Here is a 55,982-nt window from a genome sequence, read left to right as displayed (position 1 = left end):
GAGGCGCGCAAGAGCTGCTTGGGCTGTTTCGGTTTGCGGGGTGCGGGGAGGTTCGCGAAGAAGAGTTGCTGGCCGGCGGTGAGCACGTCGTCGAGGTTCGGGGCGGTGCCCGCGGGGGCGATGCGGCGGGCGGATTCGAGGCAGAGGCGGCAGGCTCCCGTCTCTCCGATCGGGACGTGGCGGCCGCACCAGGCGCAGTCTCCGACCGGGTAGTGGCCTTGCCACCAGCGGCATTGCCAGCATCGCCAGTTGTGGCGACGGTAGACACCCCAGGCCAGGCAGTCCTTGCAAGCACCGAGGTATTCCGGGCTGCCGGGATGGCATCTCTCGCAGAGCCCCTGACTGAAATACGCCGCCGACCCGCATCGTGAGCACGGTGGCGGAGCGAAGGGGCCGCCGGGAAGGCAGGCGTAGCAGTAGTCGACGCGGGGCCGCACCCAGGCCACTCGGGCGACGCCGCAGCCGGTGCATTTCTCCGGTGGGCGCAACCTCGCAGTGGGGCCGGGCGCGGGGCTCATAGCGGTGGCTCTGGCCGGCTCCCGGTGAAGCGGGGACGCACGATCGACGGCGACCCGTTACTGGTCTGCTCCTCGATCTCGGCCTGGGGTTTGCGTGCGGCAGCCGCAGCAAGGTCCGCGGTCAGCAAATCACCGGGGGTGCAGTCCAGTACCGCGCAGATCACGTCGAGGTCATCCAGCCGTAGCGTGGTCGGGGTCGTCGTCCACAGCTTCGACATCTTCCCGACGCTGATCTCCAGACCGGCGTCGGCGAGCATCCGCCGCAGCTCCGAGGACTTCCAGATGCCGCGCTCGGCGGCAGCCATCCGTAGGTTCCATTTCATGGGTTCACACCCTCCCTCCGAATCGGGTCTCCAGACGCCGGTTCGCGTTGACCCATGCCTGTTCGACATGGTCGCTGGAGACGTGAATGTACCGGGTCGTGGTGGAGAGCCACTCGTGTCCGAGGACCTCCTGGATCGCTTTGAGGTCCATGCCCGCCCCGTAGAGCGACGACGCACAGTAGTGCCGCAAAACGTGCGGGGTCATCCGGCCCACCCATGCCGGGAGGAACACTGCGGTCTGTGCTTTCAGGCCCTGCCGCAGCACGTCGTCGCTGGCCCGCTGGCAGCGGCCCAACTCAGCGTCAAACCGCTCCGAGGGAATCATCGGCGCGTCCGGGTCCTCCCAGTCCGGGCCGAACAAGTGACGCACCTCAGCAAGCCACCAATCAATCAGACGGTCCGTGCCGTTGATCGCCGGTACCAATCGCGGTTTCGCACCGCGCCCACGAGAGCCCTTCCCGAACCGGACATGGAGCTTCCCGAGCTCGCCCAGGTCCGGCCGCCAGTCACGGATGTCGAGCTTCGCTGACTCGCTGATCCGCAACCCCAGCCTGCGCCAGAGCGATGCGGCGAAGTAGTCGCGGGCTGCGGGCAGGAACTTCCTCGCGCTCGACAGTGAACTCCGCCAGCCCGCGAACAGCACCTCCACCTCAGCATCCGACGGTGGCACGCGAATCCGACCCAGCGAGTTGCCCGACTGCCGGTTGAACTCGTCGATCGGCTGCTCCAACACGAACCCCGTCAACGCATGCACGTCCGCCTGGTAGCGGGTGATCGCGAAGTCATAGAACTGGGCCAGCACGCCAGCCTTCCCCGCCCTCGTGCTCACCGCCCGACCCGCGCGACGCAGCCCCGACAAGAACCTGTCAGCGTCATCCGGTCCCGCCGTCCACAACGGTGCCGCCAAGCCCTGCCGAAACTCGAACACCGTCGCCCGAGCAACGAGGATGTGCGCGTCGGTCAACCCGGCGGCCGCCATCGCCAGCGCGTACTGATCGACGATCTCCTGCTCGAAATCCGCCGCGTCCTGCTCGTCACGGAACCCGCGGGCACTCCCGATGCTCCGCACCGCAGCGAGCCTCATGACCCCGCCAGTTCACGAACATCACCCATGCATCAACAATACGCCGATTCTTTCACGAATCGTGAACTACTTTCGTGAATCTATGCGAGCGGTGGGAGCCCAGCGCACCTCTCAACTATGAGAGATCAACGCGTGATGCCCGTGCGCAAACTCACGGCAGTTGGGACAACGTCGCCATAAAGATGAACTTCAGGTGACAGAACAAATCTCAACTTGATTTCTGAATCGAAGTATCTCAATATAGAAACATGTCGAAACAAGAGGTCGAGTTAGTCATCGTCGGATCAGGTCCCGCGGGCTATACGGCGGCGATCTACGCTGCCCGTGCGGGTCTTGCCCCGGTGGTGATCGTGGGTTCGGTGACCGCTGGCGGCGCGCTGATGACGACGACCGAGGTTGAGAACTTCCCCGGTTTCATCAACGGCGTTCAGGGTCCGGAACTGATGGATGCGATGCGTGCACAGGCAGAGCGGTTCGGGGCGCGGATCGTCACCGACGATGCGACTCGGCTCGACATCTCTGGGCAGGTGAAGATCATCGAGACTGGTAATGGGGAAACGTATCTCGCGCAGGCGGTGATTCTCGCGATGGGCTCTGCCTACCGCAAGCTCGGCCTCCCCGCTGAGGAGCGACTGTCCGGCCATGGTGTGTCCTGGTGCGCGACGTGCGACGGGTTCTTCTTCCGTGAACGGGAGATCGTGGTGATAGGCGGCGGGGACTCCGCAATGGAGGAGGCACTTTTCCTCACACGTTTCGCGTCGAAGGTGACCCTCGTGCACCGCCGCAATGAGTTTCGAGCCTCAAAGATCATGGCGGAGCGGGCGCTGGCCGATCCGAAGATCCAGGTCGCCTGGAATAGCGAGGTGACGGAGATCATTGGAGACAGCCAAGTCACCGGGATTCGCTTGCGCGATATCGTCACCGGCGAGGAGCATGTGGTAGATGCCACCGGGGTGTTTGTCGCCATCGGTCACGATCCTCGCTCAGAACTCGTCAACGGGCAGGTCGACACAGATGCGGACGGGTATGTGCGAGTCGAGCATCCATCGACCCGGACAAGCCTGTCCGGGGTGTTCGCCGCGGGTGACCTCGTGGACCACACCTACCGGCAAGCAATCACCGCGGCAGGCACCGGGTGTGCCGCCGCACAAGACGCTCAGCACTACCTCTCCAGTCTCACGCCCGTCCAACCGCTCGAAGCCGTCGCCGAAGGAGTTCCCGCATGAGCCTGGTCACTCACGTCACCGACACCACATTCCAAAGCGAAGTACTCAGTTCCGAGCTACCCGTGGTCGTGGACATCTGGGCGTCCTGGTGCGGCCCTTGCAAAGCTATCGCGCCGATCCTTGATGCACTCGCCGCGGAGTACGGCAGCCGGGTCAAGATCGTAAAGGTAGATGCTGACGCGAACCCTCAGACGGTGACCGCTGCTGGTGTGACCTCGATTCCGACGCTCGGCTTCTATCGTGGCGGAGAACGAGTCAGCATGCTGATCGGCGCGCACCCGAAGCCGGTCATTGCTGCGAAGATCCAGGAGCTGCTCGCATGAGTGCGCCAACTACAACTGCCGCCCGTACGACACCGAAACGACTCTCTACCCTCGACAAGTGGTTACCGCTGTGGATCGGACTCGCCATGGTCGCGGGCCTCCTGCTCGGACGCTTCGTTCCCGGGGTCTCCGGCTTGCTGGCCAGGATGGAAGTCGGCGGTATCTCGGTGCCGATCGGGCTCGGGTTGCTAGTGATGATGTACCCGGTGCTCGCCAAGGTTCGCTACGACCGCATCGCGGCAGTCACGGGCGATAAACGCCTGCTCGTCTCGTCGCTGCTGCTGAACTGGGTCGTCGGCCCCGCGGTGATGTTCGCCCTGGCCTGGCTGTTTCTACCTGACCTGCCCGAGTACCGCACCGGCCTCATCATCGTCGGGCTCGCGCGCTGCATCGCGATGGTCGTGATCTGGAACGATCTCGCCTGCGGCGACCGTGAGGCCACCGCAGTGCTCGTCGCGATCAACTCAGTTTTCCAAGTCGTGATGTTCTCGGTGCTCGGCTGGTTCTACCTCACGGTGCTGCCCAGCTGGCTCGGCCTTGACACCCAGGGCCTCGAAGTGTCGGTCTGGCAAATCGCCCTGAACGTGCTCGTGTTCCTCGGCATACCACTCATCGCGGGGTTCGCATCTCGCTGGATCGGCGAGAGGCACCGCGGTCGCGAATGGTACGAGGCGAAGTTTCTTCCCGTGATCGGGCCGTGGGCGCTGTACGGACTGCTGTTCACGATCGTGCTGTTGTTCGCTCTTCAAGGCGACGCCGTGATCCAGAACCCGCTCGACGTGGCCCGGATCGCGCTGCCACTGCTGATCTACTTTGGGCTCATGTGGTTCACAGGCCTGCTACTCGGCAAGGGCCTCGGGCTCGGCTATGCCCGTTCAACTGCCCTCGCGTTCACCGCGGCTGGCAACAACTTCGAGCTTGCCATCGCTGTTGCGATCGGTACCTTCGGCGCAACCAGCGGGCAGGCGCTCGCCGGGGTGGTCGGCCCACTCATCGAGGTGCCCGTGCTCGTCGGCCTCGTCTACGTCTCGCTGTGGGCCGCTCGCGCCTGGTTCCACACTGACCCCTACGCCACCGAAATGAGGGCATCATGACCAGTAGCGTGAACAATCTTGACGAAAGATCATGCACACCAAGCGCATCGCATCCGATCAGTCTCGGTGCCGCGACTACAGTAGCGGGTGCCCTGAAGGCGCTGGCGGATCCACTGCGGTTGCGAATGCTCTCCGCGATCGCGACAGACCCTCGCGGAGAAGCCTGCGTGTGCGACTTGGCGGAACTTGCGGAAGTCTCTCAACCCACTGTCTCTCACCACCTCAAAGTCCTCAAGGACACCGGCTTGCTGAGTTCGGAACGTCGCAGCACCTGGGTGTACTATCGCGTTCAGCCTCATCAGCGAGACGCGGTGACGACACTTCTCGAAGCATTCGCGCCCGCAGCAGTCATTGCAGCAGATCCCAGGGTTGAGTCGCATAGTCCCGACTCCAAAATCGCACCAATGCCAGACATGGATGGTCGCGTCACCAGACTTGCCAGTGAACTTGCAGACGAACTTCCTGAGCTGAATCGCGATCTCGTAGTAGCGATCGTTCGTGAGTCCTACGCCGGGCTAGCTCGCACTGCGAAAGTTGCCCAGCATTTGATCCCACTCACCGAACGATTCGCGCGTCAGCGCCTGACGGATCTGACCCGCGACCGCGCGACCGGGGTGCCGCAAGTGTTGTTCGTTTGCGTCGCCAACGCGGGCCGCTCCCAGCTCGCAGCCGCCCTAGTCAACCGCATCGCGGAAGGACGCGTGATCGCACGTTCTGCCGGCTCCGCACCCGCTTCGGAAGTCCATCCTCACGTCCGCTCGCTACTTACCGAGATCGACGGCGAGGACCAGGCTCAGGAACGCTTCCCGAAGCCGCTGACCGATGACGCGGTGCGCGCAGCAGATGTGGTCGTCACGATGGGATGCGGAGATGTATGCCCGATAATCCCCGGCGTCCGCTATGAGGATTGGGCGGTCGGCGATCCGGCGCTCGCTTCTTCCGAAGGCGTCCAGGCCATTCGGGAGGATATTGAGAGCCGTGTCCGTGTACTTGTTGGCGCGCTCCTGACAGACCAAGAGCTAAAGAACGAAGAAGAGGAATACCCACATGGCTGACCAGAAGCCCTCAGTCCTGTTCGTCTGCGTCCACAACGCTGGTCGTTCGCAGATGGCAGCGGGCTATTTGCGACACTTCGCCGGCGACCGAATCGAGGTCCGATCTGCCGGGTCCATGCCTGCAGAGCAGATAAACCCTGTAGCAGTCGCGGCGATGCAGGAGGATCGAATCGATATCACGGCAGAGGCGCCTAAAGTACTGACGACCGAAGCCGTGGAAGCATCGGATGTTGTGATCACGATGGGCTGCGGCGATGCATGCCCGTTCTTCCCGGGAAAACGCTACGAAGACTGGAAACTCGACGACCCGGCAGGTCAGGGAATCGAAGCCGTACGCCCGATTCGCGATGACATCAAGACCCGAATCGAGGCATTGGTCGCTGAATTGCTCTGAAGACGACGGCCGTCATGACAGCAGACACCATAGGTCTCAGTTCCAGCTTGGATGCCATCGTCATCGGCGGGGGGCAGACCGGCCTCGCCGCAGGCTACTACTTGCGTCGGGCGGGGCTCCGCTTTGCGATTCTCGATGCTTCAAAACTCGCAGGGGGTGCTTGGCGGCAGGCATGGGATTCCCTACACCTGTTCTCACCCGCTGAGCACAGTTCGCTGCCTGGTTGGGGGATGCCTCCCCAGGAAGGCGAAACTTTTCAAGGTGGCGAGCCAAAGACAAGCCACCGAACGCACAGGTGTTTCCGTTTCCGAGCTTACTGACCTCGGTGACATAGTGATGGTACCGTCGCTGCGCGCAGCCCGTGACCGTGGCATGGTACGCACTCACCCAATGTTACGGCGTTCAGCACGAACGGAATCACCTGGAACGATGGTAGCGAATGGCACTGCGACGTCATCATCTGGTGCACAGGATTTCGGCCCGAGCTAACCCACCTCGCGCCGATCAATCTCACCCCCGAAGAGGGAGTGCCTCGCACCCGTGGAACCCGCTCAATCGATGAGTCGCGGCTGCAGTTGCTTGGCTACGGTGACTGGAGTGGTGTAGCTTCGGCCACCATCATCGGCGCTGGCCGCACCCCGCGGGCGGCCGTGGCGGAACTCTCCGGGCTCTGATTGTGGGGACAGCCGATCGATATTTCGGTGGACGCCCCGAGCTGCGGACCGAAGCGGGAGCCCAGGCCTAAAGTGCGACCAAAAGTCCCCGGATGTTCCGCTGAGATTAACCACTCGTTCATATAGATGAGCTTCTATGGTTCTGTTGATAGATGGTTATCTATCAATCAGATGGCGTTCTCGCCGTCATAGATCGATCAACACATCGAGAACCGAAGGAAGACATGACCGTGAAAATGAACACCCTCAAGCGTACGACGCTGGTAGCAGCAGCGCTTATTAGCGCCTTCGCGTTGAGCGCCTGCGGTGGTCAGTCCACCGGAAACAGTTCGGAAGGGAACGGACTCGCTGGCTCCGTGACAACCGACGGCTCGTCAACCGTGGCGCCGCTCACCGAGGCCGCGGCGGATCTCTTCCGCGATGAGACCCCGGATGTGAACGTCTCTGTGGCGACCTCGGGGACAGGTGGCGGCTTCAAGACGTTCTGCGCGGGCGAAACCGACATCTCCAACGCCTCACGTGAGATCAAAGACGAAGAAGCTACCACTTGCGCCGATAACGGGATCGAGTATACGGAGATCGTCGCTGCAAACGACGGGCTCTCAGTGATCGTCAACACAGAGAATGACTGGGCCGAAGATCTCACGGTTGAGCAGCTCAACAAGATCTGGGGCCCGGAGGCAGAAGGCGTCATCACGAACTGGAACCAGGTAGACCCAAGCTTCCCCAATGTCCCGATTACACTCTTCGGCGCGGGCACCGATTCGGGCACCTTCGACTACTTCACCGACGCAATAAACGGAGAAGAAGGGGCAATCCGTACTGACTACAGCCCCTCAGAAGACGACAACATCACCATTCAGGGTGTGAGTGGCGACAAGGGCGCGATCGGCTTTCTCGGCTTGAGCTATGTCGAAGAGAACGCAGGTGTGATCAAGGCAGTCAAGGTCGATGGAGTGATGCCGAGCACCGAGACCGTTCAGGACGGGACATACACGCCGCTAGGTCGACCCTTGTTCATCTATGTAAACAACGCCTCTTACGTGGAGAAGTCGCAGGTTGCTGCCTTTGTGGATTTCTATGTCGCAAATGCCGCAGCGATCTCCGAGCGCGCCCTGTTTGTGCCGCTGACTGAGGACCAGATCACTACGGCCGCTGACGAGCTTGCCTCTCTCGGCTAGTTCTGAACCTACTAAAAAGGTTTCGTCGATGACGACCACGATTGAGAGGCCGGGGAGCCATTTCACTAGCACGGCTCCCCGGCCGGGCGGCCAGTTCACTGGCCGCCCCCGCCCTGGCGAGTTCGTAATCCGCCTACTTCTGCGTGGTGCCGCCGCGATCACCGTGATCACCACGCTGGGGATTCTCCTCGCGCTACTCATTCCCTCACTCGGGTTTTTCTCGGAGGTACCGGTATTCGAGTTCCTCTTCGGTACTCGCTGGGCGCCAAGGTTCGCCGATGCATCATTCGGGGTACTGCCTCTGGTTACAGCGACGCTCTGGACCACAGTGATCGCGCTACTCGTGGCAGTACCGTTCGGGCTAGGAGCGGCGATCCTACTTGCTGAATACGCGAAGCCTCGATTGCGCAAGGTACTCAAGCCAATACTCGAGATTCTTGCGGGAGTTCCCACCGTCGTCTACGGGTTCTTCGCGTTACAGTTCGTCCAAACGATTGTGCTGAGGGACTGGCTGCAGTTACCTACTGGGGCATTCAGCGTACTTGCCGCAGGTCTGGTCATGGGCGTCATGATCATTCCCACAATCGCCTCGATTGCGGAAGACGCAATGTCGGCAGTGCCAAACAGCCTTCGTCAAGGCAGCGCGGCACTTGGCGCCAATCGGATGCAAACCACGCTCCGCGTCGTGTTTCCAGCAGCGCTCTCGGGCATCGTTGCGGCCATCGTTCTGGGAATATCCAGAGCTGTTGGGGAGACCATGATTGTCGCGATTGCAGCCGGAAGCCAAGCAAAAATCGTTACAAACCCGCTTGACCAGGGGCAGACCATGACAGGGTTCATCGCGAACGCTGCGCTCGGCGACTCAAGGGTCGGCAGCATTGAGTACAACACACTCTTCGCTGTCGGACTTCTTCTATTCCTGATCACGCTACTGATCAACTTCATCAGCATCCGCGTCGTCCGCCGGTTCCGAGAGGCCTATTGATGAACACAAACCTCCAGCGTGGCCCCGCCCCGGCTGCGAGCTCGCGCGGCCTCGCAACTGGGCGCAATGGCGAGCTTCGGCCATCCGCACTCGCATTTCTCATACTCATCTGGTTGGCGCTCTTTGTCGCTCTCACTGTACTTGCAACCCTGCTCGTGACTATCGTGATGTCCGGGCAGAATAAGTTCTCTTGGCAACTCCTCACCGCATTTCCTTCCGCCGACCCCGAGGAAGCCGGAGCCCGGCCCGCAATCTTGGGCTCGATCTGGGTCATATGCACCACAGCGGTGCTCACCCTCCCGCTCGGCATCGCTGCGGCGGTACATCTTGAAGAGTTTGCGGACCGGAAAAAATGGTTCAATCGCGTCATCGAACTCAACGTACAGAATCTCGCCGCGGTGCCTTCCATTGTCTACGGGTTGCTCGCGCTCTCCTTCTTGACCCTGCTGAATGTGACAAACAAGAACATCGTTATTGGCGGAGCTCTCGCGCTCACTTTGCTCATTCTGCCGGTGATCATCATCTCTACTCGAGAAGCACTTCGGGCGGTGCCGCGCGAGATCCGAGATGGTTCGCTCGCGCTCGGCGCTACGCCGTGGCAAACCACATGGCGACAGGTGCTTCCGTCGTCGGTTCCGGGTATCGCGACGGGTTCGATTCTCGCCCTTTCGCGGGCCCTAGGAGAAGCTGCACCTCTACTCGTTCTCGGCGCGCTGGTGTACATCACCTTTGACCCCAACGGCCTGCTCAGCGGCTATACGACCCTTCCCATACAGATTTTCAACTGGACAGGTCGCCCGCAAGCAGGGTTCCATGAACTCGCGGCTGCCACCAGCGTGCTGCTCCTGATCGTCCTCATCCTAATGAACGGTCTCGCGATCTTCATCCGCAACAAGTACCAGAAACGGTGGTAACCCCATGACTGATCTCCACGCTGCCTTCCAGACTCCCCATCCTTCGGGTCAGGAGGAGACATTGCCAAGCACGACAAGTGTCGTTCACGGCATTATGCGATGCGAGGACGTGAACGTTTACTATGGAGATTTTCGTGCGGTCACTGGTGTCGATCTTGAGTTCGGACGGAATGAGATCACCGCGCTCATCGGCCCATCAGGCTGTGGCAAGTCCACACTGCTGCGCTCGTTGAACCGCATGAATGACCTTGTCGACGGGGCACGAGTAGAGGGGGGTGTTCTCTTCCAGGAGGAAAACATCTACGGGAAAGGCGTTGACCCGATCGAGGTGCGCCGACGCATCGGCATGGTGTTCCAGAAGCCCAATCCGTTCCCGAAGTCCATTTACGACAATATCGCTTATGGGCCACGGGTCACCGGAATGAAGGTTGACTCGATGGATGACCTCGTCGAAGAGGCCCTCACACATGCTGCTCTTTGGCATGAAGTTAAGGACAAGCTCAAACAGTCTGCGTTCGGACTTTCAGGCGGTCAACAGCAGCGGCTTTGTATCGCTCGCACGATCGCTGTGCGTCCAGATGTGATCCTGATGGACGAGCCCTGCTCTGCGCTTGACCCGATTGCGACTTCGCGCATTGAAGATCTCATGAATGATCTGAAGCGCGACTATACGATCATAATTGTTACGCATAATATGCAGCAGGCGGCCCGGGTAGCAGACCGTACTGCGTTCTTCACTGCACTTGCTGATGAGACAACCGGCGATCGCACCGGGGTGCTTGTCGAGTATGGCCTGACTAAGCAGATCTTTGATACGCCAGCGGATCAACGCACCGAAGACTACATCAGCGGGAAGTTCGGATGATTGCGCAAGGTCAGAGACTCACAACACGTTTCATTTTGCTCTCCACGGAGGCTCGTTCTCTCCGCGGTAGTAGGGCTGAGTTCCTTCACTTCGGGTTTCCGCTTACGCGGCATGCGGAGGCTATAGATGCGCTTGCGGATCTCGCACACGATCCTTACACCGCCTTGATAGTTGCAGCTGAGCCAGAGCTTGAACTGGTTCCGCGGGTACTGCAGGTCGCCTGTGGAATTCCGGATCGCTCTGTGTACCTCGCGACTCGCGCATCAACGCAGGAGCATGTCATCAACGCCGCAGTCAGGTCAGGAGTTCAGGGATTCCTGACGTTGCCACTCACCCCGCATGGTCTTCACGACGCGCTCGCGATCTCCCCGCCTCCTGCGCCCGGAGAACGTGAGATTCAGTTCCACGACCTCATAGTGCATCTCGATGAGCAGCGGGTCAGTTGGAAAGAGAAATCCTTGATCCTCCCCGTAGGCGAGTTCAAGCTTCTGAGCTACATCGCACAGGCCTACCCTGAAACAATCACACTCGACACTCTTATATCGGTGTATGGGGCCACTCCTGACAAAAGAAAGTCCTCGGTTCGTACAGCGATCGCGAGACTCCGGCGCAGGCTTCGAGGCCTCGATCCTGGTGCAGACTTCATCCGGACAGTTCAGTTCGCCGGCTACTCCCTATCTGCCTGACCCATGTCGTGGAGAAGGCTAGCCACTCGATCACGAATCTCATCCCTGATGCGCCGCAGCCCCGAATCATCGAGCATCAAAGGATCTTCCAGATCCCAATCCAGATAGCGCCGACCCGGGAATACTGGGCATGCATCGCCACATCCCATGGTGACCACATAGTCTGCTGCGCGTACGACTTCATCTGTGAGAGGTTTTGGGAACTCGCCCCACACTGGGATACCGAGTTCTTCCATCGCTGCTACCACTCTCGGATGCGCCTCACTGCTTGGTTCTGATCCAGCAGTCCGAACGTGCACGCGATCCCTTGCGAAATGGCGCATAAATGCGCCCGCCATCTGTGATCGACCAGCGTTGTGGACACATACAAAAAGAACTTCCGGCGAACGGTGGAGACGCAACCCTCGCACAGATGCCAGCGCCTCTAACCGATCCGCCGCATATCTAGCGGTGAGCGACATGATGTGAGCATGCACTCTCGCGCGATTTGTGAGCAAAAGATAGCTCTCAACGACATAACGCGCAACTGTTTCTGGCGAAAAGATACTGTGGAATCGATAACCTAAATCATCAATGATCGTTGTTACGGCGGGAGGCAGCGCCGCGAGGGGTGTGGACGGCAAATCTGCCTCGCCGGTGATGGCTCCTACGAGTAGCCTTCCAAACCGGACCCAGGCGTTGGCTGTGAGTACGGGTTCAGCTGTCTCGATGCGTTGAACCAGGCCTGCCTCCATCAGCGTGTCGATTCTGCGGGCGATCTCTGAGGTCTCCATCTGGAATCTCGCCATCAACATCCTGGGGGTAGACCCAGCGGCGATTGCGCTGAGCAAGGTGAGATTCAGCGGATCGCTGAGTACCGCTGCCTGAGCTGCACGCTCTATCGCTGCTTCATAGTCAAGTGGTGCACCAATTCGACCCACCGAAGCTGCTCTAGTCATCTCAATAGGTCTTCTACGGAAGCGCGGCGTTCCTTTGGAACGGACAATCGGATGACCTTGCCTTCTGGACGACGAACCAGGTATCCATCAGCGACAAGGATATGCACATGGTGAGTCACCGTCGGCTGACGTAAGCCCAGAACCTGTGCCAGTTGGCCGACTGTCAAACAGCCTTGTTCGGAGTTGATGATCGAACTGAGGATCTGAAGACGAGTCGGATCGGCAACCGCGCGGAGTGAACGCGCCAACTCCTCAGCAATTGCCCGATCTAAAGGCGCACCAGGTGCAGGCTCATTCGACTTCGGGTACGGCAGCATAGAAGACAGTCTATTGCTGGATCTTTGACCTCGGTCAGCCCGGACGGCGGAAGCGATTCTCTTTGCTTTCAGTGGAGCTGACTCCCTGAGCACATTTCGAGCGAGGTTCCCGAGCACTCACGACCACCAGCACTGTTCCGATTGCGGCCACGGCCGAGAGCACACCGAACCCCATCGCATAGCTCCCTGTTACCAGCGCGAGGATGCTGCCTCCCCAGGGAGCTATTGCGGCTGCAAGCAGAACCGGCAGACTGAATGCAGCGGATAGGTGCCCGTAGGCCCGGTGCCCCCATCGCTCTGTAACCGCAGTCGCCTGGAGTAGAGTTGCGATTCCTCTTCCTATGCCGGCCATCATCGACATCGCTATGAGGTATGGGGTTGGTCCCGGAACGAACGCTAGTGCAGCCGTACTTATCGTGACTATTCCAAAGACCAGCGCTGTGCGTACTGCGAGCGAGGCCCAGCGCGCAAACACTGCGTAGAAGAGCCGGCCGGCGACCTGCCCGACTCCTCCTAGCCCAAGTATCCACGCGGCAGTTTGCGAGGTGAGGCCCCGTTCGAGCATTAGTGGCACTGTGGCAAGCAGCGTGGCGTACATCGTGATGGACGCAAGAGTCATTCCAGCCGAGAGTAGCCAGAACCTCCTAGTCTTGATAACGGTTGATGTATACGCTCGTTCTGCGCCGTGATCTTTGCTCCTGGCGTGCTCCTGAACGGGCCAAGGCCTGCGAAGCAAAACTCCGTGCAATGGGATCGTAAAGGCTGCAAGAATCACCGCTGCCCACAAATATGTGGCCCGCCACCCGAGACTGGTACTCATCGTCGCGGCGAGCGGCGCGAACACCGTGCTCGCGAGTCCGGCGACCAGTGTCAGCGTAGTGAGTGCGTTGAGACCACGAGTAGAGAACCATCCAGTGATCGCGGCGAAGGCCGGTGGGTAGAGCACTCCGGCCATTGCCGCTCCGGCCATCACCCACCCGATATAGAATATCGACAGGGTCTGCGCTGAGGCGACAACGCCCAAAGCAAGGGTAGCGAGCACGGAGCCCGTGGTCATGACCCAACGCGGCCCGTGCCGATCGATGAGACGCCCCACCGGTACTCCGAGGAATGCCGAAACCACCAAAGCCAAGGAAAATGCGGCCGTCACCACTGTAGGTGACCAGCCGGTGCCTGAACTGATGTGCGGGGCGACTACTGGGAATGTGTAGTACAGCAACCCCCACGATACGATCTCGGTTAAACACAGTGATGCGAGAACGACTCCAAGCGCAGGCCGCCGTCGGCTCTCCGCTGGGCGATGTGTTCGCCTGTACAACCGTAACCACTCTCTACTGGTTGGTGAGTGCTGTAACCACAAGCGTTGCGTCGCGGTGAACGCCACGTAACGTATTTGACGCGAACGAGCGCTGAAACTCGAGCCCCAAGAACCCGAGCCCCGGTACCCTCGTCGACACACCGCCCCGATGCCGAGGCATCTCGGCCTGGTCGAGCGCGCCGAGCACATCCAGGTAGGGCAGATTGGGGCGGTAACCGGTTGCGAAGATCACCGCATCAATCTTCTCCTCTCGGCCGCTAGCCCAGGTCACGCCATCTGACGTGAATGACCTGAACATCGGCTGCTGATCCAGGGCTCCGGTTGCCAGGGCGGCGCGGAAGGCACCCGCGTCTATCACTGGGTTCCTCTTGATGATCCGGTTCAACACCTTTGGCGGCAGACGGTCGAAGCGGCTACGGGTGAGCCACCAGTGCAGATCACGGCTGCCGATCTGCTGCGATGCGAACCTGATCCGATCCCGCACCACCAAAGACACCTGCGACACCTGCGCGAGCTCGTAAGCAATCTGGATCGCGGAGTTTCCTGCCCCGACAACCAGCACCCGCTGGTTTGCGAACGCACCGGGAGCGCGGTAGTCAGCCACATGCAATATCTCGCCAACGAACTTCTCATTGCCCGGAATCTTCGGCAAGTGTGGGTTCTCGAATGAGCCAGTCGCCGCGACCACCGCATCCCCGGTAATGTTGCTGGCATCGGCAAGCTCCACCGCGAACCCCTCGCCGTCAGCGGCAATGTCGAGCACACGGGCATTGGTGCGGATGTCGACTTCAAGCCAGGCGGCATAGCCGCGCAGATACTCGGTCACTTCATCGCGAGACGGATAGCCGTCCGGTGGGCCAAGGAACGGAAACCCAGGGAAGGTGCTGAACCGACGCGGCGAAAAGAGCCGCAGACTGTCGTAGTAACGCGGCCACGACCCCACCGGCTCCGGCCCCGCCTCGAGCACCACGGGTTCCCAGCCTCGCTCGCGGCCAGCACGCGCGGCGGCGAGCCCGGACTGACCACCACCGACGACCAGTAGGCGACCACGCCTCACCCGCCAGCCCTGCTGCCGAACTGGACAAGCTGCGGTGCCGGAGCGCAGCAGCCACCAGTAGCGGGCGCCGGAGCGTCGAAAAGGCCCGAACCGCCACACACCCCCGTGTCCGGCAGCGTCAGTTCCACACGAGCTGCGGCCTCGTGATCGCCGGCGAGTTCAGCGGCGATGGAGCGCACCTGCTCATACCCGGTCATCGCGAGAAACGTGGGCGCACGCCCATAGGACTTCGCCCCCACGATGAAGAACCCCGGCTCCGGATGCGCGAGCTCCGCCGCCCCGGTCGCGCGCACCGAGCCGCAGGAGTGGATGTTCGGGTCGACCTCGCTCGCGACCTGCACCGGAGCCTGGAGACGGAAGTCCAGCTCGAGCCGGATCTCCGAAAGGAACGACAGGTCCGGACGGAACCCCGTCAACACGAACACCCGAGCGGCCGGATCGAGCAGCCGCCCATCCTCCGCGGTGACGATCACCTGGCCATCGGTAGTGAGGGTGAGGGCGTCGGTGCGGAACCCGGTCATGAGCGTCACCAGACCCTCATCGACGGCCTGCTTCGCGCGCTGACCGAGCGCGCCCCGCTCTGCCAGCTCATCAGCGGCACCGCCGCCGAAAGTGTTCCCGACACTACCGCGCCGCAGCAGCCACGACACCCGCGTACCCGGGCGATCACGCACAGTCTCGGCGAGTTGGATGATCGCGGTCGCCGCTGAATGCCCGTTCCCGATTACGACAACGTGCCGACCTGCGAACGTCTGCGCTTCGATCTCGTCGGGGATACGATGCGCGACGAGTCCGGCAGTGACGGCGGCCTGTTCACCGAGCGCAGGAAGCCCGGAGGCCCCCGCCGGGGAGGCAGTCGTCCAGGTACCCGAGGCGTCGATCACCGCACGTGCCTCCACCCGAGCCTCAGTGCCATCGCCATCTCGGGTGAGCACTACAAAGGGCTGCTCGGCGCGGCCGGCATCTACGGAGAGATCCCTGCCCTTCCGCGCAACCCCGATCACGCGGATGCCCGTACGCACACGGTCGCCGAGCGCCCTGGCGAGCGGCGCGAGGTAAGTGCCAATCCATTCAGCGCCAGTCGGATACCCGGATGCGGGTGCAGCCCAGCCCGAGGGGGTAAGCATGCGCTCAGCCGCTGAGTCGACCAGCTCCGGCCATGGGGAGAACAGGCGCACATGCCCCCACTCCGCGACTGCAGCCGCAGCGGTCTCTCCAGCTTCGAGGATCAACGGCTCGATCCCACGCTCCAACAACTGCGCACCGGCGGCGAGCCCCTGCGGGCCAGCCCCGATCACGACCACGGGCAGTTCCATCACAACCTCCACATATCGACAAACATCAATAGGTAATATGTTTCCATGACGTATCGACAAATGTCAATACGTCGGGCAGGATGGAACCATGACCCGCACCCAGACCACCACCGAAACGCCCACCGTCGCGTGCTGCGCGCCGGGCGTCCAGCCGATCACTGACGAACACGCGGCCGACCTTGCCCGGGTATTCAAGGCGCTCGGCGACCCTGCCCGGGTGAAGCTCTTCTCCCTCATCGTCGCTTCCGCCTCCGGCGAGATGTGCGTCTGCGATCTCACTGACCCGGTGGGTTTGTCACAGCCGACGGTGTCGCATCATATGAAGCTCCTCGTCGACGCGGGGCTCGTCACTCGTGAACAGCGCGGACGCTGGGCGTATTACGCGCCCACGCCCGGCCCGCTCTTGGCCGCGACGCGACACCTTTCGGAGGTGTGAACGCAAAGAGATCCGGTCTATGACCGGAACAACGACCAGAAGACCTATAGGGCAGTCATCCGGGCCATATTTTCCACCGGCTAGGCTACGGCCTGTTCGCCTGGAATACGGCTTATGCAGGTGAGCACTCTAGCAGCGCCTTGTCACTGTCAGCGAGAAGGTTGGGCTACTCAGGTACGCCGTGCCCCGCCCGTCTCGGGGCGATCCGTGTGGCCAGTGACGGTCGCGAACATTCCCTCCTGCATTGACCCCACGCATTAGTCATAAGAGCCGACCGCACCCTACTTAATGAGCAGGAGGCGCACCTGACTGTTGGCCGTCCTCAACTCTGGCGGCGGCACTCGTTCACTCAGTCAGGAGTTCTCATGTCGCATACCGTTCTCGTGCCACCCGATACCGCGCCACCGCCGGGGCGAGCCGTCGCCCGGCTGTCGGCGATCCTCACCGTGCTGCTGATGCTCTTCGGGGGCCTGTTCTTCACTCCGGCACCCGCGCAGGCCGCGACCCTCGGGGTAGGGTACGGCAACGAGGATCTGTGGCTCGGCAGCTTCGCAAGCCACGGCCGGCAAGCGTACTGCATGGACCTGCTCGCGCTGCCGCCCTACGGCAGTACGCAGCATCCGGAGTTGAAGACCACACTCGATAGCCTGAACGAGACGGAACTGGCACGGCTCAACTACGTCATGGGCCGGTGGGGTGAATCGCAGGACCCGAACATCACCTCAGCAGTGCAGATGTACGTGTGGGATGTCGCCGACCACGGCAACTACGTGGGCCAGGGCGGTGACGGGCACTTCGTCACCCGGGTGCCCGCGAACGTGCGGGCCACGGTGCTCGCGAACCTCGCCGCGATGCGCGATGCCGCGGCGGCGAACGCGGTCGCGAATCCGTCGGTGTCGATGTCGATTCAGATGGACGACCAGTACCACGGACAGCTCACCATCAGCACGAACCCCGCCACTGCGACCGGCACCGTCACTCTCACCGGCGGCATCTTCGCGAACGGTTCCGCGACCGCGACGCTCGGCGCGGGCACGCATCAGATCGTCGGCACCCCCGCCGAGGGGGCTCCCGAATACCGGATCGAAGCGAAAATGTCCGCGCCTGCGGTCGGGTACGGCGCCGGCGTCGACCTGTTCTACACCCCTGGTGAGCAGCGGATCCTCGGAACCGCGTCCTTCGAGCCGCTGACCGCGACCGCGCAGTCCCCGGTGATTCCGCTGGACTTCCAGCCGATCATCGAAACGCAGGTGTCCTCGAAGTTCGTGCAGGCGGGTGATCCGATGCTGGATGACCTCACCGTGTCGGTGACCAAGCACTCCTGGATCAAGATCGACGGCCAGCCCGTGCCGGTGGTCGCGGAGGGCCGCCTCTATGGTCCATTCGATTCTCAACCGGCTGAGGCGAACGCGCCACCTGCGGGTGCGCCGCTCGCCGGCACCGAAGAGCTCACCCTCACCCATGCCGGTCACTATGTCTCGCCGGGCACGATCATCGCGCCCGAGTCAGGGTTCTACACCTGGGTGTGGTCGATCGACAAGACCGCGCAGGGCGACTGGGGGAAGTACCTCACCGATTCCTTCACCGACAGGTTCGGGCGGGTCGCAGAGACCAGTGTGGTGCCGTTCCAGCCGGAGGCGGTGTCGCAGGCGAATGGCCGGCTGGTGAAGCCTGGCGATGAGGTGACCGACACCATCACGGTCGCATCCACGAACGGGGCCTGGCTGGAACAGAACGGCGAGCCGATCCCGGTGGTCTTCGAGGGCTCCGCCTACCAAATCCCCGGCACCCTGCCGCCAGCGCAGAGCACGGAGATTCCTGCGGGTGCGGTGCCGCTCGGCACCGTCACGGTGACCGCGACCGGGCCAGGCACCTACACCTCACCGAAGGTGACACTTCCGGATGCGGGGTTCGTGACCTGGGTGTGGGAGGTCAAGAAGAGCAGCCAGCCGGAATGGGTGAGACCGTTCATCGCCTCAGACTGGCGCGACGACTACGGCATCAACGTCGAGACGCACAGCGTCCGCTGGCCCCTCACCATCACCTCGGAAGTCCGGGAGTACAACGTCCACAAGGGCGGGCGAGCGTTCGACCGGATCACCGTCAGCGGGTTCCCCGAAAACCATCCCGAGTTCGAGGGTGACGGCTACTGGCAGCCCGACGCGAAGGAACTCACGCACACCGTCTACGGCCCGTTCGCTACCGATGCGGAGCTGACCGAGGATATGGAGCTGGATGATGCGCCGGTGCTGACCCGGATCACGACGCCGGCGAAGAACGGGGTCTACGACATCGGCTACGGCGAGGACGATCGGATTCAGCCGACGGAGCCCGGCTACTACGTCGTGGTGACCCATTTCGAGGGCGACGACCGGGTGCAGCCGTTCACGTCGTCGCCGGCTGACATCTGGGAGCGATTCTTCGTCCCAGGGCCCGAGCAGCCGCTCTCGGTGGTAACGCAGGCGCAGGCGCAGGCGTTCGTCGGCGACCCCTTCGAGGACACCGCACTCGTACAAGGCTCCGCAATCCCCGAGGGCGCGTACCTGGTATTCCGCGCCTACGGGCCGCAGCTCGCAGGCGAAGACCCCGTGTGCGAGGTGCCGTTTTTCGTTTCGGAGCAGATCGCCGTAACCGAGGCCGGCCACTACCGCTCCGGTACGACGAGCACCGATGCGGCCGGGAACGTGTACTGGGTCGAGACCCTGTACGGGAAGGACGGGAACGTGCTCGCCGAGGGCCGATGCGGCGCGCCGGGCGAAACGACCGTCGTGAGCGTACGCCCGCCGGGTACCCCGGAGACGCCGACGCCGGACAAGCCGGAACTGCCTGAGCTGCCGCCGGAGCTCGCACTCACCGGCGGCACCGCCTGGGGTGCCTGGGTCGGTGGCGTGGCGGCCGTCCTGCTCCTCGCGGCCGGGGCGACGCTCTGGTTCGGCCGGAAGCTGGCGCTCCATCGTGAGCGCATGCAGGACGAGGACGAGGAGGTGACGATCGACGAACTCATGAATCAGTAACGCACCCCCACAGGACGGGCGGAACCCGCAGACCCCTACCCCCAGGTCTGCCGGCTCCGCCCGTCTCTCATGTCGTCGCTGACGCACCTCATTCCTGTAGACGGTCACACGAAAGATGAGGAGGGCCGACGATGGCGACGTTCTCGGAGGACATGCTCACCCGGATGGAGCTGACGGCGCTCGCCGAGCCCGGCAACCCGGTCACGGGCCAGCTCGTGCGCGCGATCGGGCTGAGCGAGACGCTCGCCTTGATCCGCGACTCGGGTGCGGCGATCCCCGCCGCGGTCGATCCGCTCCAAGGGGTCCGGTGGCGGCAAGCCGCCGCCACCCGCCAGCGCGACGCGCTCCGGGATCAGATCGCCGACCTCACCGACCGGCACGACTTCCGGGTGCTCACCCCAGGTGGGGCGGGGTGGCCGGTCGCGCTGAACGATCTCGGGGATCGGGCACCGCTCCTGTTGTGGGCGCGCGGGAACCCGGAACTCCTCACAGCCTCCGTGTCGTCGCGGGTGACGATCACCGGGGCCCGAGCCGCGACCGCCTATGGCGTGCACGTCACGCAAGAGCTCGCGGAAGACCTGGCCGAACTCCCGCGTATCATCGTCTCCGGTGGCGCCTACGGCGTCGACGCCGCCGCGCACCGCGCCGCCCTCACGACGGGTCCTGCCTCCACGATGGTCGTGTCTGCCAGCGGGCTCGACCGCCCGTATCCCGCCGCGCAGGCTGAGCTGTTCGAGCGGATCGTGGTGCAGGCCGGCATCCAGATCAGCGAGACCCCGCCCGGGCACAGTCCGTCGCGGGAACGGTTCGTCGCCCGCGCCCGGCTCCTCGCAGCGCTCAGCGGGGCGACGATCATTCCCGAGGCCGGAGCGCGCTCGGGGTCGCTGCTGGTCGCGGCGCGCGCGTTCGAGCTTGGCCGTCCGGTCGGTGCAGTTCCGGGCCCGGTCACCTCGGCATCGTCGGCGGGCTGTCACCGGCTCATGCGGGAAGGCATCGCCGAGACCGTCACCCGTGCCAGTGAAGTCGCCGAGCTGATGGACCCGTCGCCGTTCCCGCTCGCCCCGGCCTATCAGCAGGTCGCCCGCCGCGCCGCACCCGAGCACAGCCGCGCTGCACGCCGCTTCGCACTCTGACCCACCCCTCAGCCGCCCATACTCTCGGGCGGCTGTTCCTTCATCCACTCAATAGGAGAACTTTGCCGATGTCGAAGCGTGCCCGCTCGAAGACCGACCCGACTGCCGTGGTGATGGTGCGTATCGTCGTCGCCGAGGACGGCACCCTCTCGGTGACCGTGGACGGGGCACCGTATCTGCCGCCGGAGTTCTCGCCGCCGTGGCGGCGCTCCGCCTACCCGCACATCGTGGACGCCATCAGCCAGCACACCGGCCAGACCCTCCGCGTCGATGTCATCGAGATCGACGGACGAGTCATCACCGACTACCGCACCCCACCCAAACCCAGACCTGTGATCCCCGAGCCAGCCGCAGCCCCCGTGGCGGCAGCACCACAGCCTGCCGCACCGGCGGCCGCGCCTGTAGAGGCGGTGCCTCAGTTTGCGCAGCTCGCGGGCACAGGCTTCGTTCCCGGTGAGGATGTCGCGGTCGCGGTCATCATCTCCCACACCGAGACCGCACCCGACGGGATCGCCCGCGCCCTCATCGACTCGCGTTACCTGGCGGCGTGCCAGACGGGCGAGGCGATCCTCGTGGGCCGCATCTCCGGCACCCTGGTACTCGGGCGGCCCGAGTGAGCGGGCAGCTCCGCCCGACCGGCTCGATGGGCGACGAACTCACGAACGCCGCGCTCGTCGCCCTCGCGCTCCTCGGCGTGACGGCGGTGCTGCTGCGCGTCGCGGGCAGCATCGCCGCGTTCCTCACCGGCACCCCGCAACCCGAAGCCGGCCTCGGAGCCGGCGCAGCCGTGCTCCTGAACCCCGGCGACCCCGCCGCCGCGCTCGACGCGCCCGGCCTCAACGTCGTCGTCTACTGGATCGTCACGGGGCTCCTCATCGCCGGCAGTGGTGTCGGGGGCTGGTGGGTGTGGTCCGCGATCCGGCACCACACCCGCCAGCAGGCGCTCGACCCGTACCGGATCGTCGGTGTCGCGACCCGCCGCGAGGTCGCACAGGCAGGCTCCGTCAAGGCGCTCCTCGCCCGCGCCGGGAACCTCCGCCCCTCACTCGATCATCCCGAGCCCGTGGAGGTCGGCTACCGGATCGGCAGCTCGCGCGGGGTCGAGGTGTGGGCGTCGGTCGAGGACTCGATGCTGCTCATCGGGCCGCCCCGCTCCGGCAAGGGCGTGCACATCGTCATCAACTCGATCCTCTCCGCGCCCGGCGCGGTCATCACGACGAGCACGCGCCCTGACAACGTGACCGCCACGATCACAGCCCGGCAGCGTGTCGGTCCGGTCGCGGTGTTCGACCCGCAGCACCTCGCCGACGGCATCCCCGCAGGACTGCGCTGGTCACCCGTGCGCGGGTGCAGCGACCCGCTGACCGCGATGATCCGCTCCGCAGGTCTCGCCTCCGCGACCGGGCTCGGGAAGGGCGGGGTCGAGGGCGGCGACTTCTGGGAAGCGAAGACCCGGGTCGCACTGCAATGCCTCCTCCACGCCGCAGCCCTCGACGGCCGACAGCCCGCCGACCTGTTCCGGTGGACGCTCGACCCCGCCGCAGCCGGGGATGCCGTGTCGATCCTCGCCGCCCACCCGCGCGCGGCCGGCGGCTGGGCCGAGGCGCTGCAGGCGATGCTCGAATCCGACCCGCGCACGATGGACTCGATCTGGCAGGGCGTCTCCCTCGCACTCGCCGCGCTCGCCGACCCGCGCGTGCTCGACGCCGTAAGCCCAGGCCCCGACGAAGTATTCGACCCCGAGACATTCCTCGAGCAGAAGGGCACCCTCTACCTGCTCGCAACCGCGGCCGGAGCGAACAACAGCGCGCCTCTGGTCGCGGCGCTCATCGAGGACGTGGTCGAGGCCGCCCGCCGGCTCGCGGCACGCAGTTCAGGCGCGCGTCTCGACCCGCCGCTGTTGCTCGCGCTCGACGAGGTGGCGAACCTGTCACCATTGCCGTCTTTGCCGACGCTCATGGCTGAGGGCGGCGGGTCGGGGATCACGACCATGCCCGTTCTGCAATCGCTCGCACAGGCGCGGGAGAAGTGGTCAGAGAATGCCGCGTCGGCGATCTGGGATGCCGCGATCGTGAAGATCATCCTCGGCGGCGCCTCGAACTCGAAAGACCTCCAAGACCTGAGCACCCTGATCGGGGAACGCGACGAGATCACCGACTCCACCACCGTCGGCGATCACGGCTCACGCTCAGCGCAGCGCTCGATCCGCAGGGTGCCCGTCATGCCGCCCGACGTGATCCGCCGCTTCCCATTCGGCACCGGCCTCGTGCTGCTGCGCTCCGCTCCACCGATCGTCGCGCGCCTCCGCAGGTGGACCGAACGCGCCGACGCGAGGCAACTCACTCAGGATCGGGCAGAGGTCGAAGCCCAGCTCCACCACCGTCAGACCCCAGGCCAGGCGGGAGCACCTTCCGAATAGAGGCGGCACACCGGGTGCCGCAATGAGCGAGGAGGTCGTGACGATGGAGATCCGTTCAGAGCCGTCGATCCGAGGGTTTCTCTCCCGAGCACCGGAGCAGAAATCGAAGCCAGGAGAGGTTTTCCTACTGGTCGCGCAGATCGGGCAGAAGTTCCGTCGCCGCGAGGACGATGGCACCTTCACCCAGGTCGGTTCCGCATACATCGACCTGATCATGATCGGAGACAAGGCCGAGGAGGCCTTCGCGGATTTCGTCAAGGGCGATGATGTCGTAGCCATCGGCGAGTTCACGAAACGACAGTACGAGCAGGACGGACAGCGAATCGAGCGCCCTCAGTTCCGCGCCTCCCGGCTCCTCCTCGATACCTCCCGTGCCCGATATACCGTCGAGCGCACCCCGCGCCAGCTCGCACCAAAGACGCTCACGGCGGCGGAGGTTACGGCGGTGGAGTTCCGCTCGCCCGAACCTCGGCGTGCGAGCGGACTGGGGAGGTCAACACGATGACCGATGAGCCGACACAACCGGACCCAGAGGCCAAAGTCGAGATCGAGGACATCGACCTGTACGACGAGCTCATGGCCGGGATGGCGCTTCCCGAGCCGCCGCGTCCGATCAACTGGAATCTCCTGACCGCCGGAGACGCCGAGGCAGAGTGGCTGGCGCTAAACCAATGGGTGGACTGGCTACGGAAGACCTACGGGCTGCCCGCCTCAGTTGTGCCGCCGTTCTGGCACCGTCATCCCGAACTCGTATGGGAGCTCTCGGCGCTGCACCTGCACTGGTGCGCAAGCTACGATCCCGAACAGTCGGCCTCTGGGCCGATTGCCTGGCACACGGACTTCGCAGCGGCACGCGACCGGCTCCGCGAATGGGTCGTCACCTCCGGCACTCGGCTTGATCGCGACCGTCCGACACGGCAAACGGCCTGGCCCGGTGAGAAACCGCAACCGCCGCTCGAGGACGAGACGATCCCGAACCGGACCGAGGATTTCGTCGCGTTCGTCGCCGCCGACGTGCAGGCACGTCAAGACATCGAGGATGCATTCGGCCGAGCGCGACGGGCGAGCGACCATGCCCGCGGCGATTGACGCTGTCGAACCTCTCTGGAACTCGCAAGAGGCGGCGGAGTTCCTGAACGTCTCGCAGGCCACGCTCTCGCGCTGGCGACGCGAGCACGAGGGGCCGCCGTTCGTGCAGGTCGGCGGCATCGCCCGCTACAACCCGCCCACAGTGCGAGCCTGGGTGCTGGAACGCGAGGGAACGCATGGCTGACCCGCGCAACCACAAGATGCCCCCGATCGGGGTGAAGCTCTCCACGAGCATCGAGAGCCGCGGCAGCGGCTACCTCGCGCGCGTGCGCTGGACCGACCCGCAGACCAAGAAACGGCCCAGCCGATCCGAGTTCGTCGACACCCCGGAAGAAGCGGAAGCGTTCTTCGAGAAGCTGCAGCAGGCGACCGAGACCGGCGCGAACATCCTCATCACGTTCGCCGACTATGTGGAGTCCATCGGCGAGCGCTGGCAGCGCGGCCTCGACCCGACTTCGACAGCCTCCGGCTACGAGATCAGCCTCCGGCTGCGAGTGGTTCCCGCGCTCGGGCATCTGCAAGTCAGCCGCATCTCCACCGGCCTGATCGACCGCACCATCGACCAGTGGGAGACCGAGTTCGGGCCGTCAACAATCAAAACCTCGATCGCGGCTCTCGTGCGCGTCCTCGACGTGGCGGTGCGCGACGAGGTGATCCCATCGAACCCTGCCAAGAATCGTGCCCGCCGCACGCTCAGTCAGCAGTCGGCGCTGACGCCCGGCTCGCTGCGAGCCCTCGCCGTCCCGGACATGGAGACGCTGAACAAGATCGCCGATGCGTGCGCCAAGGTGCATCAGAGCTATTCGGATCACGTCATGCTCTGCGCCATGCTCTGCGCTCGCGGTTCCGAAGTCGCCGGGCTCGAAGTCGGCGACATCGACTGGGTAAATCGCATCGTGAAGATCGAACGGCAGATCTACCCCGGCAAGGGTGGCCTCGTAGCGAAGCAGACCAAGGGCCGCAAGGAACGCTATGTGCCGATACTCGACCCGCTCGAACCCATCCTCATCCGCCTCTCAGCAGGCAAGGAACCTGGCGATCCGCTGCTACGCGGCCCCCGTGGAGGGGTGCTCACCACTGCCACCGTGCGCGACGCAACGAAGTGGGATGAGCTCGTGACGAACCTCGGCCTGCCGAACCTCACCCGCCACGGCCTCCGGCACACCGGAGCCACCTGGCTCGCGGACGCCGGCGTGCCGCTTCATGTGCTCCAGCGCATCCTCGGCCATGCCTCCATCGAGACGACCAAGGGCTACCTGCACCCCGATCACCGGCACCTCAGCGAAGCTGCGACGCTCGCCAACCAGTTCTTCGCCAGCCCATCGAAGAGGAAGGAGACCACCGAGAAACCCCGCGGGCGACAGCTCTAGATTCGCTTGCCCCGGCATCCTGGTCAGGGAAGGGCCGGGAGCATCGTGCTGCCCGGATTTTGGCCCACTAGATTTCCACTTTTTGGCCCACTAGCTTGCTAGACAGGCCGGAACGAGCAGCGATCACGAGCGGGTCCTGGACCCGATTTTGGGCCCATTCCGAAGCCCGGCGAAGGTCACCAGAAACGAAGGAAGCCCTGACGAGAAATAGCTTCTCATCAGGGCTTTTCCGTCGGGATGACAGGATTTGAACCTGCGACCCCCTGACCCCCAGTCAGGTGCGCTACCAAGCTGCGCCACATCCCGCTATTCAGTTATAAGTCTTCGATTTGGGGCTACTGCCGTTAACCCCCAGTCAAGTGCGCTACCAAGCTGCGCCACAGCCCGTTGCTACCACGCCTTCGCGAAGCAACCCCTCTATCTTACCCATACTTCGGGAGCGCAAATGACCAGGGTCGCAGAAGCGGCGAACCCCCTACCCCTCCTGCTGGTCCTCGCGGCGCGGCTCGGGGCCGAAACGGTATTCGCGGCCGCCGATCGACACGACCTCGATGCGCACGAACGTGGGCTTGAGCGTCGGCACGAACGGCTTGAGCGGCAGCGCCTCGGCCTCGGCGACCTCGGCCTGCGCCTCGAGCACTCGCGCGTGCCCGCGCACCACCACGCTCCACCCCGACTCCTCGCCGATCTCGTCGGCCTCGAAGAGCACGGAGTCGTTGATGGTCAGCTCGACGAGCTTGTTGCCCGGCGCGGTGCGGAAGACCACTGAGCCGTCGTCGACCACGAAGTTGATCGGCACCACGTCGACGACGTCGCCCACGCTGGTGACGAGCCGCCCGACCCGCTGCGACCCGAGCCGCCGCCAGCACTCGTCGTCGGACAGCACCGTCACTGCACTCTGGTTCTCGCTCATACTCCATTCTCTCCCCAACCCAGCCCGCGCGAAAGAGCCGGCTCGGAAGGCCCGGATCGCCAGGAGCGGGCCGGGAGGCCCGAAGGCCCGAACCCTCAAGAACCGGAGACCCGGAAGCCCGGAAACCGCCGAGCGACCCGGCTACACGCGAAGCAACCTCCGGGCGCGCCCCCGCCCGGCCCCGCTACGCTGACATCATGAGCGATCTGCGAAACCCCGGCGACGCGTGGGTCACGGCGGCCGACGGCGGGCGCTACTGGGGGCGCTTCGGCGCGGCGGGCCTGCTCGCCCACGACCGCTCGCTCGACGCGATCCTGCTGCAGCACCGGGTCACCTGGAGCGACCACGGCGACACCTGGGGCATTCCCGGGGGCGCCCGCCACGAGGGCGAGGCCGCGATCGCCGGCGCGATCCGCGAGTCCCAGGAGGAGGCCGGGGTTCCCGACGACGCGGTCACACCGCGCTACACGCACGTGCTCGATCGCGGCGGCTGGACCTACACCACCCTCATCGCCGACGTCGCCACCCCGTTCGAACCCCGCATCACCGATCCCGAGAGCCACGCCCTCGCCTGGGTGCCGCTCGACGAGGTCGAGCGTCTCCCGCTGCACCCGGCCTTCGCGGCGAGCTGGCAGCTGCTGCGCCCGCTGCTCTCGGCGCGCCCCGCCGTGGTCGTCGACGCCGCCAACGTCATCGGCGCGGTGCCGAACGGGTGGTGGCGGGATCGCCGCGGCGCCGCGGAGCGTCTGCGCGACCGGCTCGGTGCGCTCGCGATCGAAGAGGGCGGGATCCGCGCCGGCTTCCTCGACCTGCCCGAGACCCGCGTGGCCGGCCTCGATCGCGCCTACCCGGAGTGGACGATGGTGGTCGAGGGCGCCGCGAACGGCATCGCGAGCGGCCCGCGGGTGCGCGTGGTCGACGCGCCCTCCCTGGGCGATGACACCATCGTCGCTGAGGCCGCCGCCTTCGCCGCGTCCGACCACGCCGTGACGGTCGTCACGAGCGACGCGGAGCTGAAGGTTCGGGCGCACGCCGTAGGGGCGACCACGCGCGGGGCGAAGAAGCTGCTCAAGCTCTTCCCCGAGGATCCGGCGGTCTGACCCGCGCTCGCGCTCGACGCCGTGCACGACGAATGGCGCCGCGCCCGGCTCCTCGGCTGCCGCGCTCTGACGGACGCCCGCACGCTCAGCCCGCGGCCCGCGCCTCCCTCCGCCGCAGCGCGCTCACGACCCCAAAGGCGAGCAGCCCCTGCCCCAGCGTGTAGGTGAGCACCACGGCCCCGCTCGTCCAGTCGGGCATCACCTCGGGCAGGAAGATGCGGAACGACAGGATCGCGTCCGAGACGAGGAACCACGCCCCGCCCCACGCGATCACGGCCCCGCACCGCGACGCCATCGCCGCCGTTCCCGCGAGCAGCAGCCCGTACCCCATCACCGGCACCGTGAGCGCGCCCGTGCGCGGGATGAGCACCACGATGAGCACCGCGTACACGAGCAGGTAGGCCGCCGCCCACGCGGGCACCCGGTGCCGCGCCACGCCGCGCGCCCGCCACATGAGCAGCAGGTATCCGACGTGGGCGAGCCCGAAGCAGAGCAGCATCATCGGCAGCTCGTCGTCGAACATCGGGAAGAAGGTTGCGGCTCCGTCGCCGAGCCAGGAGCAGAGGATCGCCGCGACCAGCAGCAGGATCGCGCCGCGCGCGCCCCGCAGCGCGCTCGGGGGCCGGCCCGGCGCAGCGTCCGACGCCGACGCCGACGCGCCAGCGGAAGGCGCAGCGGCAGCGGTCGGCGGCGTCACCAGGCCTCCCGGCGCATCCCCAGCCCCCACCGGCGCCGCCCCGGCGCCCACCGGCAGTGCCGCCGCCCAGATCACGGCGAGCGCCAACGCGGGCATCAGCGCGAGCTTGGTGGGCGCCGCGACCGGGCTCGCCGCGAAGAGGGCGATCACGTGCACGACGGAGATCGCCGCGTAGGGCAGGAACGGAGTGAGGAGCCGGATCCGCGATCCCATGCGCACCGCCGTCGATCGGGTCGAGAGGCTCAGCTCTCGACCAGGATCCCGTCTTCGTCGCACCACACGGTCGCCCCCGGCTGGAACACGACCCCGCCGATCTCGACGGGCACGTCGGTCTCGCCCTCGCCCGTCTTGGTCGACTTGGCGGGGTTCGATCCGAGCGCCTTCACGCCGAACGGCAGCGTGCCGAGCGCGACGCGATCGCGGATCGCGCCGTTCACGATGATGCCGGCCCAGCCGTTGTCGACCGCGAGGCTGCCGATCACGTCGCCCACGAGGGCGGTCTCGAGCGATCCGCCGCCGTCGATCACGAGCACGGCTCCGTCGCCGGGCGACGAGAGCAGCTCTTTGAGGCGGGCGTTGTCTTGGAAGCAGCGCACCGTGCGAACGGGACCGCTGAAGCCGCTGAGCCCGCCGATGTTCTGGAACTGCAGCGACACCGACTGCAGCTCGTGCCCGCGTTCGTCGTACAGGTCTGCGGTGCTGATCTGAGCCATCTCGGCTCCTTCCCCTTGAGGCCGCGACCGCTCGGCCGCTCCGTAGGATCAACGCTACCCGGCACCTCCGACAAATAGGCGACGCGGCGCACGAGTCTGCAAAGTTGCGCAACACGGGCCGATCCTGTACAAAAGTACATGTACAGATGTCCAGCTTCGGGAGGAGGAACCCATGAGCGACACCGCAGCGGGCTCCCCCGAGCCCCGACGCCGAGACCCCGAGGGCCGCCGCCGCGCGATCCTCACGGCCGCCGCCGAGATCGTGATCGAGCAGGGTCCGCCCGCGCTCACCCACCGCGCCATCGCGACGCGCGCCGGAGTGTCGCTCGGCTCGACCACCCAGTACTTCGGCTCGATCGACGAACTGCGCGAGGCCACGCTGCAACAGCTGGCCGACGAGATCGACGAGTCGCTCAACCAGCTCGAGCCGCTGCTCGCCGGCTTCGCCGCCAGCCCCGAGCGCGCCGTCGCCGAGATCCACGAGTTCCTGCGCGACACCCGCGCCGTGCACACCGACGTCGCCCTGATGAGCACCGGCACCACCGATCCCCGCATGCGCGCCCTCGCGCAGCGCTGGACGGACCGCCTGATCGACATGCTCGCCGAGCACGTCGGCCGCGAGCGCGCCACCGCCATCGCGGTGTATCTCGACGGCGCCACGATCCACGCGGCGCTCCGCGACGCACCGCTCGATCGCGACCACCTCGAACGGATCATCGTCGCACTGACGGCGATGCCGGATCCGGCCGGGCCCACCACACCTCACGTCTAGCGGCCCGATCCGGCGGCCGCCGGCCCGGCGCCACCGGCCCGGCTCCCCCTGAGAGATCCCCGCCCAGCGGACGCCCGGGACCCGGAGCCCCGGCCCCGCACCGCACTTCGCAGCACCGCAGCACCTCCCACCGCAGCACCGCAGCATCCGAATCGTCCACCTATCCGCCCACCGACCCGCCGCATCGAACACGAAAGCGAAGCCATGTCCACCCCCGCCCCCGTCACGTCCGCACCGTCGTCGCTGAGCCGCTCCCGCCGCTGGGCGGCCGTCGCGGTGCTCACCGCGAGCCTGCTCGTCATCACGATGGACATGACGATCCTCAACATCGCGCTGCCCGAGATGGCCGCCGAGCTGCATCCGACCTCCGACCAGCAGCTGTGGATCATCGACGTCTACTCGCTCGTGCTCGCGGGCCTGCTCGTCTCGTTCGCGGCGATCGCCGACCGCTGGGGCCGCAAGCGCATGCTGCTCACTGGCTACGCGATCTTCGGCGGCGCCTCGCTGCTCGTGCTGTTCGCGAACAGTGCCGAGTCGGTCATCGCGATCCGTGCGCTGCTCGGCGTGGGCGGCGCCATGATCATGCCGATCACGCTGTCGCTGATCCGTGTCATCTTCACCGATCCCAAGGAGCGCGCGACCGCGCTCAGCATCTGGGCCGCCGTGTCGGGCCTCGGCGCGGCGGTGGGCCCGCTCGTGGGCGGGCTGCTGCTCGAGCACTTCTCGTGGCACGCCGCGTTCCTCATCAACGTGCCGCTCATGGTCGCCGGTGTGATCGCGGGCATCCTGATCCTGCCGGAGTCGCGCGTGCCGCACCCGGGCCGCTGGGACGCCCTCGCCGCCGCGCTCTCGCTCGCCGGCATGACCCTCGTGGTGTGGGCGGTGAAGACGTTCGGCAAGGAGGCGAGCTTCCTCGTGCCCGAGGCGCTCGTGGCCCTCGCGGCGGGCGCCGCGCTGCTCGCGTGGTTCATCGTGCGCTGCGTGCGCAGCGACTCGCCGCTGCTCGAGCTGCGACTGTTCCGCAATCGCGAGTTCTCGGCGGGCATCATCGCCGCGCTCGGTTCGATGTTCGCGATGGCGGCCGCGCTGCTGCTCATCGCGCAGTGGATCCAGCTCGTCGACGGCGCCACCCCGGTCGAGGCCGGCGTGCGCCTGTTCCCGATCGCGATCGCCGGAGCCATCGCCTCGCTCGCCGCTCCCCCGCTGGCCCGCGTCTTCAGTGCGCGCGCCGTGCTCGCGGGCGGTGTGGCCCTCGCGGGCGCGGGCATGCTCATCATCGCGCTGCAGCCGGGCACGCTCTCGACTCTCACGGTGCTGATCGCGCTGACGCTCGTGGGCGCCGGCACGGGCTCGCTCGCGATCGGATCGGCCATGATCATGCACGGCTCCCCCGAGGAGAAGGCGGGCAACGCCGGCGCGCTCGAGGAGACCTCGTACGAGCTGGGCGCCGTGCTCGGCGTCGCGATCCTGGGCAGCATCTCGGCGCTCATGTACCGGGCCGAGCTCGTCGCGAGCGGCGCGCTGGCGGGCCTCGACGCGACCCTGAGCGGGCAGGCCGAGGCGTCGCTCGGCGCGGCGGTCGCGATCGCGGGCGAGGCGGGGCTCCCGGCGCTGGCGCACGAGGCCGGCGTGGCGTTCACGCACTCGCTGCAGGCGACCGGGATCACGGGCGGCATCATCATGCTCGCGGTCGCGGCGCTCGTGTTCTTCATGACGCCCAAGGGCACCGACGTGTCGGCCGCCTCCCACTGAGCCGGGCTCGACCCGAGGGCCGGCAACCGCCTCGGTGAGGGGGCAGCCGGGCTCGGGCGGGCCGGTGGGGGCGGACCGGCTGGGCGGGACGCTCGGGATCACCGGGACCACCGGGATCACCGGGACCACCGGGACCACCGGGATCCCACGGTGCCATCCGCAGGGTGGTACCGGGGTACGAGCGGGTCGATACCTGAGCAGGACGCGACGGCCCGGGCCTCGGACGTAGCGTTGGAGCAACATCGAGCAACCGCTCCGCTCCACCCGAAAGGACACCGATCATGAGCACCACCCTCCCCGGCACCACCGCCCAGTTCTCCGCTCAGGCCGACGACACCGTGCAGGTGCCCCGCCTCGCCCAGGCCGACCAGGCCGCGCAGACGGAGCCCGGCCGACCGGCCGGCGCGCCCGGCGAGGTCGGGGAGAACGCCCGCGCCTTCGCGATCACGAGCTTCGTGCTCGGCATCGCCTCGGTCGTGAGCGGCTGGACCTTCATCGCCCCCATCACCGGCCTGATCCTCGGCGTCCTCGCGCTGCGCCGCAACACGACCGAGCGCACCCTGGCGCTCTGGGGCGTGTGGCTCAACGCCGCGATGCTGGCCCTCACCGCCCTCGCCGCGCTGATCGCGCTCGCGCTGCTCGGCTTCGGGCTGATCACGATCCCGTTCCTCGCGGCCTGAGCGACCCCGCCCGAACCGCCCGGTCCGCCTAAGCTGGCCGCCCCGGCCGCCCCGCCCGCTCCGCCCGCTCCTCGGCGGACGGATCGGGCGCCCGGGGCGGGTACACCCACGTCACCATCACCACCGAGATGATCATCAGCAGGAACCACGCGATCAGCTTCTGCGGCGACACGAGCTCCCACCCGCCCTGCTGATGCGGGTAGAGCCAGGCGCCGCCCCAGGTCGCGACGTTCTCGGCGATCCAGATGAAGAGCGCCACTCCGGCGAAGACCGCGAGCAGCGGCGCCCGCAGCCTCGCCCGCCACACCCGGAAGTGCATGATCGTGCGGCCCCAGAGCAGCACGACGAGCGCCAGCAGCACCCACCGCAGGTCCACGATGAAGTGGTGCGAGAAGAAGTTGACGTAGATGGCGGCCGCGCCGAGGGTGGTCAGCCAGACGCGCGGGTAGCGCGTGAACCGCAGCTCGTGCAGCCGGTAGACGCGCACCATGTACGACCCGACCGCCGCGTACATGAAGCCGCTGAAGAGTGGCACGGCCCCGATCCGCAGCACCCCTTCGGCCTCGTAGGCCCACGAGCCGACGTCGGTCTTGAAGAGCTCCATCACGGTGCCCGTCACGTGGAACAGCACGATCACCCACAGCTCGCGTCCGCTCTCCAGCCTGAAGACGAGCATGCCGACCTGGATCAGCACCGCCGCGATCGTGAGCGCGTCGTTGCGCGCCAGTGCCGCGTCGTCGGGGTACCAGAGGCGGGCCGCGACGATCGCCACGAGCAGCAGCGCCCCGAACACGCAGGCCCACGCCTGCTTGAGCAGGAACACCGCGCACTCCACGGCGACGGCGCGCGCGCCGCTCTCGGGCCTGCGTGCGAGCCACCGGTGCGCGGCGCGGTCGATCGTCTGCTCGAGGCGCGTGAGTTCACGCCGGTCTGCGGTCATGATCCGAGGCTAGTGGGCGGGATCCGGCGTAAGCTGAGGCCGAGGAGGGGCTCATGGCCGCGTTCGACGATGTGCGCGCGATCGCCCTCGCCCTGCCCGAGACGGAGGAGCGCGAGGGCGGGTGGCGCATGCGGCCGAGCTGGCGGGTCGTCGGCGGCGCGATGTTCGCCTGGTCGCGACCCGTCACCGGTAAGGATCTCGCCTGGATGCGCGAGCGGGGCGAGGATCCGGGCGACCCGGTGCTCGGCATCCGAGTGGCCGGCGACGAGGCGAAGCGGGAGCTGCTCGCCGCGTTCCCTCGGGTCGCGTTCACGATCCCGCACTTCGACGGCTACGCCTCGGTGCTGCTGCGCCTGCCGCTCGTCGACCCCGGGCTGCTGCGCGAGCTCGTCATCGACTCCTGGCTGCTGCAGGCCCGCAGGCGCACCGCTCGCGCGTGGCTCGCCGAGCACGGTCTAGCGGAGGAGTGAGCGTCCCCTCGAGGCGCCCCGCGGGCTGCCGCAGCTGCTATCGCCGGGCACGCCTTTCGCGGATGCGCATGTTGAGCACGATGGGGGTGCCCTCGAATCCGTAGCGCTCGCGCAGACGACGCTGGATGAAGCGGCGGTAGCCGGGATCCAGGAAGCCCGACGTGAACAGCACGAACGTGGGCGGCCGGTTCTGCACCTGGGTGCCGAACAGGATGCGCGGCTGCTTGCCGCTGCGCAGCGGGTGGGGGTGCTCCTGCACGAGCTCGGCGACGAACGCGTTGAACTTGGCGGTCGGGATGCGGGTGTCCCACGACTCCAGAGCCGTCTCGAGCGCGGGCACCAGCTTCTCGAGGTGACGGCCGGTGCGCGCCGAGATGTTCACGCGGGGCGCCCAATCGACGTGCGCGAGGTCCTGCTCGATCTCCCGATCGAGGTACCGGCGGCGATCGTCGTCGAGCAGGTCCCACTTGTTGAACGCGAGCACGAGCGCGCGGCCCGACTCGAGCACGAGGTCGATGATGCGCAGATCCTGGTCGCTGATCTCCTGCGTGACGTCGATGAGCACGACCGCGACCTCGGCCTTCTCGAGGGCGGCCGCGGTGCGCAGCGAGGCGTAGAAGTCGGCGCCCTTCTGCAGGTGCACGCGGCGGCGGATGCCCGCCGTGTCGACGAAGGTCCAGACGCGGCCGGCGATCTCGACCTGCTCGTCGACGGGGTCGCGGGTGGTGCCGGCCAGGTCGTTCACCACGACCCGCTCCTCGCCCGCGGCCTTGTTGAGCAGGCTCGACTTGCCCACGTTCGGGCGGCCGAGGATCGCGACGCGGCGCGGCCCCGCGAGCTTCGGCTGCGCGACGGCGGACTCCTCGGGCAGGGCCTCGACGACCTGGTCGAGCAGGTCTGCGACGCCGCGCCCGTGCAGCGCCGAGACGGGGTGCGGCTCGCCGAGGCCGAGCGACCACAGCTGCGCGACCTCGGGCTCCTGCACGGCGTCGTCGACCTTGTTGGCGACGAGGAAGACGGGCTTCTTGGTGCGGCGCAGCAGCTGCACCACGCGCTCGTCGGTGGCGGTGGGGCCGACGCGCGAGTCGACCACGAACATCACCACGTCGCAGAGCTCGATCGCGACCTCGGCCTGCAGGGCCACGGAGGCGTCGATGCCCTTCGCGTCGGGCTCCCACCCGCCGGTGTCGACGAGCGTGAAGCGGGTGTCGAGCCACTCGGCCGAGTAGCTGACGCGGTCGCGGGTCACGCCGGGCACGTCTTCGACCACGGCCTCGCGGCGGCCGAGGATGCGGTTGACGAGCGCCGACTTGCCGACGTTCGGGCGGCCGACGATCGCGACGACGGGCAGGGCCTCGGCGAGCGGCTCCGAGAAGCCCAGGAACTCGCCGTCCTCGCCGATGATCGCGAGGTCGTCGTCTTCGAGGTCGAAGCCGTCGAGGTTGGAGCGCATGGCGCGCAGCCGCTCCTCGTCGGTGACCTCGCCGTCGAACTCGTCGCCGACGATCACTTCGTCTTCGGCGATCGCCGAGGCGTCGAAGACCTCGGGCTCGCCCTGCTCGGTTCCCGCGCCGGGGGTCTGCTCGTTCATCGCTTGCTCTCTTCCGCGGCGCGCTGCACCGCTCGTACGATATCGACCACAGCCTGAATCGACTGCTCGAAGTTCAGATCGCTCGTGTCCACGAGCGTCACCCCGGGTGCGGGGGTGAAGAAGTCGACCACCAGCGCGTCCTTCGCGTCGCGGGCGGCGATGTCGGCGAGCACCTGCTCGTGCGACATGTCGGCGAGCTCGCCGGCGCGGCGCTGGGCGCGCACCTCGGGCGAGGCCGTCATGAGGATGCGCACGGGCGCTTCGGGCGCGACGACGGTGGTGATGTCGCGCCCCTCGATCACCACGCCGGGCAGGCCCGACGCGGCGACGATGCGGCGGAACATCTCGTTCAGCCGTTCGCGCACCGCGGGGTGCTTCGAGACCCGGCTGACCTGCGCGCTCACCGCGGGGTCGCGGATCTCGGCGGTGACGTCGACGGGGTCGCCGGACGCCGCGCCCTCCTCCGCCGGCAGGGTCACGGTGACCCACTGCTCGCCGCGCATGGTGATGGTGAAGCCCCACGTCTCGAGCAGCTCGAGCACGGCGCGTTCGTCGTCGAGGTCGACGCCCGCCCGCAGCGCGGCCCACGCCAGCGAGCGGTAGGCGGCGCCCGTGTCGAGGATGCCGAACGCGAGGCGATCGGCCGCGGCGTGCGAGACGCTCGACTTGCCGCTTCCCGCGGGGCCGTCGATCGCGACCAGCAGAGGCGGGGCCGACGCGGTCGGCCCCGCAGCGGAGGCTGGCGCCACCGCGGAAGCGTTCATCGCAGCATCACTCACAGCGTTCTCCATCCGCGTTCGGCGAGCCCCTCGATCGCGCGCTCGGCCACCTCCGGCAGCACCGCGATCTCCGCGAACCCGATCTGCGCGCCCGGCGAGTGCTCGAGGCGCAAGTCTTCCATGTTAATGCCCAGTTCTCCGAGTTCGGTGAGCAGCCTCGCGATCTGGCCCGGCCGGTCATCGACCAGCACGGTGAGCGTGGTGAACCGCTCGGAGGAGCCGTGCTTGCCCGGAATGCGCTCGACCCCCCGGTTGCCGGCCGAGAGCAGGTCGGCGATGCGCCGCTTCGCGCCCGACCGGGAGGGGTCGCGCAGCGCCTCGGTGAAGGCGGCGATGTCGACGGCGAGCGCGTCGAGCAGCTCGACCACCGGCTCGCGGTTCGCACCCAGGATCTGCACCCAGAGTTCGGGGTCGCTCGAAGCGATGCGCGTCGTGTCGCGCAGCCCGGCGCCCGCGAGCCCGATCGCCTGCTCGGTCGCCGGCACGAGCCGCGCCGCGAGCAGGCTCGACACCACCTGGGGCAGGTGGGAGACGAGGCCCACCGAGCGGTCGTGCTCCTCGGGCGTCATCTCGATGAGCACCGCGCCGAGGTCGAGCGCGACCGCCTCGACGAGCGCGAGTGCCTCGGCCGGGGTCTCGTGATCGCGGCAGACGACCCAGGGGCGTGCGGTGAAGAGATCGGCGCGCGCCATGATCGCGCCGCCCCGCTCGCGACCCGCCATGGGGTGCGAGCCGACGTAGTTCGTGAGGTCGATGCCGCGGCGCGCGAGTTCGAGGAACGGCGCCAGCTTGACGCTCGCCACGTCGGTGACGACCGAGCCGGGGAACTCGGCGAGCGCCCGCTCGACCACGTCGGCCGTGACGTCGGGCGGGGTGGCGACCACCACGAGCGCGGGAGCCGGATCGTCGGCCGTGCGCACCCGGCCCGCCCCGTAGTCGGCGGCGAGCGCGACGGTGGTCGGCGACAGGTCTTCGAGGGTCACGTCGACTCCCCGCTCGCGCAGGCCGAGGCCCACGCTCGCGCCGAGCAGGCCGGCCCCGATCACGTGCACTGATCCGCGCGTGCGCGCCTGCAGCTCGTTCATCGAGCCCCTCCCTTGTTGCCGCCCCGCGGCTTCTGCGACCCTCGCGACTGCCGCGGTGCGGCAGGCCCCTTGCGTCCCGCCGCACCGGCTCGGCCGGTCGAGCCCGGCTGCTTGCCGTTCTGGCCGCGGGGGCCGACTTCCTTGCGGCCGCTTCCGGCGTCGCCGGATCCCGAGCGCCCGGATCCTGAGCGACCCGAGCCCTCTTCCGGCTTCTTCGCGCCCCGACCGCTCACGCTCTGCGCGCCGCGCCGATTGTGCGGGTTGCCCTTGGCGGCCACGCCGCGCATGCCGCGAGCGCCCGCGCCGTCGCCGGGCCGGCCGGCCGTCGCGGCCCCCCGCGTCCCGCGGCCGGCGCCGCGCGATCCCGAACTCCGCGAGGCGTCCGGCCCGTCGTCGGCTCCGCCCGCTCCGCCGTCCTCGACCGCCGACAGCAGCGCCCCGCGCTCCGCCGCCGAGAGCTCGCGCATCTCGCCCACCAGCAGGGTGCCGAGGTGCAGGGGCCCGAACTGGCGGCGCACGAGCTCCTCGACCGGATGCCCCACCTCGGCCAGCATGCGGCGCACGATGCGGTTGCGGCCCGAGTGCAGCGTCACCTCGACGAGGGAGTGCGAGCGGCTCGAACCGTCGGGCAGCAGCTTCGCCCGATCCGCGTGGATCGGGCCGTCTGCCAGCTGCACGCCGTCTTTCAGGCGCTGGATCACGGCCGCCGTCACCCGCCCGCGCACCTTGGCGATGTAGGTCTTCTGCACGCCGAAGCTCGGGTGGGCGAGGCGGTGCGCGAGCTCGCCGTCGTTGGTGAGGATCAGCAGCCCGCTCGTGTCGGTGTCGAGGCGACCCACGTTGTAGAGGCGGTCGTCCACGCGCTCGGCGAACTCGCGCAGATCCGGGCGGCCCCCCTCGTCGCGCATGGTCGAGACCACACCCCGCGGCTTGTTGAGCACGAAGTAGCGCTTCGAGACGTCGAGCTGCACCACGACGCCGTCGACGCGCACATCGTCGGCGTCGGGATCGATGCGGCTGCCCAGCTCGCGCTGCACCTCGCCGTTCACCGTCACCCGGCCGCTCGTGATGAGCGTCTCGCACGCGCGCCGCGACGCGACGCCCGCGTGCGCGAGCGCCTTCTGCAACCGCACCCGGCCGTCGTCCTCGGGCTGCGGATCGGCGGGCGGATCCGAGACCGGCCGGTCCCAGCCCCACTCGGCCATGTCGATCTCGACGACCTGCCCGTCGACCTCGAACCGCCCGCCGTGCCGCGCACCTCGGCCGGCGTCGGGTGCGGCCCTTCCGGCGTCGCCGCGCGCGGCTCCTCGGCGTGCGGAACGGCCGGCCGCGTTCCCGCTCTCAGAGCGACTCATGCTCGAATCCTTCCGAAGGGTCGTCGAGCAGCGGCGCGATGGGCGGCAGCTCGGAGATGTCGTCGATGCCGAGGTGCCGCAGCAGCGCCTCGGTCGTGCCGTAGAGGGTCGCGGTGGTCTCGGGATCCTGCCCCACCTCGGTGATGAGGCCGCGCGCGAGCAGCGTGCGCACCACCGAGTCGACGTTGACGGCGCGGATCGACGCGATCGCGCCGCGCGAGATCGGCTGGCGGTAGGCCACCACGGCGAGCGTCTCGAGCGCGGCCTGCGAGAGCTTCGCGGGCGTCTGCTGCTGCACGAAGTCGGCGACCACGGGGTCGAGGCTCTCGCGCACGTAGAAGCGGTACCCGCCCGCGACCTCGCGCAGCTCGAAGCCGCGCGGCGATCCCGAGCCCCGCGATGCCGCCCCGGAACCGCCGCCGGCGTCTCCGGCCGCCCCGGCCTCGCCGTCGTACTCGGCGATGAGGCCCGCGAGCGCCGCCTTCACCTCGCGCATCGGCCGGTCGGTGGCCGTCGCGAGCGCGACGACGCTGAGCGGCTCGTCGGCCACGATCAGCAGTGCCTCGAGCTGCTGCGCGAGGGTGTGGTGCTCGCGGGCGCGGGCGAGCTCGGTCTCGGCCGCGCTCGGCTCGCGCGATCCCGCGTCGCTCTCTCCCGCCGAAGCGACCGGCTCGACCGGGTCGACCGCCGGCTCGGCTGCGGGATCCTGGCCCGTGTATGCCTGATCAGTCATAGTCGCTCCCCAGGGTAGCCAGTTCGTCGTCCGACCAGTGCTCGCCGGTCCACTGCACCCGCAGCTCGCCCAGCGGCTCGGCCTGCTCGAAGGTCACCGCGGCGCGCCGGTACAGCTCGAGGATCGCGAGGAACCGGGCCACGATCACACCCCGCTCGCCCACCGCGTCGACGCCCGCGACGAGTTCGCGGAACGACCTCGCACCACCCGTGCGCAGCGCCGACACGACCACGGCGGCCTGCTCTCGGATCGACACGAGGGGCGCGTGCAGGTGGTCGAGGCCGACGCTCGGGATCTCGCGCGGCGCGAACGCGAGGGTCGCGATCGCTGCGAAGTCGGCCGCCGAGAGCGACCACGCGAGCTCGGGCGTGCGCTCGCGGTACTTGGCGTCGAGCGGCACGAGCCGCGGGTGCCGCGCGCCCTCGGCCGCGAGCCTCGCCTGGAACCAGGCGCTCGCCTGCTTGAAGGCGCGGTACTGCAGCAGGCGGGCGAAGAGCAGGTCGCGCGCCTCGAGCAGGGCGATGTCCTCGGCGTCGACCGCTTCGCCCTGCGGCAGCAGGCTCGCGATCTTCATGTCGAGCAGCGTCGCGGCGACCACCAGGAACTCCGAGGCGCGATCCAGCTCGATGAGGCCCTGCCCCTCGAGCGATGCGAGGTAGGCGATGAACTCGTCGGTGACGAGGCTGAGCGACACCTCGGTGATGTCGAGCTCGTGCTTGCCGATCAGGTTCAGCAGCAGATCGAAGGGCCCGTCGAACCCCTCGAGCGACACCCGGAACGCGCCGTCGTCGACCCCGGTTTCGGGGTCGGCGGCCGTGCCCTGGGCCGGATCAGCGCCCAGTTCGGGATCCTCGGCGAGCGCGATCATGGCGGTGCTCAGGCGACGACGCCCCGCTGCACGAGCTCGCGGGCGAGTTTGAGATAGGCCTCGGACGCGGCGTTCGAGGGCGCGTAGTCGAGGATCGGCTTCGCCGCGATCTGCGCGTCGGGCAGCTTCACGGTGCGCGCGATGACGGTGTCGAAGACCTTGTCGCCGAAGGTGTCGACCACACGCTCGAGCACCTCGCGCGCGTGCAGGGTGCGGGCGTCGTACATCGTGGCGAGGATGCCGTCGAGCTCGAGCGCCGGGTTGAGGCGGTCCTTCACCTTGTCAACGGTCTCGACGAGCAGGGCGACGCCGCGCAGCGCGAAGTACTCGCACGCGAGCGGGATCAGCACGCCGTGGCTCGCGGTGAGCGCGTTGACGGTGAGCAGGCCCAGGGAGGGCTGGCAGTCGATGAGGACGACGTCGTAGTCGTCGACGACCTTGCGCAGCACGCCGGCGAGGATCTGCTCGCGCGCCACCTCGGTGACGAGGTGCACCTCCGCGGCGGAGAGGTCGATGTTGGCCGGGATCACGTCGAGGCCCGCGGTCTCGGTGCGCTGGATCGCCGCGCGCGGATCCTTCTCCTTGCCGAGCATGAGGTCGTAGATCGTGGGCACGTCGTGCGCGGGCACGCCGAGGCCGGCCGAGAGCGCGCCCTGCGGGTCGAAGTCGACGGCGAGCACCCGACGACCGTACCGCGCGAGGGCGGCTGCGAGGTTGATGGTGCTGGTGGTCTTCCCCACCCCGCCCTTCTGACTGCACATCGCGATGATGCGCGCGGGGCCGTGCCGGTCGAGCTTCCGGGGCGCGGGGATCACGCGCTCGGGGCGGCCGGTCGGTCCCAGCTCAAACAGAGTGTTCGCCATACCCGTCCCTCTCGTGTCGCTCGCTAACGCTCCATCCTATCGCGCGATCCCGATCCCTCACCTCCCAACGGAAGACGCCGACCGCTCCGACGGGGCCGCCCCGGGCGGGCTCAGCCCGCTCCAACCGGCGCGGCGGGCGGCCTCTCTATGCTGGGGTCATGGAACGCACCGCCGCCGACACCGGCTCCCGCCCGTGAACCCGCTGTTCCGGGCGGTGCTGAGCCTGTTCGCCGCGCCCCGCGTCAACATGCGCGAGGACTACGAGAAGGTGCGCCGCCGCCAGCGCCGACTGGCCGCGCTGCCGGCCCCTCGATACCAGGCCTCGGACTGGCAGGTGCCCTCCGACGACGGCGACCATCGGGTGCCGGCTCGCATCTTCACCCCGAAGAAGCGGCTGCGCGACGACGTGCTCGTGTTCTTCCACGGCGGCGGCTGGGTCACGGGGGATATCGAGAGCTACACCCCCGCCTGCGCCACGATGGCCGATCTCACCGGCTGCACGGTGATCTCCGTCGACTACCGCCTGGCTCCCGAGCACCCCTTCCCAGCCGGACTGCAGGACTGCTTCGACGTCGCCCGGCTGCTGCTGGAGAAGCCGTGGCTGGCGGGAGCGCCCGACGCCTCGAAGATCGTGCTGGTGGGCGATTCCGCCGGCGGCAACCTCGCCGCGGTCGTCTCGCTGCTGCTGCTGGAGCGCGGTCAGCGCGGAGCGACCCGGCAGATCCTGCTCTACCCGGTGACGCACTGGGATCACGATCCCGCATCCTCCCCGTTCGCGTCGGTGCGCAATCACGGCGAGGACTACCGGCTCACGAACGCCGAGGTGCAGGACTACTTCGAGCTCTACGTGCCCGATCCCGAGAAGCGCCGCGATCGCCTCGTGGCGCCGCTGATGGCCGAGGACCTCTCCGGGCAGCCGCGCACCCTGCTCATCACGGCCGAGCTCGATCTGCTGCGCGACGAGGGCGAGGCCTACGGCCGTGCGCTCGAGGCGGCGGGCAACGCGGTGCAGGTGCACCGCGTCGACGGGGCTCTGCACGGGTTCATCGCGCTGCCCCGCTTCTCCCGTTCGCTCAGGGAGGCCTACGAGGTGATCAACGCGTTCCTGGGCGACACCGCCGCCGAGCACCCGAGCCCGCAGGGGCTGCCATGACGCGCCGGGCCTGGGTGCGGCTCGACAACGCCTCCAACATCTTCCTCGCGGCCCGCAGCGACGCGGATCCGAAGGTGTTCCGCACGAGCGCCGAGGTCGACCACGAGGTGGATCCGATGCTGCTGCAGCAGGCGCTCGACCTCACCTACGAACGGTACCCGCTCTACCACGCGGTGCTGCGACGCGGCGTGTTCTGGTACTACCTGCAGGACAGCGATCTGCACCCGACCGTCACCGCCGACGCGCGGCCCACCTGCGCGCCCATCTACCAGGCGGATCGGCTCGGGCTGCTGTTCCGCGTGATGCATCACCGGCGACGGATCATCCTCGAGATCTTCCACGCGCTCTCCGACGGCACGGGGGCGCTGTGGTTCCTCTCCGACCTGCTGGCGGCGTACATCCGGCTGCGTCACCCCGAGCCTCCGCTCGAGGCCGCCGCGGCCGAGGAGACACGCACCGACCCCGCTCGGGCCGACGCCTCGCCCCGGCCCGGCGACGACCCGGCCGGCACGCCGCACGAGCTGGCCTCCGACAGCTTCGCGCACTACTTCCGCCGCCCGCCCCGCGCCCGCCGCGGCGACCCGCCGGCCTCCGAGTCCGCGTTCAGCCGCGCCGCCGCGCCGGCCCCGCTCACCGTCGACGAGAGCGCGCGGCCCGCGCCCGCCGAGCCCCCGAGCCCCCGCACTCCGCGTCGCCGCCCGGGCGCGCGGGCCTGCCGGGTCCGGGGAACCCGCACCCCCGACAATCGCACGCGCGCCGTCGAACTCACGGTGCCGGCGCAAGAGGTGCTGGCGCTCGCGCGGGCCGAGGGCGTCGCGCTCACCATGTACCTGACAGCGGTGTTCTTCGAGTCGATCCGCCTGTCCTCCGGCGGCCTCGGCAGGGCCCGCACTCTGGCCGCATCGGTGCCGGTGAATCTGCGCCAGTTCTACCCGTCGACGTCGGCCCGCAACTTCTTCGCGACCGTGCGCGTGGAGCACACCTACGGCGAGGGGCCCGACGACCTCGGCTCGATCTGCCGGCGGCTCGAGGCCCAGTTCAGGCCGAAGGCGAGCGCCGAGGCGCTCGGCAAGAAGCTTCGGAGATTCATCCGCTTCGAGCGGATGGCCGGCTTGAGGATCGTGCCGCGGCCCCTCAAAGACGTGCTGCTGGGGCTGATCAACTGGGCCAACAACCGCGGGCTGAGCGTGGCGGTGTCGAATCTCGGCCGCGTGAGCCTGCCGGATCCGGCCGAATCGCACGTGGGGCGCATGCTGTTCCAGGTCTCGGCCGTGCGCCCGCAGTTCTGCGCCATGTCGCACGCGGGTCAGCTCACGATCACCTTCACCTCGCCGTTCACGGAGACCGACCACGTGAGGGAGTTCGCCCGGCTGCTCACCCGCCGCGGGCTGAACGTGCGCGTCGCGGCCGCGCGGGTGACCGAGGCGGAGCTCGCGGAAGGCGAAGGCCTGGCGAAGGGCGAAGGCCTGTCGGAGGGCGAGTCATGAGGCGCTGCGCGGAGTGCGCCGTCGATATCGAGGGCGCCTGGACCCGCTGCCCCCTGTGCAGTGCGGCGACCGCCGGCGAGACGATCCCGAGCCCGCTCCCGGCGGTGCCGCTCGAGTTCTCCCGGCGCCGGGTGCTGAGGGTGCTGTTCCTCGCCTCGCTCGCGGTGATCCTCGCATCGTTCGTCGTCCAGCTGCTGTTCAGTCGTGGGGTGGAGGGCATCGGCGCGCTCCGCTCGGTGTGGCTCGGAGTGATCACCATGTGGCTCGTGGTACTGATGGCGGTGCGCAAGCGGCGCAACGTCGCCAAGGGCACCGTGTACCTCGTGGTGCTGGTCGGCCTGATCTGCGTGTACTGGGACTACCTGACCGGCTGGCACGGCTGGTCGTTGAACTACGCCGTGCCGATCGTCTGCGCCTGTTCCATCGTCGCGCTGCTGATCACCGTTCGGGTGATGCGCATCGAGGTCGGAGAGCACATCGTCTACAGCGGACTGACCGTGCTCCTCGGGCTGGCCCCCTTCGGCTTCCTCGCCTTCGGCTGGGTGACCACGCCGCTGCCGTCGGCCATCTGCGGCGCCCTCAGCGTGGTGGTGCTGGTGCTGCTGCAGCTCGCTCGGGGCGCCGAGGTGCGGCACGAACTCTCCAAGCGCCTGCACCTGTAGCCGCCGCGCCGAAACGCAGAACGCTAACGCGCCCGCGGGTGGGCGGTGAGGTAGTGCTCGCGCAGCGTGTCGGCGGTCACCTGCGTGTAGATCTGCGTGGTGGTCACCGAGGCGTGGCCGAGCATCTCCTGCACGGTGCGCACGTCGGCGCCGCCCGCCAGCAGGTGCGTGGCGAACGAGTGGCGCAGGGTGTGCGGCGACACCTCGGCGGTGATGCCGGCGCGCTCGGCGGCGGCCCGGATCACGAGCCAGGCGCTCTGCCGGGAGAGCCGGCCGCCGCGGGGTCCCACGAAGAGCGCGGGTGTGCCGCCGCCCCTCTCGGCCATCGTGGGGCGGGCGCGCACCAGGTAGGCGGCGAGCGCGCGCCCCGCGTAACTGCCGTAGGGCACGATCCGCTGCTTCGACCCCTTGCCCGTCACGCGCAGGAAGCCGCCCTCGGCGAGCGCGCGCTCGGGGTCGCCCCAGGCGTCGCCCCGCCCGGGAACCGAGAGCAGATCGTCGACGTCGAGGGCCGTGATCTCGCTCACCCGCGCGCCGCTCGCGTAGAGCAGCTCGAGCAGTGCGCGATCACGCAGCGCCACGGGCTGATCGGCGGTCGCGTCCTCCCCTCCGCCGGCCGCCGCGAGCAGCGCCTCGACGTCCTCGACGGGCAGCGCCTTGGGCAGCCGCAGCGCGCGCTTCGGGGTGCGCACGCCGCTGCCCGCGTGACTCTCGAGCAGCCCCTCCTCGAACAGGAAGCGGTGCATGCCGCGCACGGTCGAGAGCCTGCGGGTGATCGAGGCGGGCGCGAGGGGCGGGGGCGGCGCGTCGGGGCCGCCGGGGGCGGCCGCTCCGGAAGCAGCGGCGCCCCCGGCGGGGGCGGCGCCCCCGTTCAGTTCGGCGACGTACTCCGACAGCGTGTCGGGCGTGACCCGCGACAGCTCGTCGATGCCGCGGCGATCGAGCCAGGCGGCGTAGGCGTCGAGGTCGCGCCGGTACGCGGCCAGGCTGTTGGCCGAGAGGCCGCGCTCGAGCGTCACGTGGCGCAGATAGCGCTCGGCCCCCTGCTGCGCGGTGAGGCGGCCCATCAGCCCGACCGCGCTCCCCGTGCGGCTTCGCGGGCGATCCAGGGCAGCTCGGGATCGCGCAGCGTCGACCATCCGCGGCCCCGGGAGACCCAGGCGGCGAGCGCGGCGCTCACCGTGACCGCGTTCTGCACGCGCCCCTCGAGCGCCGCCTCCACGACCTCGTCGAGCGGCACCCAGCGGGGCACGAGCTCGGCCTCCTCCTCGCCGCGCACGTAGTCGTGCTCGACGGGTGTGAGGTCGCGGGCGAGGAAGACGCGCATGGCCTCGCTCGTTCCGCCGGGCGAGAGGAACTCGTCGAGCAGCAGATGCCAGCGGCCGGCCTGCAGGTCGGCCTCCTCGGCGAGCTCGCGCTGCGCGGCGAGCAGCCCCGACTCCCCCGGCGCGTCCATGAGGCCGGCGGGGATCTCCCAGTCGCGGTGCGCGATGGCGTGCCGGTACTGCTGGATCAGCAGGATCCGGTCGTCGGCGTCGAGCGCCACCACGGCGACGGCGCCCGTGTGGTCGAGGTAGTCGCGCGTGAGCACCTCGCCGCCGAATTCGAAGCGGTCGCGGCGCACGTCCCAGACGCGGCCGCGCACGAGCAGCTCGCTGTCGAGCACGGGCACTTCGGCGAGGGCGTCGGCGAGCGGAGCCGATCCGCCCTCCCGCTGCGCGGCAACCGCCGCGGTCTCCTCGCCGGCCACGGTCGCTCTACTCGCCCTCTTCGACCTCGAACAGCTGCGCCGCGTCGCGGCGCTCGATCGCGGCGCCGACGAGGCCGGCGAACAGCGGGTGCGGCGTGCCCGGGCGCGACTTCAGCTCGGGGTGCGCCTGCGTGGCGATGTAGAACGGATGCACGTCGCGTGCCAGCTCGACGTACTCGACCAGTTCGCCGTCGGGGCTCGTGCCCGAGAACGAGAGGCCCGACTCCGCGATCCGGTCGCGATAGCGGTTGCTCACCTCGTAGCGGTGGCGATGGCGCTCGCTCGCAGTGGGCGCGCCGTAGAGCTCGGCCGCGAGCGACCCCTCCGCGAGCGCGGCCTCGTAGAGGCCCAGGCGCATCGTACCGCCGAGGTCGCCGCCGTCGATGATGTCGACCTGCTCGGCCATGGTCGCGATCACGGGCACGGGGGTCTCGGGGTCGAACTCGGTCGACGAGGCTCCCTCGAGGCCGGTCACGTTGCGGGCGTACTCGATCACCATGCACTGCAGGCCGAGGCACAGGCCGAGCGTGGGGATGCCGTTCTCGCGGGCGAAGCGCAGCGCGCCGAGCTTGCCCTCGATGCCGCGGATGCCGAAGCCGCCGGGCACGCAGATGCCGTCGACGTCGCCGAGCTGCTCGAGCGCGCCCTCGGGCGTCTCGCAGGTGTCGGAGGGCACCCACTTGAGATTGACCTTCGTGGAGTGCGCGAAGCCGCCGGCGCGCAGCGCCTCGGTCACCGAGAGGTAGGCGTCGGGCAGGTCGATGTACTTGCCCACGAGCGCGAGGGTGACCTCGCCCTTCGGGTGGTGCACCGCGTCGAGCACGGGCTGCCAGTCGGTCCAGTCGACGTCGTCGGCCCGCTCGGAGAGGCCGAGGTGCTCGACGATGGTCTGGTCGAGGCCCTGGTCGTTGAGCAGGCGGGGCAGGTCGTAGATGCTGGGCACGTCGATCGCGTTGACCACCGCGTCTTCGTCGACGTCGCACATGAGCGCGATCTTGCGCAGGTTGTCGTCGGTGACGGGGCGGTCGCTGCGCAGCACGAGGGCGTCGGGCTGGATGCCGATGGAGCGGAGCGCCGCGACGGAGTGCTGGGTGGGCTTGGTCTTCTGCTCGCCGGACGCGCCCATGAAGGGCACCAGCGAGACGTGCACGAAGAACACGTTCTGGCGCCCGAGCTCGTGGCGCACCTGGCGCGCCGACTCGAGGAACGGCTGCGACTCGATGTCGCCCACCGTGCCGCCGACCTCGGTGATGATCACGTCGGGGCGGGGATCCTCTTCGGCCTGCAGCCGCATGCGGCGCTTGATCTCGTTGGTGATGTGCGGGATCACCTGCACCGTGTCGCCGAGGTACTCGCCGCGGCGCTCCTTGGCGATCACGGTCGAGTAGATTTGGCCGGTGGTGACGTTCGCCGCCTGCGACAGGTTGATGCCGAGGAAGCGCTCGTAGTGCCCGATGTCGAGGTCGGTCTCAGCGCCGTCGTCGGTCACGAAGACCTCGCCGTGCTGGAACGGGTTCATGGTGCCCGGATCGACGTTGAGGTACGGATCGAGCTTCTGCATGACCACGTGCAGACCGCGCGCGGTGAGGAGATTGCCGAGACTCGCGGCGGTCAGCCCCTTGCCGAGCGAGGAGACGACACCCCCGGTCACGAAGATGTGCTTGGTGATGCCGGTCTGGTCCGTGCGCTGCTCTGTTCCCACGGGCTTCGATCCTATCAGTTGAATGCTGTCATGCGAACGGGCGAGGCGGAGAGAGCTAGCGCATCTCCTGCCGCGGCATCCACACCTGTTTGATGATCATCAGCACCATGGCGGTGACCGGGATCGAGATGAGGGCGCCGAGCAGGCCGAGCAGCGTGCCGCCCGCAAGGGCGCCGATCACCACGAGCGAGCCCGGCACCGACACCACGCGGTTCATGATGCGCGGCGTCAGCAGGTACGACTCGATCTGCATGTAGATCAGGTAGTAGACGGCGGCGATGATCGCGGTCATCGGCGAGTCGAAGAGCGCGACGATCGACACGAGCACGGTGGCCAGCACCGAGCCGATGAGCGGGATGAGCGCGAGGAAGAACACGCCCACCGCGACGAGGCCGGCGAAAGGCACGCCCACGATCGTCATCATGATGAAGCCCAGCACGGCGTTCGTGAAGGCGAGCACCACCATGCCGTTCACGTAGCCGCCGACCGACTTGGTGACCTGCTCGGTGATGTCGATGACCTTCGCGCGGCCCGAGCGGGGCACGAGCGAGTAGAAGGCGCGCTTCACGCTGCGCAGCGAGGCCAGGAAGTAGAGGGTGAGGATCAGCACGATCAGCCCCGCGGTGAGGCCGTTGGCGATGCCGATGCCGGCCTGCCAGACGCCGCCGGCCATCTGCGCCAGGTTCTCGGGGTCGCCGACGAAGTCCTGGCCCATGCGCAGCAGGCCGTCGAAGTCGACGAACTCGCCGAAGCGGCTGTTGAGGTCGATGAACCAGGGTTGGTTGTTCAGGTCTTGCACGAGAGCGGGGGCGCTGCGCACGAGCAGGGTGATCTGGTTGGCGATCATCGGGATGATGATGCCGAGCAGGCCGCCGATCACCAGCACGAAGCCGCCGAACACGATGCCGATGCCGAGCGGGCGCTTGATGCCCCGCCGCTCGAGCATGCGCACCACGGGGTCGAGGCCGAGCGCGATGAAGAGCGCCGCCGCGACGTACATGATGATGGTGCTGAGCTGACCGATGATCGAGCCGACCAGCAGCGCGACCAGCACGCCGAGCGTCACGGTGAAGCCGAGCTGGAACGGGCTGCGCACCACGAAATCGCGGGTATGCGTCTTCGCGCGCTCCTCGCGCGCGTCGACCGCGGCCTCGCGCGCATCGCGGTACATCTCTCGCGTCTCGGAGTCGAGCTGCTCGAGGTCGGCGTGCACCACCTCGGGATGCGAATCGAGGTAGGCCTCCTTCGCCGCCGCATTGTCGCTGAGCGTCGGTTTCGTCGCGCCGCTCGACCAGCGGCGACCGAAGATCTTCACCATGTGTGGAGCGTAGCACCTGCCGCGGACACTCTTCGCGAGGCGGCGCGGAACAGCCTCGGCGGGGCCGGGATCGGCCGCAGCAACGCGGCCCTAGTCGCGCAGCGCGAGCAGCTCGGCGGCGTGCTCGAGCGCGCTCCCGGAGTCGCTGAGCCCCGAGAGCAGCCGGGCCATCTCGGCGAGGCGCTCCTCGCCCTCGAGGCGCCGGCAGCTGCTCTCGGTGAAGCCGCCGGAGGAGTCCTTCACCACCTGCAGGTGGTTGTTCGCGAAGGCCGCGACCTGGGCGAGGTGCGTCACCACGATCACCTGCGAGGACCGCGCGAGGCGCGCGAGGCGACGGCCAATCTCGATCGCGGCGGCGCCGCCCACACCCGCGTCGACCTCGTCGAACACGAAGGTGGGCACCGGGTCGACGCCGGCGACGACCACCTCGAGCGCCAGCATCACGCGCGAGAGCTCGCCTCCGGAGGCCGACTTCGCGATCGGTCGCGGCTGCGCCCCCGGGTGCGGGCTGAGCAGCAGCTGCACCTCGTCGCCGCCCGAGCCGCCGAGGGCGTCGAGGGGCGTCACCCGCACCACGAACTCGGCGTCGGGCAGCGCGAGCTGCCTGAGCTCGACCGTCACCAGCTCGGAGAGTCGCGACGCCGCGTCGGCGCGCAGCTCGGAGAGGCGGTCGGCGAGCGAGCGCTCCTCATCGTCGAGCTGCTCGAGGCGCGCGGTGAGCTCGTCGATGCGCTCGTCGTCGCCGTCGAGCTCGGTCAGACGCCGCGCCGCGTCGGCTGCGTACTCCACGACCGCGGCGGAGTCGGCGCCGTACACCCGGAACAGCCCGGTGAGGGCGGCGAGCCGATCGTTCGCCTGCGCGAGCTCCCCCGGCCCCTCCTGATCGAGGTCGGCGGCGTAGGCCGCGAGTTCGCGGGCCGCGTCCGCCAGCTGGAAGCTCGCGCTGCGCAGCGTCTCGAGCACGGCCTCGAGGCGCTGATCGTGGCCGGCGACGCGCTCGACCTCTCTCACCGCCTCGTCGACCAGCGAGCTCGCGTCTCGGCTCATGGGGTCGTCGGAGTCGGTGGCGAGCGCCTCGTGCGCCGAAGAGGTGGCGGCCCGCAGCGCCTCGACGTTGCTCAGCAGGTCGATGCGCTGCACGAGCTCCTGCTCTTCGCCGGCCTGCGGATCCACCGCGGCGATCTCCTCCAGCTCGGAGCGCAGACGGACGGCCTCGGCGGCCCGCTCGTCCCTGGCCTCCGTGAGCTCCGCGACCTGCGCGCCCAGCTGCTGCCGTTCGCGATGCGCGGTGCGGTAGTCGCGCAGGGTCGCCGCGAGTTCGTCGCCGCCGAACCGGTCGAGTGTGTCGCGCTGCGCCGCAGCCGATCTCAGGCGCAGCTGCTCGGACTGGCCGTGCACGGCGAACAGCCGCTCGGCCAGTCGCCCCAGGCTGCCCACCGGGGCGCTCGCGCCGCCGACGCTCGCGCGGCTGCGCCCCTCCGCGTTCACGGTGCGGCTGAGCACCAGCTCGCCGTCTTCGAGGTCGCCCCCGATGTCGTCGACGATCTCGGCGACCGCAGGGTCAGAGGTGCGCACGATGCCTCCGACGCGCGCCTGGGCTGCGCCGGTGCGTACGGCCCCGGCGTCGCTGCGCTCCCCCATCAGCAGGCCGAGCGCGCTTACCACCATCGTCTTGCCGGCGCCGGTCTCGCCCGTGATCGCCGTGAAGCCCGGCCCGAGCGGCAGCGTCGCGTCGGCGATGACCCCGAGATCGCGAATATGCAGCTCCTCGATCACTCGGCCCCTCCGCTCTCCCGACGGGTGCCGCGCCAGCCCGAGACCGGCAGGTGGAACTTGCGCACCAGCCGATCCGAGAACATCGCCCGGTTGAGCCTCGCGAGGCGCACCGAGTGCGCGGATCGGCGCACCCGCACGATCGAACCCGCCGGCAGCTCGGTGCGGCGCCGTCCGTCGCACCACATCACGCCCGGTCCGATGTTCTCGGGCAGGATGCGCACGCTCAGCTCGGAGTCGGTGCCCGTCACCAGGGGGCGGTCGAAGAGCGCGTGCGCCGCGATCGGCACCATCAGCATCGCCTGCACGGTGGGCCAGACGACGGGCCCGCCGGCCGAGAACGCGTACGCCGTCGACCCCGTCGGCGTGGCGAGCACCACTCCGTCGCAGGCGAAGTTCGAGACCGGCAACCCGTCGACGCCGATCTCCACCTCGAGCATGCGCCGCCGCTTCTCGACCGATGCCTCGTTCAGCGCCCAGGTCTCGGCGATCACCTCGCCGTCGCAGGTGGCCTGCACGTCGACCGTCATGCGCTCCTCGACCGTGTAGTCGCGCCGCAGCACCCGGTCGATCGTCTCAGCGAGGTCGTAGTTCTCCATCTCGGCGAGGAAGCCCACGTGCCCCAGGTTGACCCCGACGATGGGGCACTCGGATCCGCGCAGCAGCTCGGCGGCGCGCAGGATCGTGCCGTCGCCGCCGAGCACGATGGCGGCCTCGAGCTCGTGGATGGTCACGTCTCGGCCGAGCTCGGCGATGCTCTCGATGTTCAGGTGCGGTGCGAACTCCTGCCGGTCGTGCCGGTCGAGCACGGGTTCCGCACCGGCTGCGCGAAGCGCGGATACCGCCTCGACCGTGGCCGCGACCGCCTCGTCGCGATGAGTGTGCGAGACGACGAGAAAACGCCTCGTGCCCGCTTCATGCGCAGTGCTCATGGCTCTCCGTTCGCTCGGTTGCGGGGTCGGACTCGAGCGGGGGCTGCGCGATCGTCGTCGTCGCAGAGCTCCGCGATCCTCCCCTCCCATTCTGTCGGATGCGCGTCCTCGACGCCTGCGAAGTGCACCAGGAACTCCCGGTTGCCCGAACCGCCGGCGATCGGCGACCGGGCGAGGCCGCGCGCGGCGAAGCCGTGCTCTTCTCCCGCACGCAGCACGGTGCGGATCGCCTGCGCCCACAGCGCCGGGTCGGTGACCACCCCGTCGCGCACGCGCCCGACTTCGAACTGCGGTTTCACAAGCAGCACGAGGTCGGCGTCCAGGGCCGCGCAGCGCGCGATGGCGGGCAGGATCAGGCCGAGCGAGATGAACGAGAGGTCGGCGACCACCAGGGCCGGGGGCTCGACCACTCCCGTGTCGGCCGCCAGGTTCTCGGCGGTGAGCTCGCGGGCGTTGCGGCCCTCGACCAGGCGCACCCGCGCGTCGGCGCGCAGCTCGGGCACCAGCTGGTCGTGGCCCACGTCGATGGCCTGCACCGCCCGCGCACCGCGCTCGAGCAGCACCTGAGTGAAGCCACCCGTCGACGCTCCGAGGTCGAGAGCGACACGGCCGGCGGGATCGATGCCGAACTCGTCGAGACCGGCGATGAGCTTGTGGGCAGCGCGGCTCACGTAGTGGTCGCCGCCCGCGACCGCGATCCGCGCCCCCTCGGGCACGCGGGCGCCCGACTTCGTCGCCGGCCGGCCGTCGACCAGCACGCTGCCCGCCGCGATCAGCTCGGCCGCCTGGCTGCGAGACCGGGCGAGGCCGAGCTGCGGCAGCGCCCGATCCAGGCGTTCACCCTCGCCCAGCCAGACCCCCTCGCCCCGATCGTCAGGAGCCGCCATGGTCGCCCCGCTGCAACTCGGCGAGAAGCTCGTCGTGCAGCTGTTCGAAACCCGCGGCGCGCTGCGCCAGCGGCTGCGCCTCGATCACCTCGAGGCGCCCGAGCAGACCGTCTTCGCTGTGGGGCTCCCTGTCCATGGCTCAAGCCTAGCCGCGGCCGCCGACACGCACCGGCACACACGGCCCGGAGCTGCTTTGCGTGCGCCCCGCCCGCTCGTTCCTCGCGGCTCAGCGCCAGTGATCCTCGTACAGGATCTCGGGAATCTTCAGACCGTAGATCGCGAGCCCGGATCCCCAGACCGCGGCGCAGCCGGCGCGCAGCAGATCGAGCGGAGCCTCCCCCTCGGCGACGACCCGGGCGACGTGCCCGTCCATGCGCACCTTCGCGGAGCCGACCTGCACGGTGCCGTCGCGCAGCTGCTCGGTCGCGGGGTAGGGCTCGTGCAGCTCGGCGAGGGTGGCGACGATGTAGTCGGGCTGCATGTCCCGCGATGCCGCGATGAGCTGCTTCGGCCGATCGACGCCCGTGAGCACCTGCAGTGACGGGATGCCCGCCGCTCGCGCCCCCTTGATGTCGGTGTCGAGCCGGTCGCCCAGCATCAGCGCATTGCGCGTGCCGAAGCGCTCGAACGCCGCTTCGAAGATCGGCGTCTCCGGTTTGCCCGCGAAGACCGGCAGCCGCTGCACGGCCGTGTGCACGGCCGATACGAGGGTGCCGTTGCCCGGGGCGAGCCCGCGGGCGACGGGGATCGTCCAGTCGGTGTTCGTCGCGATCCAGGGCAGCGGATCGCGCCCCGGCTGCTCGGCGAGCGCGAACGCGGCCTCGGCGAGGTGCACCCACCCCACGTCGGGGGCGAAGCCCTGCACCACGGCGGCGGGGTCGTCGTCGGCGCTGCGAGTCACCTCGAAGCCGGCCTTCTGCAACTCGTCGACCAGGCCGTCGCCGCCCACCACCAGCACCCGCGACCCGGCGGGAACCGACCCGGCGAGCAGCGCGACCGCCGCCTGGGGCGAGGTGACCACGTCTTCGGGGCGCGCCCGCAGACCGAGGCCCTGGAGGTGCTCCGCGACCGAGGCGTCGGTGCGGGAGGCGTTGTTCGTGATGTAGGCGAGGCGCGCCCGCTCGGCCGCGAGGTTCAGCTGCTCGACGGCTCCCGGGATCGCGCCGGGTCCGCGGTAGACGACGCCGTCGAGGTCGGAGAGCAGCAGCTCCCGGCCCTCGATCGGCGCCGCTCCGAGCGGGGTGCGCTTCTTCCCGAACAGCGCCACTACGACCGATCCTCCGCGCTCTCGGGCCGCTCTGCCTCCCCGATGCCGGCCTCGGCGAGCAGTTCGGCGACCTCGGCCGCGATCTCGTCCTCGGCGTCGGGGGCGCTCAGCCCCTCATCCTCGCCAGCCGGAGCCGCAGCGTCGCCGACGGCGGCCCCCGCCTCGGGCTCCGCCTCCGCGGGAGCCACCGCATCCTCCTCCGGCCGGGTGTCATCCGCAGCGTCGCTCCGCTGCTCCGACTCCTCAGCCGCGCCCTCGACACGCGCGTCGACGTCCGCGGGATCCTCGTCGTCGGACGCCTCTTCGAGGTCGAACTCGGACTCGTGGATCTCGAAGACCTCGAGCTGGTCGAGCGATCCGAGATGGTCCTGCAGAGCGCCCGCTGCGCGGTCGGCATGACGGTACCACTCGCGCGCCTCGTCGTCGCGTCCGAGATCCTCGAGCACCGCCGCATAGGCTCCGAAGAGCTCGGGGCTCCACGAGAACGCGCGCTGCGGATTGAGCTCCGGGATCTCGAGCTCGAAGAGCGCCTGCTGCGTCTGCCCCAGGTCGAGGCGGGCGCCCGACATCGCGATCGCGAGGTGCACCCGCTGCTCGGTGTCGAGCTTCGAGGTGTCGGCCTCAAGGCCGGTCTCGAGCGCCTTCTCCGGCCGGCCGAGGCCGCGTTCGCAGTCGACCATCAGCGCGAGATGCCCGTCGAGGCCGCTCAGTCGCCGATAGGTGCGCAGTTCGCGCAGCGCGAGCGCGAAGTCGCCGGTGCGGTAAGCCGTGATCGCGAGCGTCTCGCGGGCGACGGGAATCCGGCCCGCGCGTCGGCTCGCCGAGAGGGCGTGCTGATGCGCGAGCTCTGGATCCTCGTCGATGAGCATCGCCACCATTGCGAGATGGCGCGCCACGCGCTCCTGCACGTCGGCCTGCAGCGTCTTCAACTCGTTGCGGGCGGCGGGATGCAGGTCGTTGGCGCGGATATCGTCCGGAATCACCGGATCCTGATGCTCTGCGCGCACCGGGCGCAGCTCGTGCTGCAGGCGCTCCGCCTCCGTGTACTCGCGCCCGCTGCCGCCACGGTCGCTCCGGCCGCCGCCGCGAGTGCCGCCGCGGCCGTAGCTCTCCCGGCGGTCGCCTTGCGGGCGGCTCCCGCGGCGATCGTCGCGATCCCGGTCGCCTCCGCGACGGTCGCCGCGGAAGTCGCCCTCGCGACGCGGGCGACGATCATCCCGGAAGTCACCGTCCCGACGGGGCCGACGTTCCTCGCCGCCTTCGCCGCCGCGATAGGGGCGACGCGCTCCTCCGCGGTCGTCGCCATCGCGACGGGGCCCGCGGTCACCCCGGAAGTCGCCTGCGCGATTCTGATACGGGCGACGCTCTCCGTCCCGCTCGCCACCACGGCGCTCATCGCCGTCGCGCCGCGAGCGTCGATCGTCGCGGAAGTCGCCATCACGGCGCGCGCGGCGATCCTGGCCGCCTTCACCGCTGCGGAAGGGCCGACGCTCCCCTCCGCGACCGCCCCGGTGATCGTCGCGGGAACCGCCGCCGTCCCGGCGCGGGCGTCGATCGTCGCGGAAATCGCCATCACGGCGCGGGCGTCGGTCATCCCGGAAATCGCCTTCGCGACGCGGAGCGCGATCGTCACGGCTGCCGGATTCGCGACGCTGGCCGCCATCATCGCGCCGCGGGCGGTCGCCGTTCGACGATCGCGAACCGCGATCCCAGTTCGACCGGGCGCCGCCGTCGCGGCGCTGGCCGCCACCACGATGCTGGCCGTCGTTGCGTTTCCGGGGGCCGCGGTCTGCGGGCTCGTCCCGCTGGGGCCGATCGTTCATGGGTGCCTCCCGGAGAATCAACGCTATCGAATTAAAAGTCCATAAATGAGAAGAGGGCCGCACAGTGAGCGCCAGCACTGGCATTCACTGTACGACCCTCTGAAAAGGTGTCCGGCGGTGTCCTACTCTCCCACGAGGTCCCCCTCGCAGTACCATCGGCGCTGTCAGTCTTAGCTTCCGGGTTCGGA

At 68.2% G+C, this 55,982-nt stretch carries 57 protein-coding genes, 1 tRNA gene and 1 pseudogene (1 of these 59 cut by a window edge); 29 read left to right on the top strand and 30 right to left on the bottom strand.

Going from position 1 to position 55,982, the window contains the following annotated elements; translation table 11 throughout:
* The 3 genes from H490_RS0115360 to H490_RS17925 form a co-directional block, all read right to left on the bottom strand.
* Positions 1-86, bottom strand: the 5' portion of a protein-coding gene (locus tag H490_RS0115360) for a hypothetical protein (protein WP_017882768.1). The gene continues 1,231 nt to the left of window position 1, outside the view; the window shows 86 of its 1,317 coding nt (coding positions 1-86); it begins with the start codon at positions 84-86; its stop codon lies off the left edge, out of view.
* A gap of 428 nt (positions 87-514) precedes the next feature.
* Positions 515-841, bottom strand: a complete 327-nt coding sequence (locus H490_RS17930; protein ID WP_031289542.1) for a helix-turn-helix domain-containing protein — start codon at positions 839-841, stop codon at positions 515-517.
* A 4-nt stretch (positions 842-845) separates the two neighbouring features.
* Positions 846-1,925 (bottom strand): tyrosine-type recombinase/integrase, encoded by a 1,080-nt coding sequence (locus H490_RS17925; protein ID WP_017882766.1) that lies wholly within the window; start codon positions 1,923-1,925, stop codon positions 846-848.
* A gap of 248 nt (positions 1,926-2,173) precedes the next feature.
* Between H490_RS17925 and trxB the strand changes: the two genes are divergently transcribed.
* The 11 genes from trxB to H490_RS31505 all read left to right on the top strand — a co-directional run bounded on the left by trxB (position 2,174) and on the right by H490_RS31505 (position 11,322).
* Entirely contained in the window at positions 2,174-3,151 is a 978-nt protein-coding gene (gene trxB, locus H490_RS17920; protein WP_017882765.1) for a thioredoxin-disulfide reductase, read from the top strand.
* Positions 3,148-3,474 carry a thioredoxin gene (gene trxA, locus H490_RS17915; RefSeq protein ID WP_017882764.1) on the top strand — a complete coding sequence of 109 codons (327 nt, stop codon included), beginning with the start codon at positions 3,148-3,150 and terminating at the stop codon, positions 3,472-3,474. The genes trxB and trxA overlap by 4 nt, the downstream gene beginning before the upstream one ends.
* Positions 3,471-4,568 carry an ACR3 family arsenite efflux transporter gene (gene arsB, locus H490_RS17910; protein ID WP_031289539.1) on the top strand — a complete coding sequence of 366 codons (1,098 nt, stop codon included), beginning with the start codon at positions 3,471-3,473 and terminating at the stop codon, positions 4,566-4,568. The genes trxA and arsB overlap by 4 nt, the downstream gene beginning before the upstream one ends.
* Positions 4,565-5,623, top strand: a complete 1,059-nt coding sequence (locus H490_RS31520; RefSeq protein WP_081611569.1) for a metalloregulator ArsR/SmtB family transcription factor — start codon at positions 4,565-4,567, stop codon at positions 5,621-5,623. The genes arsB and H490_RS31520 overlap by 4 nt, the downstream gene beginning before the upstream one ends.
* Complete coding sequence (locus tag H490_RS31515; protein WP_081611568.1) at positions 5,616-6,017, top strand: arsenate reductase ArsC; 402 nt, start codon at positions 5,616-5,618, stop codon at positions 6,015-6,017. Before H490_RS31520 ends, H490_RS31515 begins: the two co-directional genes overlap by 8 nt.
* A gap of 14 nt (positions 6,018-6,031) precedes the next feature.
* Positions 6,032-6,337, top strand: coding sequence for an FAD-dependent oxidoreductase (locus H490_RS32455; protein WP_202950815.1), 306 nt, complete (start codon positions 6,032-6,034; stop codon positions 6,335-6,337).
* A gap of 578 nt (positions 6,338-6,915) precedes the next feature.
* Positions 6,916-7,872: a PstS family phosphate ABC transporter substrate-binding protein gene (locus H490_RS17900; RefSeq protein ID WP_017882762.1), complete on the top strand. Its 957-nt coding sequence runs from the start codon at positions 6,916-6,918 to the stop codon at positions 7,870-7,872.
* Positions 7,873-7,900: 28 nt separating this feature from the next.
* The gene (pstC, locus tag H490_RS17895) at positions 7,901-8,857 is read left to right on the top strand and encodes a phosphate ABC transporter permease subunit PstC (RefSeq protein WP_017882761.1); all 957 of its coding nucleotides are present in this window, start codon (positions 7,901-7,903) and stop codon (positions 8,855-8,857) included.
* Positions 8,857-9,771, top strand: a complete 915-nt coding sequence (gene pstA / locus H490_RS17890; protein WP_017882760.1) for a phosphate ABC transporter permease PstA — start codon at positions 8,857-8,859, stop codon at positions 9,769-9,771. Before pstC ends, pstA begins: the two co-directional genes overlap by 1 nt.
* Positions 9,772-9,865: 94 nt before the next feature.
* On the top strand, positions 9,866-10,636 hold the full coding sequence (gene pstB / locus H490_RS17885; protein WP_202950820.1) for a phosphate ABC transporter ATP-binding protein PstB: 771 nt from the start codon (positions 9,866-9,868) through the stop codon (positions 10,634-10,636).
* A 35-nt stretch (positions 10,637-10,671) separates the two neighbouring features.
* Positions 10,672-11,322 carry a winged helix-turn-helix domain-containing protein gene (locus H490_RS31505; RefSeq protein WP_162903902.1) on the top strand — a complete coding sequence of 217 codons (651 nt, stop codon included), beginning with the start codon at positions 10,672-10,674 and terminating at the stop codon, positions 11,320-11,322.
* Here H490_RS31505 and H490_RS31500 read toward each other — a convergent pair.
* Genes H490_RS31500 through H490_RS17875 form a run of 5 tightly spaced genes read right to left on the bottom strand, consistent with a single transcriptional unit; the run spans position 11,304 to position 16,268 of the window.
* Positions 11,304-12,260, bottom strand: coding sequence for an arsenate reductase ArsC (locus H490_RS31500; RefSeq protein ID WP_202950814.1), 957 nt, complete (start codon positions 12,258-12,260; stop codon positions 11,304-11,306). The two genes, H490_RS31505 and H490_RS31500, sit on opposite strands and share 19 nt — an antisense overlap.
* A complete protein-coding gene (locus H490_RS31495) occupies positions 12,257-12,577 on the bottom strand; it encodes an ArsR/SmtB family transcription factor (RefSeq protein WP_081611565.1) in 321 nt (106 codons plus the stop codon). The genes H490_RS31500 and H490_RS31495 overlap by 4 nt, the downstream gene beginning before the upstream one ends.
* Positions 12,578-12,611: 34 nt before the next feature.
* The gene (locus H490_RS31490) at positions 12,612-13,961 is read right to left on the bottom strand and encodes an MFS transporter (RefSeq protein WP_238560277.1); all 1,350 of its coding nucleotides are present in this window, start codon (positions 13,959-13,961) and stop codon (positions 12,612-12,614) included.
* A complete protein-coding gene (locus H490_RS17880) occupies positions 13,909-14,952 on the bottom strand; it encodes a flavin-containing monooxygenase (RefSeq protein ID WP_031289536.1) in 1,044 nt (347 codons plus the stop codon). The genes H490_RS31490 and H490_RS17880 overlap by 53 nt, the downstream gene beginning before the upstream one ends.
* Positions 14,949-16,268, bottom strand: a complete 1,320-nt coding sequence (locus tag H490_RS17875; protein ID WP_017882756.1) for an NAD(P)-binding domain-containing protein — start codon at positions 16,266-16,268, stop codon at positions 14,949-14,951. Before H490_RS17875 ends, H490_RS17880 begins: the two co-directional genes overlap by 4 nt.
* An 88-nt stretch (positions 16,269-16,356) precedes the next feature.
* Here H490_RS17875 and H490_RS17870 point away from each other — a divergent pair, with 88 nt between their 5' ends.
* From H490_RS17870 to H490_RS17830, 9 genes are all read left to right on the top strand, one after another.
* The gene (locus tag H490_RS17870; protein ID WP_017882755.1) at positions 16,357-16,704 is read left to right on the top strand and encodes an ArsR/SmtB family transcription factor; all 348 of its coding nucleotides are present in this window, start codon (positions 16,357-16,359) and stop codon (positions 16,702-16,704) included.
* A 455-nt stretch (positions 16,705-17,159) separates the two neighbouring features.
* The gene (locus tag H490_RS17865; RefSeq protein ID WP_238560293.1) at positions 17,160-19,718 is read left to right on the top strand and encodes a hypothetical protein; all 2,559 of its coding nucleotides are present in this window, start codon (positions 17,160-17,162) and stop codon (positions 19,716-19,718) included.
* Between the two features lie 131 nt (positions 19,719-19,849).
* Positions 19,850-20,851 carry a DNA-processing protein DprA gene (locus tag H490_RS17860; RefSeq protein ID WP_017882753.1) on the top strand — a complete coding sequence of 334 codons (1,002 nt, stop codon included), beginning with the start codon at positions 19,850-19,852 and terminating at the stop codon, positions 20,849-20,851.
* Positions 20,852-20,919: 68 nt separating this feature from the next.
* Positions 20,920-21,468, top strand: a complete 549-nt coding sequence (locus tag H490_RS17855) for a hypothetical protein (protein WP_017882752.1) — start codon at positions 20,920-20,922, stop codon at positions 21,466-21,468.
* A gap of 26 nt (positions 21,469-21,494) precedes the next feature.
* Entirely contained in the window at positions 21,495-23,270 is a 1,776-nt protein-coding gene (locus tag H490_RS17850) for a TraM recognition domain-containing protein (RefSeq protein ID WP_017882751.1), read from the top strand.
* Between the two features lie 22 nt (positions 23,271-23,292).
* Entirely contained in the window at positions 23,293-23,775 is a 483-nt protein-coding gene (locus H490_RS17845; protein ID WP_017882750.1) for a single-stranded DNA-binding protein, read from the top strand.
* A complete protein-coding gene (locus tag H490_RS17840; RefSeq protein ID WP_017882749.1) occupies positions 23,772-24,359 on the top strand; it encodes a hypothetical protein in 588 nt (195 codons plus the stop codon). The genes H490_RS17845 and H490_RS17840 overlap by 4 nt, the downstream gene beginning before the upstream one ends.
* Entirely contained in the window at positions 24,343-24,543 is a 201-nt protein-coding gene (locus tag H490_RS17835; RefSeq protein WP_017882748.1) for a helix-turn-helix domain-containing protein, read from the top strand. The genes H490_RS17840 and H490_RS17835 overlap by 17 nt, the downstream gene beginning before the upstream one ends.
* An 82-nt stretch (positions 24,544-24,625) precedes the next feature.
* A complete protein-coding gene (locus H490_RS17830) occupies positions 24,626-25,729 on the top strand; it encodes a tyrosine-type recombinase/integrase (RefSeq protein ID WP_238560276.1) in 1,104 nt (367 codons plus the stop codon).
* A gap of 232 nt (positions 25,730-25,961) precedes the next feature.
* Here H490_RS17830 and H490_RS17825 read toward each other — a convergent pair.
* Together H490_RS17825 and H490_RS17820 are read right to left on the bottom strand one after the other, a co-directional pair.
* A tRNA-Pro gene (locus H490_RS17825) sits at positions 25,962-26,035 on the bottom strand.
* Positions 26,036-26,204: 169 nt separating this feature from the next.
* Entirely contained in the window at positions 26,205-26,642 is a 438-nt protein-coding gene (locus H490_RS17820) for a pyridoxamine 5'-phosphate oxidase family protein (RefSeq protein ID WP_017882746.1), read from the bottom strand.
* 197 nt (positions 26,643-26,839) lie between these two features.
* Here H490_RS17820 and H490_RS17815 point away from each other — a divergent pair, with 197 nt between their 5' ends.
* Complete coding sequence (locus H490_RS17815; RefSeq protein ID WP_017882745.1) at positions 26,840-27,742, top strand: NUDIX domain-containing protein; 903 nt, start codon at positions 26,840-26,842, stop codon at positions 27,740-27,742.
* An 85-nt stretch (positions 27,743-27,827) separates the two neighbouring features.
* On the opposite strand, the gene H490_RS17810 is transcribed toward H490_RS17815, so the two are convergent.
* Positions 27,828-28,652, bottom strand: coding sequence for a lysoplasmalogenase family protein (locus H490_RS17810; RefSeq protein WP_017882744.1), 825 nt, complete (start codon positions 28,650-28,652; stop codon positions 27,828-27,830).
* 29 nt (positions 28,653-28,681) lie between these two features.
* Positions 28,682-29,152, bottom strand: coding sequence for a ribonuclease E activity regulator RraA (gene rraA, locus H490_RS17805; RefSeq protein ID WP_017882743.1), 471 nt, complete (start codon positions 29,150-29,152; stop codon positions 28,682-28,684).
* A 172-nt stretch (positions 29,153-29,324) separates the two neighbouring features.
* Between rraA and H490_RS17800 the strand changes: the two genes are divergently transcribed.
* The 3 genes from H490_RS17800 (at position 29,325) to H490_RS32575 (ending at position 32,356) form a co-directional block, all read left to right on the top strand.
* The gene (locus H490_RS17800; protein WP_017882742.1) at positions 29,325-29,924 is read left to right on the top strand and encodes a TetR/AcrR family transcriptional regulator; all 600 of its coding nucleotides are present in this window, start codon (positions 29,325-29,327) and stop codon (positions 29,922-29,924) included.
* A 204-nt stretch (positions 29,925-30,128) separates the two neighbouring features.
* Positions 30,129-31,676, top strand: a complete 1,548-nt coding sequence (locus H490_RS17795) for an MFS transporter (protein ID WP_017882741.1) — start codon at positions 30,129-30,131, stop codon at positions 31,674-31,676.
* Positions 31,677-31,957: 281 nt separating this feature from the next.
* On the top strand, positions 31,958-32,356 hold the full coding sequence (locus H490_RS32575; RefSeq protein ID WP_017882740.1) for a hypothetical protein: 399 nt from the start codon (positions 31,958-31,960) through the stop codon (positions 32,354-32,356).
* Positions 32,357-32,384: 28 nt separating this feature from the next.
* Here H490_RS32575 and H490_RS17785 read toward each other — a convergent pair whose 3' ends face one another.
* Positions 32,385-33,296: a DUF817 domain-containing protein gene (locus H490_RS17785; protein ID WP_017882739.1), complete on the bottom strand. Its 912-nt coding sequence runs from the start codon at positions 33,294-33,296 to the stop codon at positions 32,385-32,387.
* Between the two features lie 53 nt (positions 33,297-33,349).
* Here H490_RS17785 and H490_RS17780 point away from each other — a divergent pair, with 53 nt between their 5' ends.
* On the top strand, positions 33,350-33,766 hold the full coding sequence (locus tag H490_RS17780; protein WP_017882738.1) for an MmcQ/YjbR family DNA-binding protein: 417 nt from the start codon (positions 33,350-33,352) through the stop codon (positions 33,764-33,766).
* 37 nt (positions 33,767-33,803) lie between these two features.
* On the opposite strand, the gene der is transcribed toward H490_RS17780, so the two are convergent.
* From der to H490_RS17750, 7 genes and pseudogenes are all read right to left on the bottom strand, one after another.
* Complete coding sequence (gene der, locus H490_RS17775) at positions 33,804-35,357, bottom strand: ribosome biogenesis GTPase Der (protein WP_017882737.1); 1,554 nt, start codon at positions 35,355-35,357, stop codon at positions 33,804-33,806.
* Complete coding sequence (gene cmk / locus H490_RS17770; protein WP_017882736.1) at positions 35,354-36,121, bottom strand: (d)CMP kinase; 768 nt, start codon at positions 36,119-36,121, stop codon at positions 35,354-35,356. The genes der and cmk overlap by 4 nt, the downstream gene beginning before the upstream one ends.
* An 11-nt stretch (positions 36,122-36,132) precedes the next feature.
* Positions 36,133-37,221 carry a prephenate dehydrogenase gene (locus H490_RS17765; RefSeq protein WP_017882735.1) on the bottom strand — a complete coding sequence of 363 codons (1,089 nt, stop codon included), beginning with the start codon at positions 37,219-37,221 and terminating at the stop codon, positions 36,133-36,135.
* Between the two features lie 425 nt (positions 37,222-37,646).
* Positions 37,647-38,426: pseudogene (locus tag H490_RS32570) on the bottom strand (pseudouridine synthase); the annotation flags it as partial.
* Between the two features lie 136 nt (positions 38,427-38,562).
* Positions 38,563-39,309 carry an SMC-Scp complex subunit ScpB gene (scpB, locus tag H490_RS17760; protein ID WP_017882733.1) on the bottom strand — a complete coding sequence of 249 codons (747 nt, stop codon included), beginning with the start codon at positions 39,307-39,309 and terminating at the stop codon, positions 38,563-38,565.
* Positions 39,302-40,177, bottom strand: coding sequence for a segregation and condensation protein A (locus H490_RS17755; RefSeq protein WP_017882732.1), 876 nt, complete (start codon positions 40,175-40,177; stop codon positions 39,302-39,304). Before H490_RS17755 ends, scpB begins: the two co-directional genes overlap by 8 nt.
* An 8-nt stretch (positions 40,178-40,185) precedes the next feature.
* Positions 40,186-41,040: a ParA family protein gene (locus H490_RS17750; protein ID WP_017882731.1), complete on the bottom strand. Its 855-nt coding sequence runs from the start codon at positions 41,038-41,040 to the stop codon at positions 40,186-40,188.
* Positions 41,041-41,233: 193 nt separating this feature from the next.
* Between H490_RS17750 and H490_RS17745 the strand changes: the two genes are divergently transcribed.
* Genes H490_RS17745 through H490_RS17735 form a run of 3 tightly spaced genes read left to right on the top strand, consistent with a single transcriptional unit; the run spans position 41,234 to position 44,342 of the window.
* On the top strand, positions 41,234-42,193 hold the full coding sequence (locus H490_RS17745; protein ID WP_017882730.1) for an alpha/beta hydrolase: 960 nt from the start codon (positions 41,234-41,236) through the stop codon (positions 42,191-42,193).
* Positions 42,190-43,680 (top strand): hypothetical protein, encoded by a 1,491-nt coding sequence (locus H490_RS17740; RefSeq protein WP_017882729.1) that lies wholly within the window; start codon positions 42,190-42,192, stop codon positions 43,678-43,680. Before H490_RS17745 ends, H490_RS17740 begins: the two co-directional genes overlap by 4 nt.
* Positions 43,677-44,342 (top strand): DUF6320 domain-containing protein, encoded by a 666-nt coding sequence (locus H490_RS17735; protein WP_017882728.1) that lies wholly within the window; start codon positions 43,677-43,679, stop codon positions 44,340-44,342. The genes H490_RS17740 and H490_RS17735 overlap by 4 nt, the downstream gene beginning before the upstream one ends.
* Positions 44,343-44,365: 23 nt before the next feature.
* Here H490_RS17735 and H490_RS17730 read toward each other — a convergent pair whose 3' ends face one another.
* The 10 genes from H490_RS17730 to H490_RS17690 all read right to left on the bottom strand — a co-directional run bounded on the left by H490_RS17730 (position 44,366) and on the right by H490_RS17690 (position 54,954).
* Positions 44,366-45,409 (bottom strand): site-specific tyrosine recombinase XerD, encoded by a 1,044-nt coding sequence (locus tag H490_RS17730; protein ID WP_017882727.1) that lies wholly within the window; start codon positions 45,407-45,409, stop codon positions 44,366-44,368.
* Positions 45,409-46,092 (bottom strand): NUDIX domain-containing protein, encoded by a 684-nt coding sequence (locus tag H490_RS17725; RefSeq protein WP_017882726.1) that lies wholly within the window; start codon positions 46,090-46,092, stop codon positions 45,409-45,411. Before H490_RS17725 ends, H490_RS17730 begins: the two co-directional genes overlap by 1 nt.
* Positions 46,093-46,099: 7 nt before the next feature.
* Entirely contained in the window at positions 46,100-47,794 is a 1,695-nt protein-coding gene (locus tag H490_RS17720) for a CTP synthase (protein WP_017882725.1), read from the bottom strand.
* A 55-nt stretch (positions 47,795-47,849) separates the two neighbouring features.
* Positions 47,850-49,112, bottom strand: coding sequence for an AI-2E family transporter (locus tag H490_RS17715; RefSeq protein ID WP_017882724.1), 1,263 nt, complete (start codon positions 49,110-49,112; stop codon positions 47,850-47,852).
* Between the two features lie 90 nt (positions 49,113-49,202).
* Positions 49,203-50,888 (bottom strand): DNA repair protein RecN, encoded by a 1,686-nt coding sequence (gene recN / locus H490_RS17710; RefSeq protein ID WP_017882723.1) that lies wholly within the window; start codon positions 50,886-50,888, stop codon positions 49,203-49,205.
* Entirely contained in the window at positions 50,885-51,817 is a 933-nt protein-coding gene (locus tag H490_RS17705) for an NAD kinase (RefSeq protein ID WP_017882722.1), read from the bottom strand. Before H490_RS17705 ends, recN begins: the two co-directional genes overlap by 4 nt.
* Positions 51,814-52,704, bottom strand: a complete 891-nt coding sequence (locus H490_RS17700; RefSeq protein ID WP_017882721.1) for a TlyA family RNA methyltransferase — start codon at positions 52,702-52,704, stop codon at positions 51,814-51,816. Before H490_RS17700 ends, H490_RS17705 begins: the two co-directional genes overlap by 4 nt.
* A complete protein-coding gene (locus H490_RS32225) occupies positions 52,691-52,840 on the bottom strand; it encodes a hypothetical protein (protein WP_017882720.1) in 150 nt (49 codons plus the stop codon). Before H490_RS32225 ends, H490_RS17700 begins: the two co-directional genes overlap by 14 nt.
* 90 nt (positions 52,841-52,930) lie before the next feature.
* Entirely contained in the window at positions 52,931-53,971 is a 1,041-nt protein-coding gene (locus tag H490_RS17695; protein ID WP_017882719.1) for an HAD-IIA family hydrolase, read from the bottom strand.
* On the bottom strand, positions 53,971-54,954 hold the full coding sequence (locus H490_RS17690) for a hypothetical protein (RefSeq protein WP_238560275.1): 984 nt from the start codon (positions 54,952-54,954) through the stop codon (positions 53,971-53,973). The genes H490_RS17695 and H490_RS17690 overlap by 1 nt, the downstream gene beginning before the upstream one ends.
* On the opposite strand from H490_RS17690, the gene H490_RS31890 reads away from it, so the two are divergent.
* Positions 54,919-55,839, top strand: coding sequence for a hypothetical protein (locus H490_RS31890; protein ID WP_193743380.1), 921 nt, complete (start codon positions 54,919-54,921; stop codon positions 55,837-55,839). The two genes, H490_RS17690 and H490_RS31890, sit on opposite strands and share 36 nt — an antisense overlap.
* Positions 55,840-55,982 lie beyond the last annotated feature (143 nt).

Source organism: Leucobacter sp. UCD-THU (assembly GCF_000349545.1).
Classification (GTDB): domain Bacteria; phylum Actinomycetota; class Actinomycetes; order Actinomycetales; family Microbacteriaceae; genus Leucobacter; species Leucobacter muris.
Note: the sequence above shows the minus strand (reverse complement) of the source record. Positions and strands in the feature narration are given on the sequence as shown.

Bases quoted from the DNA above. Each gene is read 5' to 3' on its own strand.
- H490_RS17930 (WP_031289542.1), bottom strand. From the start codon at position 841: ATGAAATGGAACCTACGGATGGCTGCCGCCGAGCGCGGCATCTGGAAG.
- H490_RS17925 (WP_017882766.1), bottom strand. From the start codon at position 1,925: ATGAGGCTCGCTGCGGTGCGGAGCATCGGGAGTGCCCGCGGGTTCCGT.
- trxB (WP_017882765.1), top strand. From the start codon at position 2,174: ATGTCGAAACAAGAGGTCGAGTTAGTCATCGTCGGATCAGGTCCCGCG.
- trxA (WP_017882764.1), top strand. From the start codon at position 3,148: ATGAGCCTGGTCACTCACGTCACCGACACCACATTCCAAAGCGAAGTA.
- arsB (WP_031289539.1), top strand. From the start codon at position 3,471: ATGAGTGCGCCAACTACAACTGCCGCCCGTACGACACCGAAACGACTC.
- H490_RS31520 (WP_081611569.1), top strand. From the start codon at position 4,565: ATGACCAGTAGCGTGAACAATCTTGACGAAAGATCATGCACACCAAGC.
- H490_RS31515 (WP_081611568.1), top strand. From the start codon at position 5,616: ATGGCTGACCAGAAGCCCTCAGTCCTGTTCGTCTGCGTCCACAACGCT.
- H490_RS32455 (WP_202950815.1), top strand. From the start codon at position 6,032: ATGACAGCAGACACCATAGGTCTCAGTTCCAGCTTGGATGCCATCGTC.
- H490_RS17900 (WP_017882762.1), top strand. From the start codon at position 6,916: ATGACCGTGAAAATGAACACCCTCAAGCGTACGACGCTGGTAGCAGCA.
- pstC (WP_017882761.1), top strand. From the start codon at position 7,901: ATGACGACCACGATTGAGAGGCCGGGGAGCCATTTCACTAGCACGGCT.
- pstA (WP_017882760.1), top strand. From the start codon at position 8,857: ATGAACACAAACCTCCAGCGTGGCCCCGCCCCGGCTGCGAGCTCGCGC.
- pstB (WP_202950820.1), top strand. From the start codon at position 9,866: ATGCGATGCGAGGACGTGAACGTTTACTATGGAGATTTTCGTGCGGTC.
- H490_RS31500 (WP_202950814.1), bottom strand. From the start codon at position 12,260: ATGACTAGAGCAGCTTCGGTGGGTCGAATTGGTGCACCACTTGACTAT.
- H490_RS31495 (WP_081611565.1), bottom strand. From the start codon at position 12,577: ATGCTGCCGTACCCGAAGTCGAATGAGCCTGCACCTGGTGCGCCTTTA.
- H490_RS17875 (WP_017882756.1), bottom strand. From the start codon at position 16,268: ATGGAACTGCCCGTGGTCGTGATCGGGGCTGGCCCGCAGGGGCTCGCC.
- H490_RS17870 (WP_017882755.1), top strand. From the start codon at position 16,357: ATGACCCGCACCCAGACCACCACCGAAACGCCCACCGTCGCGTGCTGC.
- H490_RS17865 (WP_238560293.1), top strand. From the start codon at position 17,160: ATGCTCTTCGGGGGCCTGTTCTTCACTCCGGCACCCGCGCAGGCCGCG.
- H490_RS17860 (WP_017882753.1), top strand. From the start codon at position 19,850: ATGGCGACGTTCTCGGAGGACATGCTCACCCGGATGGAGCTGACGGCG.
- H490_RS17855 (WP_017882752.1), top strand. From the start codon at position 20,920: ATGTCGAAGCGTGCCCGCTCGAAGACCGACCCGACTGCCGTGGTGATG.
- H490_RS17850 (WP_017882751.1), top strand. From the start codon at position 21,495: ATGGGCGACGAACTCACGAACGCCGCGCTCGTCGCCCTCGCGCTCCTC.
- H490_RS17845 (WP_017882750.1), top strand. From the start codon at position 23,293: ATGAGCGAGGAGGTCGTGACGATGGAGATCCGTTCAGAGCCGTCGATC.
- H490_RS17840 (WP_017882749.1), top strand. From the start codon at position 23,772: ATGACCGATGAGCCGACACAACCGGACCCAGAGGCCAAAGTCGAGATC.
- H490_RS17835 (WP_017882748.1), top strand. From the start codon at position 24,343: ATGCCCGCGGCGATTGACGCTGTCGAACCTCTCTGGAACTCGCAAGAG.
- H490_RS17820 (WP_017882746.1), bottom strand. From the start codon at position 26,642: ATGAGCGAGAACCAGAGTGCAGTGACGGTGCTGTCCGACGACGAGTGC.
- H490_RS17815 (WP_017882745.1), top strand. From the start codon at position 26,840: ATGAGCGATCTGCGAAACCCCGGCGACGCGTGGGTCACGGCGGCCGAC.
- H490_RS17810 (WP_017882744.1), bottom strand. From the start codon at position 28,652: ATGGGATCGCGGATCCGGCTCCTCACTCCGTTCCTGCCCTACGCGGCG.
- rraA (WP_017882743.1), bottom strand. From the start codon at position 29,152: ATGGCTCAGATCAGCACCGCAGACCTGTACGACGAACGCGGGCACGAG.
- H490_RS17800 (WP_017882742.1), top strand. From the start codon at position 29,325: ATGAGCGACACCGCAGCGGGCTCCCCCGAGCCCCGACGCCGAGACCCC.
- H490_RS17795 (WP_017882741.1), top strand. From the start codon at position 30,129: ATGTCCACCCCCGCCCCCGTCACGTCCGCACCGTCGTCGCTGAGCCGC.
- H490_RS32575 (WP_017882740.1), top strand. From the start codon at position 31,958: ATGAGCACCACCCTCCCCGGCACCACCGCCCAGTTCTCCGCTCAGGCC.
- H490_RS17785 (WP_017882739.1), bottom strand. From the start codon at position 33,296: ATGACCGCAGACCGGCGTGAACTCACGCGCCTCGAGCAGACGATCGAC.
- H490_RS17780 (WP_017882738.1), top strand. From the start codon at position 33,350: ATGGCCGCGTTCGACGATGTGCGCGCGATCGCCCTCGCCCTGCCCGAG.
- der (WP_017882737.1), bottom strand. From the start codon at position 35,357: ATGAACGAGCAGACCCCCGGCGCGGGAACCGAGCAGGGCGAGCCCGAG.
- cmk (WP_017882736.1), bottom strand. From the start codon at position 36,121: ATGAACGCTTCCGCGGTGGCGCCAGCCTCCGCTGCGGGGCCGACCGCG.
- H490_RS17765 (WP_017882735.1), bottom strand. From the start codon at position 37,221: ATGAACGAGCTGCAGGCGCGCACGCGCGGATCAGTGCACGTGATCGGG.
- scpB (WP_017882733.1), bottom strand. From the start codon at position 39,309: ATGACTGATCAGGCATACACGGGCCAGGATCCCGCAGCCGAGCCGGCG.
- H490_RS17755 (WP_017882732.1), bottom strand. From the start codon at position 40,177: ATGATCGCGCTCGCCGAGGATCCCGAACTGGGCGCTGATCCGGCCCAG.
- H490_RS17750 (WP_017882731.1), bottom strand. From the start codon at position 41,040: ATGGCGAACACTCTGTTTGAGCTGGGACCGACCGGCCGCCCCGAGCGC.
- H490_RS17740 (WP_017882729.1), top strand. From the start codon at position 42,190: ATGACGCGCCGGGCCTGGGTGCGGCTCGACAACGCCTCCAACATCTTC.
- H490_RS17735 (WP_017882728.1), top strand. From the start codon at position 43,677: ATGAGGCGCTGCGCGGAGTGCGCCGTCGATATCGAGGGCGCCTGGACC.
- H490_RS17730 (WP_017882727.1), bottom strand. From the start codon at position 45,409: ATGGGCCGCCTCACCGCGCAGCAGGGGGCCGAGCGCTATCTGCGCCAC.
- H490_RS17715 (WP_017882724.1), bottom strand. From the start codon at position 49,112: ATGGTGAAGATCTTCGGTCGCCGCTGGTCGAGCGGCGCGACGAAACCG.
- H490_RS17705 (WP_017882722.1), bottom strand. From the start codon at position 51,817: ATGAGCACTGCGCATGAAGCGGGCACGAGGCGTTTTCTCGTCGTCTCG.
- H490_RS17700 (WP_017882721.1), bottom strand. From the start codon at position 52,704: ATGGCGGCTCCTGACGATCGGGGCGAGGGGGTCTGGCTGGGCGAGGGT.
- H490_RS32225 (WP_017882720.1), bottom strand. From the start codon at position 52,840: ATGGACAGGGAGCCCCACAGCGAAGACGGTCTGCTCGGGCGCCTCGAG.
- H490_RS31890 (WP_193743380.1), top strand. From the start codon at position 54,919: ATGCAGGTCGTTGGCGCGGATATCGTCCGGAATCACCGGATCCTGATG.